The sequence below is a fragment of the Paraburkholderia phenazinium genome (assembly GCF_900100735.1).
Taxonomy (GTDB): Bacteria; Pseudomonadota; Gammaproteobacteria; order Burkholderiales; family Burkholderiaceae; genus Paraburkholderia; species Paraburkholderia phenazinia.
The window spans coordinates 2,019-59,689 of record NZ_FNCJ01000004.1 but is presented as its reverse complement, the minus strand read 5'-3'; the positions used below and the strand labels follow the sequence as shown (position 1 = coordinate 59,689).

Genomic DNA, 57,671 nt, shown 5'->3' with positions numbered 1-57,671 from the left:
TCGTTCAGCGCGCGGGGGTCCATGACCGCGCCGGAGAGGATGTGCGCCCCGATCTCCGAGCCTTTTTCCAGTACGCAGACGCCAATGTCGACGCCTTTCTCCTGCGCCAGCTGCTTCAGGCGGATCGCCGCGGACAGGCCGGCGGGGCCGCCGCCGACGATCACCACGTCGTACTCCATCGACTCGCGCGGGCCGTACTGCTCAATGAGACTTGCGGGGGTCATTGATGCTCCTCTTACCGTTAGAATGCTTTTTTCGGGATCGTATTGTGGGCGAACGATTCCAGCGCCGCAACCCAATGAACAAAGATTAGCACGATCGTTCTATTTCTGTGATACGGTGTTGCCCCGGGATTCTCCGGGTATGCACCAGGTATTCGGCAGGTTTTCATTGACCTCCGCGGCCTCGCCGCGCCTGTAACCCAACCGAACAAGGTAACCACAATGGGCCGTTCGATCAATCTGGAAGGCAAGGTCGCGCTGATTACGGGCGCCTCGAGCGGGCTGGGCAAACGCTTCGCTCAGGTGCTGTCGCAGGCCGGGGCGAAGGTGGTGCTGGCGAGCCGCCGCACCGAGCGTCTGAAAGAGTTGCGTGCCGAAATCGAAGCGTCCGGCGGCGCGGCGCACGTCGTCTCGCTCGACGTGACCGATTACCAGAGCATCAAGGCGGCCGTGGCGCACGCCGAGACGGAAGCGGGCACGATCGATATTCTGGTGAACAATTCGGGCGTGTCGACCACGCAGAAGCTCTCGGAAGTCACGCCGGCCGATTTCGAGTATGTCTTCGATACCAATACCCGCGGCGCCTTCTTCGTCGCCCAGGAAGTCGCCAAACGCATGATCATGCGCGGCAACGGCGGCCAGAAGCCGTCCTATCGCATCATCAACATCGCCTCCGTGGCGGGCTTGCGCGTGCTGCCACAGATCGGTTTGTACTCGATGAGCAAGGCCGCCGTGGTCCACATGACGAAAGCGATGGCGCAGGAGTGGGGGCGCCATGGCATCAACGTGAATGCGATCTGCCCGGGCTATATCGACACCGAGATCAATCATCACCATTGGTCGACCGACCAGGGCCAGAAGCTCGTCTCGATGCTGCCGCGCCACCGCGTCGGTCAACCGGAGGACCTGGACGGCCTGTTGCTGCTGTTGGCCGCCGACGAATCGCAGTTCATTAACGGCGCGATCATTTCCGCCGACGACGGTTTCGGGCTTTCCTGACGCGGGATGCCCACACCTGTTTCAACCAGTAGAAGAAGTACGATGAACGAATATCACCCAGTTTTTGAGATGTCCATGCCGATTCGTTGGGGCGACATGGACGCATTTGGCCATGTGAACAACACGGTCTATTTCCGTTACATGGAGCAGGTGAGGATCTCGTGGTTCGAGCAACTCGGGATTGCCGGCGGCAATGGCGAAGGGCAGGGGCCGGTGATCGTCAACGCCTCGATGGACTTTCTCAAGCAACTCCATTACCCCGGCGACATCATTGGCCGCATGTCGGTCGGCACGCCCGGCCGAAGCAGCTTCGATACCCGCTTCGAACTGACGCGCGCCGACGATCCGTCGACCGTCTATGCACGGGGCGCGGCGCGCTGCGTGTGGATCGATTACGCGGCCGGCAAGTCGGTGACGATTCCCGACTTGCTGCGCTCGACGATCGAAAACGCGTTGCTCGTCAAGGCGGGTTGAAGCGGGCGGCCTCTTCCCGAACCGCTTTCCTGCTCGCTGTTCAGTGCTCTCTCAATGCCCGAGCAGCTTTTGCAACAACTCGGTCGCATTGCCTGTTCCGTACTTGCGCATCAGCCGCGCCCGGTAAACATCCACCGTGCGCGAGCTGATCGCGAGCACCCGGCCGATCTGCTTGCTGGTCTTGCCCGTCACGAGTTGCGCGGCGATTTCGCGCTCGCGCGGCGTCAGTTCTACCGCGACCCGGCGCGTTGCGCTCAGGTCCTCGAAAGTCCACACCCCTGCGGCATGCGGATCGGTGCGCTCGAGCGAGCGGCCCGTCACATGACACCAGAACAGTTCCCCATTGGCGCGCTTCATGATCCGGTCGTCGGCGTAGCTGCCTTGCGCGGTCATGATGGGCGGAATGCGGGCGCCGATGCGCTCGAACTCGTCCGTGGACGGATACAGCACCTGAAACGACTGGCCGAGCAGCGACTCGCGCGGGCAGCCGAAGATCGCCGCTAGCTGCTCGTTGCAGTCTTCAATGACGCGCTCGCGCGACAGCACGAGGCCGATCGGCGCGAGGTGGAAGGCGGTTTGGTAATCCAGTGCGGGCATGAAAGGTGCGAAAGCGGAGAATCACTTATGTATTTTTGCGTATTGTGCCGTATGGCCTGCGCATCGTACCCTTTCCGGCAAATCACAAGGCTGCGAAGCGCCAGGTGACGGGGCTGCCGGCTCGACTGTGCAATGTCGACGCAAGGCTCGCCGGGGATGACTAGAATGACGTTCTGGGCTCGGGCCGCGTGGCCTGCCAGCGGCGGCGCCTCTCGCGTAACAGGCATCCGCCGCGGTGAGCGAGACCCAGCTAGAGCCAACCCCGCGCCTCACCACGCATCGCACTGATCCGGCGGCCGGCGTGCCGGATTCTCGGGTTTCCATAAAGGAAGGGACACACTGATGAACAAGGTCTATCCAGACGCGGCTACCGCGCTCAAGGACATCGTCAAGGACGGGCAGACATTCGCCGTCGGCGGCTTTGGCCTGTGCGGCATTCCCGAGGCGCTGATCGCGGCGCTGCGCGACTCCGCCGTCAAAGGCATCACCTGCATCAGCAACAACGCGGGTGTCGACGGTTTCGGCCTCGGCCTGTTGCTCGAAACGCGCCAGATCAAGAAGATGATCTCGTCGTACGTGGGCGAAAACAAGGAGTTCGAGCGCCAGTACCTGGCCGGAGAACTCGAGCTCGAATTCACGCCGCAAGGCACGCTCGCCGAGAAGTTGCGTGCGGGCGGCTCGGGCATTCCCGCGTTCTTCACCAACACCGGCTACGGCACGCTGATCGCCGAGGGCAAGGAAACCCGCCAGTTCGGCGAGAACCACTACGTGCTCGAACACTCGCTGACGGCGGATGTGGCGCTCGTCAAGGCGTGGAAGGCCGACAAATCGGGCAACCTGATCTATCGCCGCACGGCGCGCAACTTCAACCCGATGTGCGCGATGGCGGGCAAGATCACTGTGGCGGAAGTCGAGGAGATCGTGGAAGTGGGCGAACTCGATCCGGACGCCATCCATACGCCGGGCATCTTCGTGCAGCGCATTGTGCTCAATGCGCATCCGGAGAAACGCATCGAACAACGCATTGTCCGCGCGAAAGGAGCGTAATCATGGCATGGACTCGTGACGAAATGGCCGCGCGCGCGGCAAAGGAACTGCAGGACGGCTTCTATGTGAACCTCGGCATCGGCTTGCCGACGCTGGTGGCGAACCACGTGCCGGCGGGCGTCGAAGTGTGGCTGCAGTCGGAAAACGGCCTGCTCGGCATCGGCCCGTCGCCGACCGAAGAGGAAGTGGACGCGGACCTGATCAACGCCGGCAAGCAGACGGTGACGACGCTGCCGGGCTCGTCGATCTTCTCGTCGGCGGACTCGTTCGCGATGATCCGCGGCGGCCACATCAACCTCGCCATCCTGGGCGCGATGCAGATCAGCAAGAAGGGCGATCTGGCGAACTGGATGATCCCGGGCAAGATGATCAAGGGCATGGGCGGCGCGATGGATCTGGTGGCAGGCGTCAAGCGCGTCGTCGTGCTGATGGAGCACGTCGCGAAGGGCGACCAGCACAAGATCCTCGAAGAATGCACGCTGCCGCTGACGGGCGTGGGGGTGGTCGATCAGATCATCACTGACCTGGGTGTGATCGAAGTGACGGCGGATGGCCTGAAGCTGACCGAACTGGCGCCGGGTGTGACGGTGGATGAGATCAAGGCCAAGACCGGCGCGCCGCTCGATGTGAGCGCTGTGAGCTGATTGGGCTGGATTGGCCAGGTTTGGCCGAATGGGCCGATTTGGTGCCGGGCTGCTGCGGTGCCAGGCACGGCGGCTTGCCGCTGAGGCAGCATCGATGCGAAGCGGGCGAGACTTGTTGAGTCTTCGCCCGCTTTGTTTTTGGGCGGCGGTTGTGCGGGCCCGGTGAGCGCGCTTTGCTTTTGCCTATGCCTATGCCTATGCCGTTCGGCTGATCCTTGGTGCGCGGCAAAGCAGTTTACAATCGTCTTCACGATGCCTGTTGTTTGATGCGCCGCGCCTTCACAAGGAAAATTTGATGACCGCCACGTCCCCCGCTTCGCATACCGCCGCCGGCGCGGCTACGCCCCGTCAACGTTTCGTGCAGTGTGCGAGCCCGGGCGGCTTGCATCGTATGGCCTATACCGAATGGGGCGACCCGGCGAATCCGCGGGTGCTGGTCTGCGTGCATGGCCTGACGCGTTCAGGGCGCGACTTCGACAGGCTGGCGGCGGCCTTTGCGGACACGTATCGTGTGATCTGCCCGGATGTGGTCGGGCGGGGGCTTTCATCCTGGCTAAACGTCCCCAGCTATTACGCGGTGCCGCAGTACGTCGCGGACATGGTCACGCTGATCGCGCGGCTCGACGTGGAGAAGGTGGACTGGTTCGGCACCTCGATGGGCGGGCTGATCGGGCTGGGGCTCGCGGGCCAGCCAGGCTCGCCGATCCAGAAGCTGCTGCTCAACGACGTCGGTCCGCACATCGAGCCTGTCGCGGTCACCCGCATCGGCGATTACCTCGGCAAACCGGTGCAGTTCGAAACCCTGCAGCAAGGCATCGATTACGCGGCGCTGCTGGCGCAATCGTTCGGTCCGCTGACGCAGGAAGAATGGCGCGAGATCAACACGCCGCTACTGCAGGAGCGCGACGGCGCATGGTATTTCCGCTACGACCCTCGCATTGCCCAGCCGTTCGCGGCCACCACGGATGAGATGGCGGCGGCTGGCGAGTTGGCCCTGTGGGGTGCGCTGAAGGCCATCCAGGGGCCGGTGCTGGTGGTGCGTGGCGCGCAGTCCGACCTGCTGTCGCATGAAACGGTCGAAAAGATGATCGCCGAGGGCAACGCGGTGTCTAGTGTGGAAATCCCCGGTGTGGGTCACGCGCCGGCGTTTCTCAGTGCCGAGCAGATCGAGATTGCCCGCCGTTTCTTTGTCTGGCCGGCTGCCGAGGCGTCATAATATGGGGTTGCGCGGCACGCTCCGTGAAGGGGCGTAATGTCAGCGTACAAGGCACCCCGGTTCAACCTTAACCAACATCAGGAATCGTTATGGCAGTCATTCGTCACCACGTCGGCAAGCGGCTCTCCGAAATCGCCGTGCACAACGGCACCGTGTACCTTGCCGGCCAGATCGCCGAGGACGCAGATCAGGACATCACCGGCCAGACGCGCGAAGTGCTTGGCCACATCGACCGTCTGCTGGCCGAAGTGAACAGCGACAAGTCGCATCTGCTCTCGGTGCAGATTTATATTTCCGACATGGTTCATTTCGCCGGCATGAATGAGGTGTGGGACCAGTGGGTTGCGCAGGGCGCCACGCCGCCGCGCGCCACCGTCGAAGCGAAGCTCGCGAACCCGAAGTGCCTGGTTGAAGTGGTCGTAGTCGCTGCACAGCGCAGTTAAGTCCGCATCAGAAAGTGTTGTTGAATCCCTGTTGATCCGTCTGGCCCGGCGGGCCGTCGCACCATGAATACCGATACCGTTACGACCGTACCCATCCCCGTCCCTTCCTTCGAAGAGGCGATGGCGTTCGTGCGGGAGCACGCGGGCGAGGTGCGGCTATCGTCGGGCGAATTGCTGGCGGATCACGCGGCCGGGACCGCGGCGATCATGCGCACGCTCAACGTCGATCCGCCGGCGGTGCTGGCGGCGGCCTTGTTTGCGCTGACGCCGCATCTGCAAGACCCGGAGCAGGTGATTGCCGATAACTTCGGCGAAGAGGTGGCGCAGCTCGTGGGCGATGTGCGCAAGCTGCTGCGTCTTGGCACCGTCAGTTTGCGGGCGGCGCAGAACGCCATTCCCGAAGCCGGGCGCGATGCCCAGGCTGCGCGGCGCGCGCAGGTCGAGGCGCTGCGCAAGATGCTGCTCGCGTTCGCGCAAGATATTCGCGTCGTGCTGATCCGCCTCGCGTCGCGGCTGCAATCCATGCGTTACTACGCGGCGGCCAAGTTGACGCCCTCGCCTGATGTAGCGCGCGAGACGCTCGATATCTATGCGCCGCTCGCGAACCGTCTGGGCATCTGGCAACTGAAATGGGAGCTCGAGGACCTCGCGCTGCGCTTCGAAGAGCCTGCCACGTACAAGCGCATCGCCAAGCTGCTCGACGAGAAGCGTGTGGAGCGGGAGACCTATGTGGCCGAAGCGATCGCGCGGCTGCAGCAGGAACTCGCCGCCGCCCACATTCGTGCAGAAGTTAGCGGCCGGCCGAAACACATCTATAGCATCTGGCGCAAGATGCACGGCAAGGAGCTCGACTTCTCCGAGCTATACGACGTGCGCGCGTTTCGCGTGATCGTGCCGGACATCAAGGATTGCTACACAGTGCTCGGCATCGTGCACAACCTGTGGCAACCGGTGCCGAAGGAATTCGACGACTACATCTCGCGGCCCAAGCCGAACGGCTACAAGTCGCTGCATACGGTAGTGATCGGCGACGACGGCCGCGCCTTCGAAGTGCAGATCCGTACCCAGGAGATGCACCAGTTCGCCGAGTACGGCGTGGCGGCTCACTGGCGCTACAAGGAAGCCGGCGCGCGAGGCTATGGCGGCCAGGTCACCGCGAGCGAGAAATACGACGAAAAGATTGCGTGGCTGCGTCAGTTGCTGGCGTGGAAGGACGACGTGTCCGAAGGCGAGCACGGTGAGAAGCGCGCGGCCCAGCCGTGGGAGCAACTGCGCCAGGCCACCTTCGACGACGACCACATCTACGTACTCACACCGCAGGCGCGCGTGATTCCGCTGCCGCAAGGCGCGACACCCGTCGACTTCGCGTATCACCTGCACAGCGAGCTGGGGCACCGTTGCCGCGGCGCACGTGTGGATGGCGCGATGGTGCCGCTCAACACGCAGTTGCAGAACGGCCAGACGGTCGAGATCGTCGCGGTGAAAGAGGGCGGCCCGTCGCGCGACTGGCTCAACCCGCAGCTCGGCTATCTGCATAGCCCGCGTGCGCGGCAGAAGGTGCGTGCGTGGTTCAACGCGGTCGAGTATCAGGAGAACATCGCCAACGGCCGGGCGATGGTCGAAAAGACCTTGCAGCGCGAAGGCAAGACCTCGGTCAATCTCGATCAGCTCGCAGCAAAGCTCGGCTTCAAGACAACCGACGATCTGTTCTCGGTGGTCGGCAAGGAAGAGTTCAGCTTGCGGCAGGTCGAGCAGGCGCTGCAGGATGCGCCGCCGCCCGAGCCCGTGGTCGAAGCGCCCGAGCAGTTCGAGAAGCGCAGTAGCGGCTCGAGCGTCGCGCATGGCGCATCGACGGGTGTGCTGGTGGTGGGCGTCGATGCCTTGCTCACGCAACTCGCGCGTTGCTGCCGTCCGGCGCCGCCCGACGGTATCAGCGGCTTCGTCACACGCGGCAAGGGCATGTCGATCCACCGCAGCGATTGCCCGACGTTTTTGCGCATGGCCGAGCGTGCGCCCGAACGCGTGCTGGAAACCGCATGGTCCGCCGATGTGATGAGCGGAAATGGGCGCTCGGTGTACCCGGTCGATCTGACGATCGACGCTACCGATCGCCAAGGCTTGTTGCGCGATATCTCCGAAGTATTCGCACGCGAGAAAATGAATGTGATCGGCGTGAAGACGCAGACGCGTCGCAATGCCGCGTTCATGCAGTTCACGGTCGAGGTGTCGAGTGCCGCGCAGATTCAGCGTGCGTGTGCGCTGCTGGGCGAAGTCACGGGGGTATTGCGGGCAGGACGCAAAATCTGAGGCCGGAGGTGACGCGCGCTGCCAGTCGCGCGTCGATAGAAGGCCAGCGGCAATTTTCAGCGTTGGTGTACAAAAGTACTTGCCAAGCGATGTGGGGCTCCATATAATCTCGTTTCTTCAGGCTCGTAGCTCAGCTGGTTAGAGCACCACCTTGACATGGTGGGGGTCGTTGGTTCGAGTCCAATCGAGCCTACCAACGAAAGAGAAATTCCGGTTTTCCGGGGTTTCGCAAGCTGCAGTAAGCGCCTTGGCGCAAAAGGCGAATACGGTTATGACACCGCGAACGTTGACCGAAACCACTTCGGAGCGACGCTAGTCGAGGACCACTTTCGCCAATGTAGTTTGCAGGAAATGTGAATGCGGCCCCTCGAAAGTGGGGCCGCATTTTTTTTGGCTCTTTTAGTTTTTTCACCTCGTTGTATGTGCCGCCGCCGGTCGGCACCACGGAGAACGCAATGGTTTCGATACGCCTGCCTGACGGTTCGGTTCGTCAATACGAGCATCCGGTGACCGTCGCCGAAGTGGCGGCCTCCATCGGCCCCGGCCTCGCGAAAGCTGCGCTTGGCGGCAAGATCGACGGTGAGCTGGTTGATACGTCCGCGCTGATCGATCACGACGTGTCGCTCGCGATCGTCACGGAAAAAGACGCTGACGGCCTCGACATCATTCGCCACTCCACGGCGCACTTGCTCGCATACGCGGTGAAAGACCTTTACCCGGAAGCGCAAGTCACGATCGGGCCGGTGATCGACAACGGTTTCTACTACGACTTCGCCTACAGCCGTCCCTTCACGCCGGAAGATCTCGAGAAGATCGAAAAGCGCATGCAGGAACTCGCGAAGAAAGACGAACCGGTTTCGCGCCGCGTGGTGTCGCGCGGCGAAGCGGTGGACTACTTCAAGAGCATCGGCGAAAAGTACAAGGCCGAGATCATCGAGTCGATTCCCTCGACTGACGACATCAAGCTGTACTCGCATGGCGGCTTCACCGATCTGTGCCGCGGCCCGCACGTGCCGTCCACCGGCAAGCTGAAGGTCTTCAAGCTGATGAAAGTCGCAGGCGCCTACTGGCGCGGCGATTCGAAGAACGAGCAGTTGCAGCGTATTTACGGTACGGCCTGGACCAGGAAAGAAGACCAGGAAGCCTATCTGCACATGCTCGAAGAAGCGGAGAAGCGCGATCACCGCAAGCTCGGCAAGCAGCTCGACCTGTTCCACATGCAGGACGAGTCGCCGGGCATGGTGTTCTGGCATCCGCGCGGCTGGACGCTGTGGCAGCAGGTCGAGCAGTACATGCGCCGCCGCGTGAACGACGCCGGCTACCTCGAAATCAAGACGCCGATGATCATGGACCGCTCGCTCTGGGAAGCGTCGGGCCACTGGCAGAACTATCGTGAAAACATGTTCACGACGGAATCGGAAAAGCGCGACTACGCGATCAAGCCGATGAACTGCCCCGGTCACGTGCAGGTGTTCAACCACGGTCTGCGTTCGTACCGCGATCTGCCGCTGCGTTATGCGGAGTTCGGCTCGTGCCACCGCAACGAATCGTCGGGCGCATTGCACGGCCTGATGCGCGTGCGCGGCTTCGTGCAGGACGATGCGCACATTTTCTGTACCGAAGACCAGTTCATCAGCGAATCGATCGCCTTCAACACGCTGGCGATGAGCGTGTACAAGGACTTCGGTTTCGATAACGTCGAGATCAAGCTGTCGCTGCGTCCTGACGCGCGTGCCGGCACCGACGAGACCTGGGATCGCGCCGAACAGGGCCTGCGCGACGCGCTGACGGCCTGCGGCGTGACGTGGGAAGAGCTGCCGGGCGAGGGCGCCTTCTACGGCCCGAAGGTGGAATACCACATCAAGGACGCGCTCGGCCGCTCGTGGCAATGCGGCACGCTGCAGCTCGATATGGTGCTGCCGGAGCGTCTGGGCGCCGAATATGTGGCGGAAGACAACAGCCGCCGCCGCCCGATCATGCTGCACCGGGCAATCGTCGGATCAATGGAGCGCTTCCTGGGTATTCTGATCGAGCACCATGCTGGTGCAATGCCGTCCTGGCTGGCGCCGATGCAGGTGGTTGTGATGAATATTGCAGAAAGTCAGGCGGGATATGCCCAGTCGCTAGCCCAATCGTTGCAAAAACAAGGGGTTAGAGTAGAGGCCGATTTGCGCAACGAGAAGATTAGCTATAAAATACGCGAGCACACGCTAGAAAAGGTGCCGTACCTCCTTGTGGTCGGCGACAAAGAGCGTGATGCCCAAACGGTAGCCGTGCGTGCCCGTGGCGGTGTTGATCTGGGTGTAATGCCCGTCAGCGCCTTCATTGAGCGTCTGCGTCAGGACGTGCAGTCGTTCAGGTAAGCCACCTGGCAGCCCGGCTCGTTTTTTTAATTTTTAGAGGAAACGTAACATCGCTACTGATAAGTCTGCGCACCGCATCAACGGTGAAATCACTGCACCCGAGGTGCGCCTGGTCGGAGTCGAGAACGAACCGCTCGGCATCGTGAAACTCGCTGATGCGTTCCGCATGTCGGAACAGCAAGATGTGGATCTGGTCGAAATCGCTCCGCAGGCGGTGCCGCCGGTTTGCCGCTTGATGGACTACGGCAAGTTCAAGTACTCGGAAGCGAAGAAGCAACACGAGGCCAAGCTCAAGCAGAAGATCGTCCAGGTCAAGGAAGTCAAGTTCCGGCCGGGTACTGATGACGGCGATTACAACGTCAAGCTGCGCAACCTGATCCGCTTCCTCGACGACGGCGACAAGACGAAAATCACGTTGCGTTTCCGTGGCCGCGAAATGGCCCACCAGGAAATTGGCATGCGCATGCTGGAACGTCTGCGCACTGACCTGGACGAAGTCGGCCAGGTCGAGCAAATGCCGAAAATGGAAGGGCGCCAGATGATCATGGTGCTCGCTCCGAAGAAAAAGAAGTAAGCAACCCAAGTGGTTGTCAGGCAGCGCGCCGCGAGGCGCGCGCCATCGTTGTGAAAAGATTGAGTCGTACTTCGCCGCCTGCGTGTGCATGCGTGGCGAAGACAAGCAGGTTTCGGAGCAGCGTCTATGCAAATGGACGTCGTTTCTGAAAAGCGGCGGCCAGCAACACCGGCCGGCTGCATACCAAGTGGAGTGGGTTTCGAAGGGCGGGTAATGGCCATCTGGCCGACCGCACACCCATATCCATCAAATAATGGAGTTGTCATGCCGAAGATGAAGACCAAGAAGAGTGCTGCAAAGCGCTTCGTGGTGCGTCCGGGCGGTACCGTCAAGCGCGGTCAGGCCTTCAAGCGCCACATTCTTACCAAGAAGACCACCAAGAACAAACGCCATCTGCGCGGTTCCACGTCAGTTCATGAGTCAGATATGAACTCCGTGCGCGCAATGCTGCCGTTCGCTTAACCCTTAACTAAAACTCACAGGAGCTAACTATGCCTAGAGTCAAACGTGGGGTTACCGCACGGGCCCGTCACAAGAAGATCATCAAGCTGGCCAAGGGTTACCGCGGCCGTCGCAATAACGTCTATCGCATCGCCAAGCAGGCGGTCATGCGCGCAGGCCAATACGCCTACCGCGATCGCCGCAACAAGAAGCGTGTGTTCCGTGCATTGTGGATCACGCGTATCAACGCGGCGGTGCGTCAGCACGACATGACGTACAGCGTGTTCATCAACGGCCTGAAGAAGGCTTCGATCGAACTCGACCGCAAGGTGCTGGCCGACATGGCTGTGTTCGACAAGGCTGCTTTTGCTGCGATCGTTCAGCAGGTGAAAGCCGCCGTTGCAGCCTGATTGCGCTTTGGGCAATTAAACTGCGTGGTTCGTTGCAGCGAAGATCCGGTAGTCTCGGGGACGCTGCAACAAAAACGGGGCTCCTCACCGAGCCCCTTTTTTGTTGGTCGAGCCAGTTTTGCATCGATTGAACACTGACGTTGAAATGATGGGATCAATGGATCTGGACCAGATTGTCGCTGACGCGCAAAAAGCCTTCGCAGAAGCCTCCGACGTCACCACCCTCGAGAACGAGAAAGCCCGCTTTCTCGGCAAATCGGGTGCGCTGACCGAGCTATTGAAGGGCCTTGGCAAACTCGATCCCGAGACGCGCAAGACCGAAGGCGCGCGGATCAACGTCGCCAAGCAGCAGGTGGAAGCCGCCCTGACGGCCCGCCGCCAGGCGCTTGCCGACGCGCTCTTGAACCAGCGCCTCGCCGCTGAAGCCATTGACGTCACGTTGCCCGGCCGCGGCCTGGGTGCAGGCAGCCTGCATCCGGTCATGCGCACGTGGGAACGCGTCGAACAGATTTTCCGTACGATCGGATTCGACGTGGCCGACGGCCCCGAAATCGAAACCGACTGGTACAACTTCACTGCGTTGAACAGCCCGGAAAACCATCCGGCGCGTTCGATGCAAGACACCTTCTATGTAGACGGCAAGGACGCCGACGGCCGCCAGTTGCTGCTGCGCACGCATACGAGCCCGATGCAGGTGCGCTATGCGCGCACCAACACGCCGCCGATCAAGGTGATCGTGCCCGGCCGCACCTACCGTGTGGATAGCGACGCGACTCACTCGCCGATGTTCAATCAGGTCGAAGGCCTGTGGATCGACGAGAACATCAGCTTCGCCGACCTGAAGGGCGTTTATACCGACTTCCTCAAAAAATTCTTCGAGCGCGATGACATTCTCGTGCGCTTCCGTCCGTCGTACTTTCCGTTCACCGAACCGTCGGCCGAAATCGACATGCTGTTCGAAACGGGCAAGAACGCCGGCAAGTGGCTCGAAATCTCGGGGTCCGGCCAGGTTCACCCCACGGTGATCCGCAATATGGGCCTCGACCCGGAGCGCTACATCGGTTTCGCCTTCGGCAGCGGCCTCGAGCGGTTGGCGATGCTGCGCTACGGCGTGCAGGACCTGCGTCTTTTCTTTGAAAACGACCTGCGTTTCCTGCGGCAATTCGCCTGACGCGGCAAGCCGCAACTGAGCTAGCAACAACGCGCAACGAGGGCGGCCGCGCACGCTGCCAGATGTAGAGGCAGGCAGATACGCGCCGCAAGCAGTGCCACCGGCAGGGCGCCTGGTTACCCAAGGGGTAGCAGAAGAGGTCCCGGCCGGACGTGGACTAACCTGATCAGAACGTACACAGAACCATGCAATTCCCGGAATCCTGGCTAAGAAGCTTTGTCGACCCGCAGATGACGACGGACGAGCTGTCGCACGCGCTGACGATGGCCGGCCTCGAAGTCGAAGGCCTGCGGCCCGCCGCGCCGGCGACCAAGAAGATCGTGGTCGGCCGGGTTCTCGAGGTCGTCAAGCACCCGGACGCGGACAAGCTCAACGTCTGTCAGGTCGACGCCGGCACGGGCGCGACGCTAAACATCGTGTGCGGTGCGCCGAACGTGGCGCCGGGCATCAAGGTGCCGGTCGCGCTGGTCGGTGCGGAACTGCCGCCGGCCGAAGAGGGTGGTGCGCCGTTTGCGATCAAGCTCTCGAAGCTGCGCGGCGTGGAAAGCCAGGGCATGCTGTGCTCGGCCCGCGAACTGAAGCTCTCGGAAGATCATAGCGGCCTGATGATCCTGCCGGAAGATACGCCGATTGGCCAGGACATCCGCGAGACGCTCAACCTCGACGACACCGTCTTCGAAATCAAGCTGACGCCGAACAAGGCGGACTGCCTGTCGGTGTTCGGTGTGGCGCGCGAAACCTCGGCCATTACCGGTGCACCGCTGCGCGCGCTCGAGATCAAGCCGGCCACTGTCAAGTTGAACGAAACGTTGCCGGTCAAGATCTCCGCGCCGGACCTGTGCGGCCGTTTCTCGGGCCGTGTGATCCGCGGCGTGAATGCGCGCGCGAAGTCGCCGCAGTGGATGGTTGAGCGTCTTGAGCGCTCGGGCCAGCGCAGCATTTCCGCTCTGGTCGACATCTCCAACTACGTGATGCTCGAACTGGGCCGTCCGTCGCACGTGTTCGATCTGGACAAGATCCACGGCAGCATGGATGTGCGCTGGGGCCGCAAGGGCGAGACGCTCAAGCTGCTGAACGGCAACACGGTCGAACTCGACGAAACCGTTGGTGTGATCGCAGACGACCAGCACATCGAAAGTCTCGCGGGCATCATGGGCGGCGATAGCACGGCCGTGACGCTGGATACGACCAACATCTATCTGGAAGCCGCATTCTGGTGGCCGGATAGCATTCGTGGCCGCTCGCGCAAGTACAACTTCTCGACCGATGCGGGCCATCGTTTCGAGCGCGGCGTCGACTATGCGACGACCGTCGAGCATATCGAGCGCATCACGCAGCTGATCCTCGATATCTGCGGTGGCGAGGCTGGTCCGGTGGACGACCAGATCGTCAACGTGCCGCAGCGTGCGCCGGTCAAGATGCGGGTGGCGCGTGCCAACCGCATCATCGGCATTACGATCGGCGCGGAAGAGATCGCGCAGATTTTCACGCGCCTCGGTCTCACGTTCGAACGCGAAGGCGAAGGTGACAACGAAGCGGTGTTCTCCGTGACGCCGCCGTCGTACCGCTTCGACATCGAAATCGAAGAAGACCTGATCGAAGAAGTCGCGCGTATCTACGGCTTCGAAAAAATCCCGGCGCGCCCGCCGGTCGCGAAGAGCGAAATGCGTGCGACCAACGAAACGCAGCGCACCATCCACGACATCCGTCATGCGCTTGCCGCGCGCGACTATGCCGAGACGGTGAACTTCAGCTTCGTCGACGCACAATGGGAACAGGATTTCGCCGGCAACGACAAGCCGGTGCGCCTTTTGAACCCGATCGCGAGCCAGCTTTCGGTCATGCGCACGACGCTGTTCGGCAGCCTGATCGAAGTGCTGCGCACGAACCTGAGCCGTCGCGCGGCGGACCGCGTGCGCGTATTCGAGGTGGGCCGTGTGTTCTTGCAGGATGCCGCGATCAAGGCCGGTGAACTGCAGGTCGAAGGCTTCGCGCAGCCGAAGATGTTCGGCGCGCTCGCGTACGGTTCGGCACAGGAAGAACAATGGGGCGCCGCAACGCGTCTCGTCGACTACTTCGACGTCAAGGGCGATCTGGAAGCGTTGCTTGCGCCGGCAGTGGCGAGCTTCGTGAAAGCGGACCATCCGGCGCTGCATCCGGGACGCAGTGCGCGCATTGAATTGAATGGCCGAGCAGTGGGTTGGATTGGCGAATTGCATCCGCGCTGGATGCAAAAATATGATTTGCCGCATGCGCCGATTCTGTTTGAAATCGAAGCGGAAGCATTAATTCAGCGAGCATTGCCGGTTCCGTCGGAAGTATCGAAGTTTCCGCCGGCGCGTCGTGATATCGCGGTGGTCGTCGATCAAAAAGTCGAGGTCCAGGCACTGCTGGACGAGATGCAAAAGGCGCTTTCCGAGGACGCCTGCAAGACCGTCAGAAGGGTTGCGCTTTTCGACGAATTCCGTCCAAAATCAAATACTTCCGGTGGGTTGGCAGCTCACGAGAAAAGCCTTGCGTTCCGTGTGACCTTGCAAGATACTGGCGGAACCCTTCAGGACGAGACGGTCGATCTGGCCATTCAAACCCTGGTGGATCGTCTGGCTCGAGTATATGGCGCACGGTTGCGCGGATAACCCGCGGATACTCTTTAAGCGGCAGTTTTCGCATTCTCCGGTTTCTGGTTGGCGCGCCATTTGATAGATATGAATGAAATGAACTCGAGTGATTTCGAAGCCCTTCTTACGGCGCAACGTAGCGCCATGATTCGCGATATTCCGACATCACCCGCTAACACTTCGGCGGAAACGCCCACGCTGACCAAGGCTGAGCTTGCCGAGTTGCTGTTCGACAATGTCGGGCTCAACAAGCGGGAAGCGAAGGACATGGTCGAGGCGTTCTTCGAGGTGATTCGTGATGCGCTGGAGAGCGGAGACAGCGTAAAGCTGTCGGGCTTCGGCAACTTTCAGTTGCGCGACAAGCCCCAGCGTCCCGGCCGCAATCCGAAGACCGGCGAGGCGATTCCGATTGCGGCTCGCCGCGTCGTGACGTTCCATGCAAGTCAAAAGCTGAAAGCGCTGGTTGAAACAGGCGCTGAGGCAAGCTTCGCGCGCTGATCGACTGGCGCGTTCCTGCGCAACCCACCACGACGGCTAACTGACGATGACAGCGACGATCGAAAAAGTCGTCTTGCCTCCGATTCCGGCGAAGCGCTACTTCACCATTGGTGAAGTGAGCGAACTGTGCGGTGTGAAGCCGCATGTGTTGCGGTATTGGGAGCAGGAGTTCACGCAGTTGAGGCCGGTGAAGCGGCGCGGCAATCGGCGTTATTACCAGCATCATGAGGTGCTGTTGATCCGGCGGATTCGCGAGCTGCTCTATGAGCAGGGCTTCACGATCAACGGTGCGCGCAACCGGCTCGACTCGCATGGTGCGGTGCAGGGTGGTCCTGCGGATGATCTGCAGGAGGAGGGGGAGGTGGTCGAAGCGCCGTCTCCCACCACTGCGACGGTGGATGTCGATCAGTTGCGCAAGGAACTGCTGCACGTGATCGATCTGTTGAGCCGGTCGTAGCAGCAGTCTTCCGCGCTTGAACCGCATTCCCCTGTTTTGTTGGTGACTGGCGGTTCTAATCGATTGAAGTGTCTGTTATAATTTTTAGCTGTTCGGGGCGTAGCGCAGCCTGGTAGCGTACCTGCATGGGGTGCAGGTGGTCGGAGGTTCAAATCCTCTCGCCCCGACCAAAGATCAAAACCCGCACGCCGCAAGGCGGTGCGGGTTTTTCGTTTTTGTCTCCGCTGTTATTTCGCCGTGAGACGCTAGCTCAAAGGTCCAGCACCAGCAGTGGCGTAATGGCGCGCGAACAGCAAGGCAGGAACTGGTCGTTGGCGGCGCGCTCCTCGTCGCTCAGGTACAGGTCGCGATGGTCCGGCTCACCTGACAGCACGCGCGTCAGACAGGTGCCGCACACACCTTGCTCGCATGAGACCGGAACCTCAACCCCACACTTGCGCAGTGCTTCGATGACCGTGACGCCGGGTGGCACATCGACCACATTTCCCGAACCGGCTAGTTTGACCTGGAACGCACCGTCCGCGCCCGCCGCCTGAGGCGTGGCTCCGAAGTATTCGCGGTGGACGTTGGCGGCGGGCCAACCTGCTTTCGAAGCCGTCGCCAGTACGGCCTCAATGAAGCCTGCCGGACCGCATACGTAGACATGAGTGCTTGTTGCAGGCCGCCCGAGGACGCTTGGCAGGTTGATCCGGTCGCTGGGTGCAGCCGTGTCGAAATAGAGCCGTGTGCGCGTCTCGAGATCCGCCGCGGCGAAGCGTTCGCGGAAGGCTGCGCGCTCAAGTTCGCGCGTGCAGTAATGGAGTTCGAACGATTGGCCCTTGTGGATCAACTGTTCCGCCATGCACAGGATGGGGGTAATGCCGATACCGCCCGCCAGCAAGATGGAATGCGTCGCACCTTCCACGAGCGGAAAGTGATTCTTCGGTGTACTTATCTCTAGCGTCGAACCACAAGCAAGTTCATGCATGGCGATCGAGCCGCCGCGCGATTGCGGATCGCGCAACACGCCGATACGGTACAGGTTCGTTTCAGATGGGCTGTTGCACAGCGAATATTGCCTCACATGACCGTCGACGTGCACGTCGATATGCGCGCCCGCCGAAAAGGGCGGTAGCGCGCCGCCGTCAGGCAACGCCAGTTCGAACATGCAGATATCGGTGGCAACGGGGAGCTTGCGGGTAATGAGGGCTTTCATGGATGCGTTCATTGACAAGGCGGGCGGCATGCCTGCATCCGGGACACCGGATGCTCGGCATCGAGTCAGCGGCTTAATTCGCCACGGTCAGTTCGTGTTGCTGCTGGATGAGCCGGTCGAGCACACGGCGCGATTGCACGCCGCCGGCATCGATATTGAGTTTGAGGATCGGCCGCTCCGGCCAGGTGAGCAGGTTGCGCTGCTGCGCTTCGAGCATGCCAAGATCCTCTGAGAAGATTCGCCCTTGGCCCTCGCGGATCGTGTCGGTCAACGTCTGGTCGTCCGCTGCGAAATTGCGCGCCATGCCCCAGAAATACCAGATCGATGTTTCGGTTTCCGGCGTGATGAAGTCCACCACGATACTTGCTGCCTTATGCTCGGGTTCGGCGTGATAGCCACCCTTGCCGGCATGCGCGACACCCACCTCGATCATCACGTGGCTGGGCGGCGTGAAGTGGCAGATTTGCCAGCGGTCGCACAGGACGTTGTCCGCCAGACCATTGCCGCGCAGTGCTGCGGCCCAGAACGGCGGCGGCATGATGTTTTCCATGAAGCGGCTTGTGGTAACCGTGTCGCCGTCGACTTTCGTCACCGGGGGTGCCTCCTCGATCTCCGGCTGGCCGATGCTGCTGGCGTGCACGTAGGTTTCGTGCGTGAGGTCCATCAGGTTGTCGATCATCAGGCGGTAGTCGCACTGAATGTGATACAGGCCGCCACCGTAGGCCCAGGCGGGATTGTCCGCCCATTCGAGGTGGTGAATTGCGGCAGGATCTGCCTTTTCCTTTTCGCCCGCCCATACCCAGATAAAGCCATAACGCTCGACCACCGGAAAGCTGCGGATTGCCGGGATGCCCCCGACGCGCTGACATGGCATGCTGACACATTTGCCGTTCGCGCCCATCGTCAGACCGTGGTAGCCGCAGACCAGATGGCCGTCGCGCACAGTGCCGAGCGAGAGCGGTGCGCCGCGATGCGGGCAGAAGTCTTCCAGTGCCGCAACGGTGCCGTCGCCGGCGCGATAGAACACTATGCGTTCACCGCAGATCTGCCTGCCGAGCGGTTTGTCCGCGATCTCATCCGGGGTACAGGCAACGTACCAGGCATTCTTCAAAAACATCGATCTCCTCCATGGCGTGTCGGCACGCCTTTAGATAGGGGGTAGTGACGCACCGGCATACCGTCCGGCAGACGCCGCCACCCAGCAAGACTTAGCGGACGTTACGGCGGATCAGGTTGCCGCCGATCAGCTTCGTCATCGCCCGCTGGTTTTCCAGTACGCGTTTCAGGTTCTGATGCGCGATCTTCGAGTGCTCGCGCATCAGCGCTTCGGCACGCGTGCCTTCGCGATTTTCGATGGCTTCCAGCACCGCACGATGCTGTGCCTGCGCCACCACCAGCGTCTCTCTCGCGCGCGGGTCGAGCGACTGCACGACGGCAAATGCGTTGGCAGATGCAAAGGGCAACGTGGCGACTTTTTCGATCTGCCGCTCCACGACGCTGCTGTCGGCTGCGGCCGCGAGCAGCCGGTGGAAACGGGCATTGGCATCGACATAGCCGGAGAAACTTTCCTCCGTCAGCTCACCAACTAGCAAGTGATCGATTTCGTCGATGCAGTCGTGCAGGTTGCGAAACATCGAATGCGTGATGCCACGCTCAGCCGCGAGCCGTGCCGCCAGTCCTTCGAGCGTGCCACGCATTTCGATCGAGTCGCGAATCTCGGTTTCGCTGAACGATCGGACCGCGAAGCCGCCCGACGGAATCGGCTCGAGCAGACCCTCTTCCTGCAAGCGGATCAAGCCGGCGCGCACTGGCGTGCGCGACACGCCAAGCCTCTCGACGACCCACAACTCGGAAATCCGCTCACCCGCGCTCAACTCGCCGCCGAGGATCAGTTCGCGCAATCCGAGCAGGGCCCGCACCGTTTGGGAGGCCGGGGAGGCGGATTTGCCGTCGACTGCCAGATCTTCATTTTCGGACATGGTGCAGTTCTTTGAGGTTGCGCTAGTGGATCCATCACCGGAGGCCGGATGGCCGTTTCATGAATACAGATTGTATACAGACAAACTTATAGCTCAACATTTTCCGGCGAAATTGCGGGTTAACTCTAGTGAATTGAGTATTTCTACGTGGATGTTGTGTACAACATGGGGTTTTGTGGATTGACACGCACCAAGGATGTTTCTACGATCGCCATCTAGAAAGTTCGATAAACGAAGAAATGTTCTATATACGAACATACGGAGACCGGTACGTGAAGCCACACCTTACTCAGCACGACAGCAGGTACGAACGCAAGACACTTGTCCTGCTCGCCATCGGATTTGGACTGGTCGGACTCGACCGCTGGATCATCGCTCCGCTGTTTCCGCTCATGATGAAAGACCTCGGGCTGTCCTATCAGCAGTTGGGGTCTCTGATCGGCATTCTCAGCATTGCGTGGGGTGTTTGTTCCATTGCGATGGGGCGCCTTTCCGACAAGATCGGGCGTCGCAAGATCATGATTGCAGCGATGATCATGTTTTCGTTGCTGTCGAGCTTTTCCGGCTTTGCGAGCGGCTTCCTGAACCTCCTGCTGATTCGCGCGGCGATGGGTGTGGCCGAAGGCGCTTTTACGCCGACCAGCGTCGCGGCGGTCGGTGAGGCTTCGCATCCTTCGCGCCGCGGTTTCAATCAGGGCTTGCAATTGAGTATGTTTGCGCTGATGGGACTGGGTCTTGCGCCCATCATCGCCACGCAACTGCTGCGCGTGGTGCCGTCATGGCACTGGGTCTTTGCGGTGTCCGCCATTCCTGGGCTGATCGTGGCGGCTTTGATCACGCTGTTACTGCGCGACGATCCGCGCAATGAATTGGTGAGTCTGGTGGCCGTCGGAACACCGCGCCATCCGCGCTGGAGCGAGCTGTTCAAGAGCCGCAACGTCGTGCTCGCGATGCTTGCCACGCTGTGCGCGATGGCCGGCATCTTCGTGATCGGCGCAATGGTGCCCAACTATCTCGTCGACTATCTGCACCTCGACACCGAGCATATGGGCTTCGTCGTCTCGGCGATCGGCTTCGGCGGTTTCCTCGGAGAGTTTGGCCTTGCGGGCATTTCGGACTTCGCGGGTCGTCGCTTGACCACCGTGAGCGCCTTCGTCGGCGCAGCGATCTCCCTGTATGTATTCGCTCGAACCGGTGCCAGTCCGGTGGCATTGTTCATCGTACTGTTCATCCTTTCGTTTTTCGCCGTTGGCTTGCTAGGCCTGCTCACCGGCCCGATCGCCACCGAGGCGGCGCCGATAGGTCTGGTGGCATCGGCCATTGGCATCACCTCCGGTACAGGCGAAATCTTCGGCGGTGGCATTGCGCCGGCTGTAGCGGGTTTTATTGCTCAACACTACGGCATCCAGTTCACGTTGCAGTTCGCAATGATCGGACTGGTGTGCGGCGCATTCGTGTCTTTGGCGCTGATTGAGACCGCTCCCCGCCGGCGCCTAAAGGACGCGGTGGCCACGGTTGCCGAATAATTCCCACCCAGACGAACTGAGCTGAGATCGGGCTGCAGAGCTTGCGGTCAGAAAGACAATTACAAGATGTATGTAGGCATACTAAACAATTATATTTAACAATCAGGTTAAGGAGAAACGTCAATGAAGTACCTTGCATTGTGGTGCGCCGCTCTTTCTGCGTTCGCGGTCGCTCAGGCTCATGCGGAAGGCGCGCCAGCGGGCAATAGTGTGACCATCTACGGGTTGCTTGACGCCGGCGTGTCGTACGTGAGCAACGAGGGTGGCAGCAAGAATGTGAAATTCGACGATGGCATCTTCGTGCCGAACCTGCTTGGTTTTAAAGGCACTGAAGATCTGGGTGGTGGATTGCACGCGGTGTTCAACCTTGTCGATCAGTTCTCGCTTGGCACGGGTTCGATCATCTCGGGGCAGGGCCTGTTCGGTCGGAATGCCTATGTGGGTCTCGTGAGCGACCGCTATGGCAGCGTGACGCTCGGTAACCAGTACGACTTCATGACCGACTCGCTGTTCTTCGGACATGACGACGCGGCGATGGAAGTAGGCGGCCTGTACAACTTCCGCGCCGGCCCGTTCAGCAAGATTGCGATTCCCGGCAATCCCCCTTTCGCCCAGCAGTTCGACTGGGACCGCATGGCTGGCGCGACGGTCAATAGTTCGATCAAGTACCAGTCACCTTCGGTGGGCGGCTTCAAGTTCGGCGCACTGTATGGCTTCGGCGGCGTGCCGGGGTCGTTCGGCAGCGGCAACTCCGTGAGCTTTGGCGCGAACTATGACAACGGTCCGTTCGGAATGGCCGCAGCGTATACCGAGGTCAAATATCTGACTGCAGGCGCGCCCGAAGTGGGCATCCGCAACTGGGGTGTCGGCGCGCATTACCGTTTCGACAATATCACCACGACCGCGCTGGTGACGACGGTACGCAACACCTCGAATGGTGGCGCCATCGCCGAAGGCGAAGTGGGCGGCAACTGGCTGTTCGACCCACAATGGCAGATTGGCGCCGACTATATGTACATGAAGGGCGATGCGTTCCTCAACAACAACCACGCGCATCAAATTACAACCGTCCTGGATTACTTCCTGTCCAAGCGCACGACCGTCTATGTAGAGGGCGTTTACCAGCGGACCAACGACGGCGCGCAGGCGTTGATTAACGGGGTGCTCGATGCGGATGGTACGTCGAGTGGCCCGAGCCAGTTCATTGGGCGTGTGGGCGTAGAGACGCGGTTTTAATCCGGAAGACAAGATTCGAAGACACATGCGCCTTCATGCGATATTCCGCGAGGCTTCTCAGCGTTGCCGGGGGGGGCGGTGGGGGGTATAGGCCGAACAAAAAAAGCGCGCCCAAGAGGGCGCGCTAACCTTGCCAGCTTACTTCGGATTGAGCGATGCGGGAGACCAATCCAGCATCTTGATAGCGTCGGGGTTGAGCACCATCGACGCGATACTAACAACGATCGAGGAAGATAACTGTCAACGATGGTCAAGCAGGTTCGCGGGCAGCACCTCTCTTGGACGCCACGTGCGATGTCGGCCGCTGGCCAAAAAAAAACGCGCCGAGGGCGCGTTAATCGAGGAATAGCCGGGGAACTAAACCTTCAATGGCGTGGCGCCGAGATTCGCACCACGGAACCAATGCTACCAGTCGCGCCGACGCGAAATTTGAACAAATGTGAACAGTGCGGCTCGCACCGAAGTGGTGTTTAGCCTTCAAGAAAATATCGGTAGGTCTCACGCCAGAAGGCGTTGCCATCGCACGCGATGTATTGTCGCATCAATAATTCGCGATCCTGAATTTGACATGTCGGAACGAGTATCGAATCCATGGATACGTTCTGCATGGAGTTTGTCGTAGCTGTCGTGCTGTCTAACGTTTTCATGCCTGAACCTGCTTTGCTCATGATCTTCTGTTGCTGATCGACACATGGAACGGGCTCGAGCGCACCGTACCTAAAAAAAAGGCCTTTCCATTGGAAAGGCCCTGAATACATCCTGAGAGACAAAACATGTGGGCTTAATCCGTGACCAGCGGAGCGAGAAACTCGCTTAGAGGTATAGCGAGCACTCTTAAGACCCACGCCTTGATGGTACGGTCAAACGAGCAAGTGTGAAGTCAACTTTTGTCAACTTTCGCGCGCATCTGCCGGATTGCGCATCGCGCGCCTACTCGCGAAAAAAAGAAACGAAGTGAACTTATGTCAACATTTGCAAGATCGCGTCAGTTCGACAGAAACAGGGGAAGGGCTCCTTCACAGGCGCGAGAAAAGCGTTTATCTTGCGTTCCGCTGCCGGCGTAGCGAATGTCAAGAGGCTAAAGATGAAGAGTGTCGATCTTTCCCAGGAAATTAATGCAGCGTTTTCGGAGGCAAGCTTGCAGTGCCTCGCGGAGAAAATCGGCTTATCGGCGGAAATTCTCAAGAGGGTTGTTGCACACGCTGGCCCTGTATTGATTGCGTCCCTGATGGCTAGCGCAGCGACATCCGACCGCGTGATGGCGCTGTTCTCCACCATCATGTCGTCGGAATCGAACGCCCGGATCAAAGATCTGCTTGCGGGTGTTTGTGCCACCACGGCAAGTATCAAAGACTTCGAGTCAGTTGGGGAGTCGCTCCTCATGCGTTCCACCGGCCGGCGCATTGCAATTTCTAGCGACCAGGTATCGAACCAAACCGGCATACCCTCACAGGCGGCACATGTAATGACTGCGCTTGTAGGGGGCGTTTTGTTCGGAATGCTGAAGCATCATATTCTGCTTGAACAAGGGACGTCGGCCGGACTGCCCACGCTACTCGGTGGTCAGTTAGCAGTTGTCTCGCGATTTGTGACCGATCAAGTGGCCGAATCGATCGGATATGAAAGCGCTGCCGACTTTACCGGATCGATTGCCGGGAAACTTGCGTTGGGATCGGTGAATATTAAACAGCCGGTGCTTGCAGAAGAAGGTGTCTCTCAACCTTCGGTGCCTGCCCCCTCCCAGGATGCAGTTGCCGCGTCAACAACGAGAACACATTCTTGGCGCATAGGCGTTTGGCTGCTCTTCGCGGTACTGTCGGCCGTTCTGATCGGTGTTTTCGCATATAGCTATCTTCACCAGCAGGCAACAGATACTGGACCGAAGGCACCGTTGAATGGATCGCAAGGCCCGATCGTAACACCTGGGATCGCATCCGCGGTTCCAGGCGGCAGTGCGCAACCGGCCACAGCTTCGTCGGTTCCGTCGGTAGCTTCGGCGCCCACAATGACGGCACCAGCAAGTGCAACGTCTGCTTCCGCACCGATGTCGGCTTCATCCTCCCAGCCGCCCGCGCATCCGGTCGCGAGCACTCCCATCAAGAACGGCCAACTTGTTTTTAGTGTCAATCAGGCAGGCATGCCGGCCTTGACCGGTACCCTGAGCAGCGATGCGGAGCGGGGCGTGCTTACCGACGAGCTGACGCGAAAGTTCGGCGCGGGACACTTCGCCGCTGACCTGGTGGTCGATCCGGATGTGCGGCCAGCCGCTTGGTTATCCCATCTCGATGCACTTTTACCCTTGATGGCACTACCCCATGCGGAAGTCGAGATCGATGGCGCGCACATCGAGTTAGGCGGGGCGGCGGCGAATGCAGCCCTCGTCTGGCAGCAGCGCCTGCAGAATGTGTTTGGCCCGTCATGGGATATTGGTCAGTTCAACGCCGAAAGAGCTGTCGATCACGCCACACAGTCGTTCCTGAGCGCGATGGCTCGTATGCTTGATTCGGGTGCATCGTGCATTGGCGCGGATGTCACCAAGGTCCTGAACCTGCAGGTTGTAGACTTCGCGCAGTCCAGCGGTCATATTCCCTCATCCGCCAAGGAGAACCTTGCCGAGTCGGCGCAATTGCTCAAGGCGTGTTCCGACGGTGGGCATCCGGTGACGCTGGATATCGAGGTGTTCTCCGACAACGCGGGTGATCAGCAGGCCAACCTGGCGCTCTCGCAAAAGCGCGCCGATTCGGTTCGCGAGTTTCTGATCGAGGCGGGTGTGAAGCCGAATCTACTGACGGCGAAAGGTTTCGGTGCGGCCAGGCCGGTTGCCAGCAACGCGACGGAGAGTGGGCGCTTTGCAAATCGCCGGGTCGAATTCGTTCTGGCGCAACCATAGGGAGGTGGTTGCTAGATTTTCCTGTCTGGATGTGACAATTGTTGGCAAATCCAGCGCGGGGGCGGGATACATTCGGCTTCAAGTGCTCCAGCCTGAACGGCATGGCGCGCTGAATGAGACAGGAGCCAGCAATGACAGTATCGAATCACGTTCAAGTGACCCTTTCCTTTCACCCGTCAGACTATACGGAATTTCAGGTGGCCGCGCGTGCCGCCGGCCTTGACGAACAGTCGTTCGGCGTTCTGGCAATCCATCGGGAGGCTCAGCGCGCTTTGGACGGAAAGTCGGCCGGGTGGGGCGCCGCCACGCAGCCTTTCGAAGTTCTCTAATCGATTCGGATTGCTTGGAATTGGTCGGGTTCGCTCGGTGCGTCTATCAACCGGGTGGTCCGCCGCCTAATTGTGGCTGGAGACTGTGATGAGCGGATGGTATGCAGAGGACCTGCTCTATTTGCGACTTGGCACCGAGACACCAAACTGGTCGCTTGCCGCTGACAGCGACACGCTATTTCTGGCAGCAGGTCGCAATGAGCAGGCTGTGGCGGTCAGGCTGAAGGCGGAGCAACTTGCACAGATACATGCGGCTACAAGCGATTCCGTAAGAACCACGGCGAGATTGACGATCTTGGGAGCCTCTCTGCAGTTGTATCTAGTGGGCCGGAAGATCAACGACTACGTGTGGAAAGGGGCAGCGTCCAGCGATCCAGATTTTCTCCGTGCGGAGTCAGGATCGCTGGATCAGGCCAGTTCGTCGATCATCGTCGATCTCGCCGAAAGGCGTGGCAAACAACGACAGGTGTCGCTCTGATGAATGCGTAGAGCTTGTTCCGCCTGGCTCTAGACCTGCACGGGGACCTGAAGCGGTTCGAAATCACGTGTCAAGCACGCTTTCGTAAACGAATCGATATAGTCCATCATCGAGTCGGCCGCGAGTCCGGCTGCTCGCTCATCACCGGCGGCGACCGCATTGGTGACTTCGCTGTGTAACCGGCTCGCCGTTTTCAAGTCATTGAGTTGCTGGTAGTACATGAAGTAAAAGCGGCGAGAGAGGGCGTGCAACGGTGCGATGGCCTCGGCGGCGAACGTGTTGCGCGCGAGTTTTCCCATCAGTTGATTGGCAACATACAAACTGCGCAGATACGCCAGAACGTCCCCGGATTCACCTGCGACTTCCAGCATGGCCGCGGCAGCACGCATCTGTTCCCGTTCGTTTGGCAGGGCGCGCCGTGCCGCACGCTGGGCGATCAGCCGCTCCAGTTCACGACGCGTTTCAAGCACAAGTAACTGCTCGTGAATATTGGGCTTGGTGATCATGATGCCGTGGCGCGGCACGATCTCGACGAGATGCGCCGCCTCGAGCCTTTGCGCGGCCTCACGGACCGGAGTTTTGCCAATTGAGAGCCGCTCGGCCAGCGATGCCTCGGACCACACGCTACCCGGCGGCAGGGCCAACGTAACGATCAATTCTTCCAGTATTTGATGGGCCTGCTCTGCGAGCGTGCCCGTTTCTACGACATGACCTTCGTTCGGCATGGTGATAGGTCCAAGGATACATTACTAACATGTTAGCCCCGGGGGGGCAGTCTGTCCACCCGTCACCCCCCCGACGCCGCCTTCCCTTTACGCCGCGGTTTTGCGGCGCTCGCGTTGTTCTTACTTCGACGTTCCCTTCTGGGTCCTTCCGACTCAAACCCTTGTGGCGCCGGGGCCCGTCCGCTGCATGCTGCCGCGGAACGCGCTTTCTCAAGCCGTCTGACGTGGCTCGCGACGCAGCGTAAACACTAGTTGACGGGCTCCCATGGTTTAAATATTGTTTAAACATGTTACTGACATATTAGAAAAACATCATACATGAACCGGGACGCTTGAGAACTCAAGGAGACGGCTGTGCGCATGAAAATCAGTTACCGATGGATCGTCGCGATCGCGTTGTTTGTCGCTTACAGCATCCAGTTCCTGGACCGGGTGAAAACCAACCTGCTGAATCCGTTTATCGCCGCGGACCTTGGGTTGAGCATGGGCGATATCGGAACCGGCACGTTCCTCATGCTGATCTTTTACGGTCCGTCCCAATACATCTCTGGGGTGCTGACCGACAAATACGGCGCGAAGAAAGTGCTGATTTTTTCGGTGATCTCGTGGTCGATCATGACCTGGTGGATGGGCTTTCTGCATAGCCGATACGAATACTTCTTCCGGATGGCCCTGTTTGGCATGCTGATCGGCACCGAATACGTTCCGTCGGCCCGGATCCTGATGCGCTGGTTCAACAAGGAAGGGCGGGCGCAGGCACAAGCGCTGCTGTCATGGGCGTGGATTTTGACGCCGGCCTGGGCCAGCATTCTCGCGACGCAACTGGCGGCGCATACCGGCAGCTGGCGTGAGGTGTTTTTCATCACCGGCGCGCTCGGCATCTTTCCGTTGCTGCTGATCGTGCTGTTGGTGTTCGACCGGCCCGAGCAATATCGCGGTATTACCCGCGAAGAGCTTCACTACAGCTACAAGGAGGAGATCGAGGCTGGCATTCTGAAAGGCGACAAGTTCGAGAACGTGCAGAGCCAGATTCTGCAGGTCAAGAACTTCTCGTTCCTCGATCTGTTCAAGAGCCGGGCCTATATCGCGGTGGTGCTGGTCGACGTGGTTATGCAAGTCACGTACTGGGGCGCGTCGATCTGGATTCCGCTGTATCTGGCCGACAAATTCGGTTTCAAGCTGCAGGCCATGGGCTACTGGAGCGCGCTCTATTTTGTCGCCGGCGCGATCGGCAGCTTCGTATCGTCCTACCTCTCCGACAAGGTGTTCCGCGGCAACCGCCGGATCATGATCGCAACGTGTTTCGCGGGTCTGATTCCCTTCGTGCTAGCCATTGCCACGATGCAAACCGGGAACAACGCATTGCTCGCCGTCGTGCTGTGCGGCATGGGCTTTTTCGCCAACATGGCCTGGGGACCCTTCCTGACGGTGCCTGCCGAAATCTTCACGCCTGAGGTCTATGGCAAGGCCATGGGCTTCGTGAATGGCGTGGGCTATGTCGTAGCCGCGTTCAGCGCCAAGATCTTTGCGAGCCTCATCGTGACGACCAGTAGCGGCAAGGACTACACGCAAGGCTGGATTTTTCTGGCTGGTTGCATCGTGCTCGGCATCGTCGCGTCCTGGTTCATTCATACCGAGCCGCGGAGCGACACGGACAACGAAGCGGGTTCGGCGACCGAGCCGGCCGCGATTCAGTAATTCATGTGGGAGATAGCAATGCTAGTCATCAAGCGAGAAGAAAAAGTCGTTGTCCTGACCATAGACCGGCCGCAGCGCAGAAATGCGCTGGGCACCGAGCTGGTGCAGTCGTTGCGCACCGCTCTGAATGAATTCGACGCCGATCCGGATGTACACGCCATTGTGCTGACCGGAAGTGCACCGGGATTCTGCGCGGGAAGCGATCTGAAAGAGCTGGGCAAGATGAACCTGACGCAAATGCGCGAGCACGAGGCGGTCACTGCAGCGGTGGCCAGGGCTATTGCCATGCTGAGCAAGCCTGTCGTGTGCGCCGTGTCGGGGTTCTGCCTCGGTGGTGGGTTTGCTCTCGCCGCTGCGTGCGATGTGGTTGTCACTGACAAGGCCTGCCGCTGGCATATGCCGGAAGTCCAGATTGGCTGGATTCCGCCCTGGGGTCTGCAGTTCCTGCTTGGCCGTTGCGCCCCGGCGATGGCGCGGCGCCTCGCCTGGGGAATCGAGGAGATCGACGGCGCTGAGGCGCACCGCGTAGGTCTTGCGGACTACTTGACGAACGACGACGACGCGCTTCCTTTGGCTATGGCCGTTGCTTATACGCTCGCGGAAATGCCGGCTCCTGCGGTTGCGGCGACCAAGCGCTACTTCCGCGACAGCTTCGCCGTGCAAGGCGAAATCCGTGATGCGGAAGCCAATCTTCTGTTTGCCGAAAACTGTGGCCATCCTGTCGCCAAGGCAACACTTGCAAAATTTGGGGTGAAAGCATGAGCAAGGTCTGTTCTGCCCGTGAGGCAGTCTCTCTGATTCGCGACGGCAGCAACGTCGCTAGCGTCGGTGTGATTGGCTGGATCACGCCGGACAACATCCTCAAGGCGCTGCGCGAACGCTACGATGCTGACGGTTCGCCGGGCAACCTGTCGTTCTACTTCCCCTGCGGTACTGGGGACTCGATGGGAATCCGGGGCATGGATTGGGTCGCGGTTCCTGGGCTCATGAAGCGCATTATTTCCGGCTCCTACGTTAACCCGCTCGATCCCAAGACGGGCCGCCGTCCGGAATTGATGCGCCTGATCCGCGAGAATCAGATCGAAGCGTATAGCTGGCCCATCGGCGCGAGCATGCACTGGTTGCGTGAGGTGGCGCGCAACGGCCCCGGCTACATGACGAAGATCGGCCTGGGCACGTATGTCGATCCGCGCCAGCAGGGCGGCAAGCTCACGGAGCGCAGCGTCGAGGACCTGATTCGACTGGTTGAGTTCGATGGCGAGGAGTATCTGTACTACCCGACCCGCAAGCTCGACGTGGGGATTATCCGGGCCACCAGCGCCGACGAGTTCGGCAACCTGTCGTTCGAGGGCGAGGCGTTGATGTCGTCGTCGCTCGCCATTGCTCTTGCGGTCAAGGCGTGCGGCGGCAAGGTCATCGCGCAGGTCGGCAGTGTGACCGGGCGGCGCACCCGGGCAGTCCAGGCAGTCAAGATCCCTGGCGTGCTGGTCGACCACGTGGTTGTCGATCCGCAGCAGATGATGGTGACCGATACCGAGTTCGATACCGCGTACCTCGGTGGCCAATCGCTGGATTTTAGCCGCCTGGTACCGCTGCCGATGGGGCCCGACAAGGTGGTCGCGCGCCGGGCAGCACGCGAGGTGCGGCGCGAAACCGTGAGCATTTTTGGCTTTGGTGCGTCCTCCGATGCGCCCCTGACCATGTGGGAAGACGGCCTGTTCGAAGGCGACGCTATCAACGACTACTGGATGACGACCGAACACGGCACGTTCGGAGGTCTGGTGATGAGCGGCTGGCAATTCTCGGCCAATCTGCATCCGGAGGCCTTGCTCGACGGACTGGCGCAGTTCGATTTCATCAACGGTGGCAATTGCAAATTCGCTGCGCTCGCCTTCGCGCAATTCGATTCACAGGGCAATGTGAATGTTAGCCGGTTCGGGACCTTCAATCCGGGGGCAGGGGGCTTCATCGACATCGCCTACAACGCGCGCGACCTGATTTTCACGGGCACCTTTACAACGGGCGGACTGGTCACCGATATCTCGTCAAACGGGCTGCGCATCGCAAACGAAGGACGCGTGCAGAAGTTCGTGAATCAGGCCGAGCAGATCACCTACCCGGTCATGAAGAATGTCAGGGAGCGCGGGCAGACCGCGAAGATCATCACCGAGCGGGCGGTGTTCCAGGTTGAACCGGATGGCCTTGTCCTGACAGAAATTGCCAATGGCGTCGATGTCCGCAAAGACGTGCTCGAACAGATGGAGTTTCGTCCGAAGCGCATCGCGGAGCAGCTCAAGCCGATGGAGGCGGCGCTGTTCAAGGTTTGACGAACCGGCCACATAGTGGCTGCGGACGCCGCCGGGCTTTTGCCCAGGCGTTGCCTGGTGGCGTAATCGAGGCACCCCCTTGCGAGAGAGATTCATGACCATGACCCATGCAGCACCTGGCGTCGACAGACGGCCGGTGCAGGAGTTGCACACCGACGTACTGGTGGCAGGCGGCGGTGCCTCCGGATTGGCCGCCGCCGTGACAGCGGCGCGGCAAGGCTGCAGCGTCGTGCTGGTGGAGCGTTACGGCTTTTGTGGCGGCGGCGCGGTTGCCGGGCTGTCCGGCACGATCTGCGGGCTGTATGAGGCGAGCGAAGGCAATGCGCCACCGCGCCAGCTCGTCCATGGCTTTGTCGACGAGTTCATCACGCAGATGGAGGGTCGCGATGGCCTGGGCGCGCCGCTCAAGTACGGCAAGACCTATACACGTGTGCATGAACCGCTTGCCTGGCGCGAAACTGCGGATGCGATGCTCAAGCAGGCCGGCGTGACCACGCTCTATCACGCGATGGTCACTGAAGTGCTGCTGGACGGCGACCGGGTGGCGGGGGCGCAGCTCTACACGAAAGAAGGCAAGCTGCGGGTGCATGCCGGCATCACGATCGACGCCACTGGCGACGCCGACCTGGTCTCGATGGCCGGTTTGCCGACCTCCATGGGGCAAGACGGTCACGTCCAGAATCCCACCATGATCTTTCGCTTGATGGGCGTCGACGTCGAGCGCTTTATTGCGAAGTATGGAAGCGACACGATCATGCCCGCCGAGGTCTCGGCCCAGATCGTTACCGCGAAAGCGAGCGGCTATAACCTGCCACGCGCCAAGATATGGCTGTTTCCGACGACGCGGCCGGGTGAATTGCTCTGCAATTGCACTCGCGTGACGGGCGCCGATGGCCGCGAACTCAATGCCGTGCTGTACCGCGATTTCTCGGAGGCGGAATTCGAAGGGCGCATTCAGGCGCGCGAATATGCGCGCTTCTTCCGCGAACATCTGACCGGTTGCGAGGGCAGCTGGATCAACGACACGGCGGTGCAGGTAGGCGTGCGGCAGACTCGCCAGGCGAACGGCGTCAAGACCTTGCGCAACGCCGATATCCTGTCCGGCACGAAGTTCGCCGACGGCATCGCCCGATCGCCTTGGCCGATCGAGCTGCATAGCGGCGACCGGCCGCGCGTCGAATGGCTCCTCAACGACTATTACGAAGTGCCGCTCGGCTGCTTCGTGCCACGCCGGGGCGAATCGCTATTCGTGGCCGGCCGGTGTCTGTCTGCCGAGCACGAGGCGGTGGCGTCCGCGCGTGTAACGGCGCAGTGCTTTTCCTATGGTCATGCGATTGGCCACGCAGCGGCGCTTGCCGTCCAGGAGCGCATTGAGACGCGGCGCGTTACCGGAGAGGACGTCCGTATTCTGCTCAACCGCGATGGCGCGCGGTTGAACGGCTAGAGCCATGCTGCTACGCGAATGTTTGGCACGAAGCCGTGATAAGTGCAACCAGAGTGCGCTGACGGAACGTTCACGGCCTATAGTGGAAAGGAATTTCGGTTTATTGAAAGAGCGTTCCGTTATCTATGTTGTCGACAACAACAATCTGATGCACTGGTTGTATCAGGAAATGCTACGCGAGCTGGAGGTAACGCTTAAGATTTTCATCTCGGCGAGCCAGTTCCTCGACAGCTATTCGCCCGGTTCGTCCGAGTGCTTGATCTGCGATGTGCATGTGCCCGAGGCAGGAGGGCGCCAGATGCAGCGTGAGCTGCTGCAGGCTGGACCATGTTTGCCTGTCATTTGCGTATCGGCGCAACCGGAAGTGTCCCTGGTCGTCAATGCGATCAAGGCAGGGGCGTTTGATTTTCTGGAAAAGCCCGTGAACGGCGTGCGCCTGCAGCAAACCGTGCGCAATGCGCTCGAACATAGCGCGAATCTGCACGACGCACGTCTTCAGAGCGAGGCGCAGCAAGCGCGGCTAGCGTTGTTGACGCCAAGGGAGCGGGAGATCGTTGAGGGGGTTGTCGCGGGTCTTTCTAGCCGCGAGATATCGAGTGAGCTGGGTATCAGCGTTCGCACCGTGGAGAATCACCGCGCCCGTATTGTAGAGAAACTGCACGTCAACTCAACCGTCGAATTGGTGCATCTGATCTGCAACCGCAAGCGCTAAGGAAATAGTGTAGAAATACCTACGCAGTTAGAAAATACGGAATACGAAACAATTATTGAATGGGAGACGGATCCCGAGACTCAAGTTCTCGCACCGGGTGTCGTTATCATGGGTGACGGGACAGCTTGATGCTCCGTCTGATTTCTTCGTTGTCACGTATTCAAGCCAACACCGATCCTCCGTCCGGTGTTGGCTTCTTTTTTGGGGCGACTGTCTGCGGGTTTTACTCTGGCCTTGCGGCTCAAGCCGGCTTGACGAGTGGGTCAACCTGCGCGCAAGGGCTGGATTGAAGTTTGGCCGCAACAACGATAGGTACTGCAAGATAGCGCGAAAGAGGAATATGAAAGATGAACATCCTGTTGGTGGACGATGACGCTGCGCAAGCCGCGGCGGCAGAAAGCGTATTGCAGTTATCGGGGCATAACATAAGTACAGTAAATTGCGGCGAGAATGCGGTACGGTTTTTGAAGACCAATACCGTCGATCTTATGATCCTTGACTGGCAATTGCCTGGAAGGGCGGGGCTGGAGATTTTGCATTGGACACGCCGCAATCTCGGAGACGAGCCGGCGGTCCTGCTTATCACTAACGAGGCTCTAGAGGTGGAGCTGGACCGGGTTCTTGAGGAGGGGGCAGACGACTACGTGATCAAACCCTTTCGCACGGCCGAGCTGGTTGCAAGGATCAGCGCACTGGTGCGCCGTACCAAACGCAATGGGAAGATCGTACCCAGAATCAGCATCGGACCGTATGTTCTCGATGGGGCGTGCCGCGGAATTTCCCTTCACGGCCAGACGATTGAATTGACAACCAAAGAGTTCGACTTGGTTACGTATTTCTTCAACCATATAGGGCAGGTGGTCTCGAGAGACGTTTTGGCGAAGCTTGCCTGGGGTCGCGAACTGGACAGCGCCTCCCGCACAATCGACACACATATTTATCGGCTTCGGAGAAAGCTATGCCTGCTTCCAGAGAACGGGGTATGCCTGAATACCGTCCATATGCGTGGATACAAGCTGGATGAGGTGGGTCCTGTTACGGATGAAGCTTGACCATCGGCGCGTCAGGTACAGAAAGCCATGCTAGAGAGTTCACTAAATTTGACAGCCTGGCTTGCCGCAGGCGGATAGAGTGAGGATGCGCGAATCGTCCGCGTCAGGTCCAGCGGCGTGAGACGGAGATCATAAGATGGGAGCAGATACTCATGATAAATCCACCTAGCAAGGCAATATCAGAACTGCACGAGAAGCTGGCATCGATGGAGGCCCGATCGTCTGCAAGGTCAGCAATCGTGACGGGCGTGCAGGGCGTGCGGATCATGCGACTGGTTGCCTTGATGTCGGGCAATGTCTTCCGATATGTGTTGGTGAATACGAAGCGAACAAAGCGTTGGTGTTAAGGAACAGGGGGGGCGCCTGTTCCCCGAATGCTCGAATCAGCGTCATACGCTTCTGTGCCTCACCGGCGACAAAGAAAACGACCGGGCAACTTCCTCGACACACGACAGGAACAGTTGAGCCGCGGAACTAAGCGGACGGCCGCGACGCACGGCCATCGATACGTCGATTCCCGGGAATTCCTCCCGCACGCGCAGCACTGAGGTCTTGCGCCGCTTCATTTCCAGCTGAAACGTCGATACCGATGCAGGCGTTACTTGTTGTCCAACAAGATCTCCACACGCCTGTTCTTCGCACGCCCACTTGGGTTTTCATTCGATGCAACAGGATCCGCCTCGCCATACCCCGCGACGACGAACTGCCGCGCCTTCAGGCCGTGATCCTTCAGATACTTCGCGACGCTCTGCGCACGCCGCGTCGACAGTTTCTGATTGTAGGAAGTGGATGCTGTCGAGTCGGTGTAGCCTTTCACTGCGACGGTATTGAACGTCGTGCCGGCGGCGGCGCCTATAAGCGTATCGAAGCCGTGACGAGCATTAGCAGTCAACGTCGCCTTATCGACATCGAAGCTGGCATCGCTGCTCAATGAGAGCTTTTGCTGTGTCGGCGCCGGAGGGGAGACCCGTATGGGTGCCGGATGGGGGGCTGGCGCAGCAGGCGCCATGATCGGCGCTGTTTGCGCAACAGGTGGTGCTACGCACTGGAACATCAGTGTACGCACGTCGCGGTGACCGCCAGCACTCGCGAGCGGCGAGATCTCCTGAATGGCATGCACGACCTGATTTCCACAGATTTCGCGTGCCTTCGAATAACAGGTGTTCTGACTCTCGAAGATTCCGGGGCAATTTACCTGAAACGCTCTCTCGTTGTTTGGGAGGCCGATGGAGTACGCACTATATGTGGGTCCTGATGCGCTGGAACATCCCGCGAGCGCGCCGATAACCAGCAGCATCGATCCGACTTTCCGTGCCACTTCAAAATCGCTTGCCATATAAAATTTCCTCGTCATTTTTAGTTTGTCTACGGCAGCGGATGCCAGGATTGATGCTAGCCGTGAAACGGGCGCCGAATGTCACAGATTGTCGACAGGCGTGCTTCCATTGACGATTGCAAATTGGCGGACGAGTGACGTGCAATGGTCAACGTCAGATCGCGACCTTTGTTATCCACATTCCGCTTCAAAAAAGTTTGCACTGCTACATCCCTAAACCTACCAAGATTGCTCAATCAAGGGAAATCTGATCCGGCCCAGAGACGGACCGCATCGCGACGGGTTCACCACTACCATCGCAGGCATCGGGTCGCGAGCGAGGAACTTCGCTTGTCTGGCCCGTGAGAGGGCCGATGGTCGAAACATTTCAACCTGGTCGCGACAGAGCGATTGGCGCTCGGTGTGAACTTTGTTCACAGTCTGGCCGGCGATGCGCTGCTAGGATCGTTCGCGACGCCGTTGGCCGACGCCTGTGATGATTTTCCGGAGCATCGCGCCACAAGAAGAAGGCTCGATTGCCGCGCTTCGGCAAGCATGGCAACGGACTAATGTTCGCCATAGGAGGTAGAAGTGAAGAAACCGAAGCAACGGGTGATAACGCACCAGATTGTGCTCGCGCAGATGGCGCCCGGCACCCGCTACAGCGTCCATGAAATCGCCAAACTCGTCGGTACTAGCGCGCCAACCGTTCGACGGGCGCTAGCAGACGGCGTGATGAGAGGGAACCTAAGGAGGAGGATCGAGGGCAAGCGCGATCTCTACTGGTTACCGACGGCCGATGGCCTGGCGAGCGACGAGGGTAGGCAACGGACGATCCCGCTTGGAACGCTGCAAGGGTACGACGCGGCGCATCGCCGCTTTCGCGAACTATGCATGGTCAGTCGTGAGACGCGTGAGGGCGACCGGAATGGGAAAAGCGATGGCAGCCAGCATGACTGAACTGGCGAATCACAGCACTTGTCCAGCCTGCGGAAAAGCGCAGCGATCGGCGTCGCAGACATTCGAATGTCTGAAAAAAATGTAGGAAGGCTAACAGTAAAATAAACTGCAGAGACCAAAATGTCACAATTGATCACAGTTGGATCAGGAGCGCTGTTCTAGACTACCTCTACGCATTCGCCAAGCCGGGTGCCATCCAAATCTGCAGGACTCTCTTGAAAAAATATTTGGACCTGCGTGCCTCGTCTTCCGCGAATTCATTTTCCGCCAATGCCATAGGCTCTGATCCCGCCACGGAGGATGTGGAGGGTGTTATCGTTGGCGCGCCTCATGTCGTGACCCCGCTGTACCACAGCGGTGTGCCGCTTTCACGGGCAAGCGGACAGGATGTCCGGAAGATCACCACCGCAGAGGTGGAACATCTGGAGGCAGACGGAGCCCTTACCGTGTGCCGGATATTCCAGAGTTTCAGCTATGCGGCCCGCTTGTTTTTTCATCGGGCAGATCTGGTGTATTACGTGACGCTCCATCAAGACAGCGCCGTGTGGCGTGTCCTGGCAATGGGCGAACTGGAGAGCGCCGAGGCCGCGTTCCGCCACTTCGCGCAGCAGGCCACGCATCTGTCCGAAGAGGAAATGCGTCGCACCCAGCTCGAGGCACAAAACGATCAACTGGTCCGTCTGATTGAACAGGCGCAGGCGCAAGCCGAGCGGCTACGCACCGATCTGGATAGCCACGCCACCCAGGCGCAGCTGGTTGCCCAGCGGCAGCAGCACACGCGTCGCGAGATCGCCCAGCTCGAAGCGCAGCGTGTCGCGGCCCAGGCTCAGTTGAACCGGCTGCGGCGCCAGATCCAGCAGCTCGATCTGGCCGGCAACGAACGCTTTCCGCGTCAACCAACCCGTCAAGTCCGGACAGCCGTCTCCGACTAAAAGGGGTGTTCCCATCTCTCGCCTGCGCATCTGGATTGCCTGTGAAGGTTCGCGCGCGCCCGAACCCGGGGCGCGTTTTTTGCGTGGAGTCGCAAGTTCACAATTGTTTTCATCGAGGTTGGCGAGGTTGAATAAGATGGGGCGACGACGTCGATTGGGGGGCGGTGCGCAGCGAGAGTGAGCATGGGAGTATCTTCAGAGCGTGGCGATCGCCAATGGAGCGTGTCGCTGATACGGACCAAAATGATGGCGCCACGTCTTCCGCCGGGCTGCGTGCAACGCCCCGCGTTGCTCGAGCGGCTGTGTGCACGGCCGGCGCATGGCTTAACCGTCGTGACCGCTCCGGCGGGTTTCGGCAAGACAACCTTGCTCGCTGAATGGAGTGAAGCGCTGTCGGAGCAAAAGCATCCGGTGGCATGGCTCAGCCTCGATGGGGAGGACGATGATCCGCAGCAGTTCGGTGCGTATCTGGTGGCGGCGTTCTCCCGCACATCGGGGGACATTGCGCGACAAGCGCAACAACTCTTGGGTCACGATGAGCTGACTCCCATCAAGACCATTATTTCAGTACTCTTGAATGGCATCGCTGCATCCGGCCTGTGCGTCTTCCTCGTACTCGACGACGTCGATCGTCTGACTGCGAAACCCGTTCTTGCGGTCGTGTCCCGTCTGCTGCGCTACGCCCCAGAAAACCTGCACGTACTGCTCGGCGCACGCGGTGAACCGGCCTTGACGCTTGGTCAGCTAAGGACGCCAGAGAAGATAATGCGTCTTGGTGTCGACGACCTGCGTTTTTCGATTGACGAGGCGCAGGCGTATTTTGATCAGACCGGTGCAGTGCCGCTGGACCGAACCAGCGTCGCGCTGTTGAACGAGGCGACTGAAGGGTGGGTGGCCGGTTTGCAGCTGGCTTGCCTTGCACTGAGTCAGGCGGGCGATACGGCCAAGGTTGCCACTAACCTTGCCGGAAACAGTTCGGTGATCGATCGTTACCTGAACGACACGGTGCTGGCGCATTTGCCGCCGCCCATGCTGAAGTTCTTGATGCATACATCGATTCTTGAACGGCTCACCCCTGCCGTGTGCGATGCCATCATGGGAAGCGGAGGGGGAAGCGGGGCAAAGCTCGACTGGCTCGAACGGCATAACGTATTCATTCGGCCACTTGACGACCGACACGAATGGTATCGCTATCACGCGCTGTTCTCCGATGCGCTTCGGCGTCGCCTTGTCCGCCAGATGCCGCGCGAGCTCCCTGTGCTGCATCACCGTGCGAGCCAATGGTTTGCAGGAGCACATCTGTGGCGCGAGGCGGTCAGGCATGCACTGGCCGCGGGCGAACTTGAACAGGCTGCACAGTGGATTGAGAATTGTGCAATAGAGATGCTCGAGCGTGGTGAGCCGCACACGTTGCCAGGTGAAGGGCCACCGGCGCGTGCATTACTGCAACGGTTTCGCCAGATCGCAGAAGACGTCTCTACCGTCGAAACGGCCTATGTCGACAGATTGCTGGCAGCTTTCGACGATGCTTGTGGCTCACCGGCTGCGTCGCCCACGACTGTTGAATCCGCGCCGGTGTCGGCGGATATTCTAAGCGCGAGGGAGTTCGAGGTACTTAACCACGTTGCCTGTGGCCTTTCGAACAAGGAAATCGGCCGGTCGTTGAAACTGGCTCCTGAGACCGTCAAGTGGCATTTGAAAAACATCTTCGAAAAGCTCAACGTCAGTTCGCGAATCGAAGCAGTACAGAAAGTGCTTGGGCTCGGAGTCGGCGAGGATCGTGCGGCCATGTAGTGATGGGTGTGCGCCGAGCTGCTTCGCCGGCGCTTTCTGGTTATTCCACTGACATCCCCGCAGTTGGGCCCGACGCCAATCTCCGTCCTTCTTCCAGAAAGCGGATCGCCTCGGCGGCATGATCAACCTGGAATTTTTGAACCAACGCATGGCAACCCTGGCGAATATCGTCGCCAAAGAACGTCTGGGAGGTCGCGTTAAGCTGCGGCGGTAAGTCAATCTCGGTGGGCGCGGCGCCCAGTGCCCGCAGTAAGCGCATCGCGCCATCGCCGGTCGCGATCTCGGACAGTTCAACGTCGTGGATATATATATCGTGGTCGTCTGCCAATAACCGCCGGTAATATTCAACACGCGTCCACATCTCGTGGATGTACCACAACGCAGCGCCGTACATTCCATGCGATATGAACGGCGTGGCATTCACGATCACGTTGCGGTAACGCGGATCAAGGTAGAACAGCCATGTGAACGCGTTATTCACAAAATCAAAGCGGTTGGCGAGGCTCCAGAGAATGTCTTCGGTATTCCGCCGCAAAATGATCAGATCCACCCGACCCGAACGGGTTAGCGGTGCGATATTCTCGATCAGCCCTGCCTTCACGAGGGGATGCGAAATCTCGGCGTAGACGCGCGCCGGACCATTGACGATGCGATGCAGCTTCTGAGTCCAGAATTGCTGCACGTGGGCGTCGTTGCCAAACGTATTGAAGTGCGTGAAATCTGACGCATCCGGATGGTGCACGCCTAGGTCCGTGTGTCCGGCACGCTCATGATGCACCTCTGCATTGTGCAGATTCCGTCTAAGCAGCTCCGTCAGGTAGAGAGTCCCGCTACGTCCGGTGGTAATGGGGAAGATAAAGTGTTTGCCCGGCATGTTGTGCGACCAAGTTCAGTAGCGTCGTCCGCAACCGCCAGATCTGCGCAGTGAAAGCGCGCAATTCTGGGTATTCCACGTGCGGATGATGCAATCGTTCAGGTCGTTGAGCATAGCATCAACCCGGCGGTCGCGAAGCGTCGCACTGAACAGACAAATCTGAAGCCGCCGCCGCGACCGCCGTCATGGTGCCGGTGGTTGCGGCGGCGACGTGTGCCAGGTATCAGAACTTCTGAACGAGCGCGACGCGACCGACAAACTGGTTCTTGCTCGTTGACGGGCCGTCCGAACCGACGATGTCCGGCTGATCGAGACCGGTGCCGGTGTTCGAGTTCGCGTGTTGCCACGCGCCTTGAACGTAGACGGAGGTGCGCTTGCTGAGGCTATAGTCCGCCATCAGAGCAACCTGAATCCAGTTGGCAGTGGAGTCGCCGCTGTCGCCGTTGAAATGAGCGTTCGTATACGCGGCCGAACCCGCCAGGTAAAACGCCGGACTTACGTAATACTGGCCGTTCAGCTCGAAGTTGTTGAACTTCCACGCATCCCAGCCGGTGCCGATGTCAGCCACGTACGCGTTTGCGATCGGGTTGTACACGTCGGTGTGCGAATACGCGAATGCCACGTTCGAGTTGTCCGCGAACGTCCACTTGACGCCTGCGTCGATGTTTTGCTGGGAGGTTGCGGTGAACACGGCGTCGCTGGTCAGCGCGCCACTCTGGTTCGGGGCCTGGGCTCCGCCGTTGTTCGTTTTCATGTATGCGGCGGCAGCCGAGAAACCACCCATCGTATAGCTCAGCGCAGTGCTGTAGTTGCGATTGTTCGCGAAGCCGGTCGAGTTGCTGAATCCGTACGTCGCTTCGGCCTGCAGGCCGGCGAACACCGGCGACACGTACTTGACCGTGTTGTTCGGACGGAAGTCGGAGTCGGCGTTGTCGTTGTCGAACGGATGCGCAGAGAAGTCGCCGATCACGCCGCCGGCTCCGGTGAACGGGCTCCACAGGTCGACAGTCGCGTCGTTCTGGCGACCCAGCGTCAGCGTGCCCGCCTTCGTCGACGCGAGGCCGACGTACGCGCCACGACCGAACAGACGGCCGCCTTCGTTCAACTGGCCGTTATCGCCGTTGAAGCCGTTTTCCAATGTGAACAGCGCGCTCAGGCCACCGCCGAGATCCTCGGTGCCCTTCATCCCGAACGACGATTCCTGCGTGTCGCCGCTGACCATTGCGAATGCGTGATTCCCGTGGGCGTTCGACGTGAAGTTCACGCCCATGTCCATCGCGCCGTATAACGTCACGCTGCTCTGTGCATACGCCGTGCCGGCCGTGAGCGATGCCACCAGGGCGACTGCCGTCGCGAGATATGTCTTCTTCATGCGGTACTCCTCCTGTTTAACTGTCTCCGTCAACGTCCACGGCGGCAACACCGGGAGATCGACTGCTTTGATTGAAACGTCACTGCTAACTCTCTGCGCTGACTGGCAACTTAGTTGAACGAAATTATTCGTATCCAGGTTGGAGGTCAGTTCAAGAAAACCGTGGGAGGGCAGCTTGCCTTCCCCGCCAACCAGGCGGGGAAGGCTTTTCGACCTGACCCCTAGACAAGATCAATAGGCGTCACAGTATCAGCCAAAAAAATCTAATGCAATCATAAAAGTGATGTTTTATGAAGTGAAAGGTGATCGTTGGTAAGTGGCGCCGCTAGATCTTGCCGGCAGGAGCTATCACATGGGCCGGCGGCCACTTGTGCTGCGTCGCCCCGAGTCTTACGCAGCGCAGACAATTTCGTCACAGATACCTTGCGTCAAATTAAATCAAAATAGTGATTGAAGTTGATTTTTTTCCCGTGTATCTTTCCCTTCCATCAACCCACCAACCCGTACAGGAGACAGCAAGATGAAAAGAAAAATGCTTATGGCGGCCGTCGCGGCTATCGTGCTTTCCGGCGGTCTGCCGGCAGGCGCTCAAGCCGCAGTACCACTGACAGGAGAGACGGTTACCGTTTTGCTCCCGCCGTGGGCGACGTTGCCGAAAGACATGACAGATCGTTTTACTGCGCAGACCGGCATCAAGCTGAGTCTGCAAACGTTGGGCTGGGACGAGATTCGAACGAAAATTATTACCGCGTCGATTGCGGGCAGCCCGCCTGCTGACGTCACAGAAATCGACTGGTCGTGGGTGGGCCAATTTGGTTCGTCGGGTTGGTATGCCCCTTTGAATGCTTCTGTTGACGCGGCGACGACCAAGGACTTGCCTGCAACCTCAATTTTCACGTACGACAAGAAGCTGATCGGCATTCCTTATAACAATGACTATCGCCTTCTCATCTTCAATCGCCAGCAGTTGAGTGCGGCGGGCATCGCCCAGCCGCCGAAAACGTTGGCCGAATTGCTTGCCGATGCCAAGACCATCAAGGAAAAAGGTGTCGCCAAGTTCCCGATTGCTCTCCCGTTCTCGGCTACAGAAGGCACCTCGACCGCCTGGTACCTGCTCACCAAGGCCTTTGGCGGGGACCTCTTTGATAACAATCTGAAGCCATTGTTCACGTCCCCCGACTCTGCTGGCTACAAAGCCCTGGCATGGGAAATTGACGCACTCAAGGCAGGACTTATCGATCCCGCGTCGACTGGGCTGAAGGACGTCGAGGTTCAGGAACTCTTCAAAAACGGGCAGGCGAGCTTTGATGTTGCGGGCTGGGCCGGGAACCTCTCCGTCTACACGGATCCGTCGAAGTCGAAGGTGGCGAGCGCTGCCGAAGGCGCGCTCATGCCTACGGTGTCCGGAACGACCCGAACGTTTGGGCTGCCGGAGGCTGTCGGCATTCCTGCTGCATCTACGCACAAGAAAGCGGCTGAAGTCTTCATTCACTGGTTCGTGGCGCCCGAGAACCAGATGGAAAGCTACACGGCTCTTGGAAACTTGCCGACCCGTACCAGTGTGCTGAAATCGCTCGATGACAGCGGCAAGCTCGCTAGCGGAAAGGCACTCCTTGCCCAGGCCGCCGTCGTCGAACCGCTCTTCAAACAGGGAACGCCCGGGTGGTATCCGCAGTTTAGCAGCGCGGTTTCCACCGCGATCAATCAAGCCGCGAAAGGGCAGCTCACTGTCGATGCGGCCATCAAGCAAATTGCTGCTCAAACGGCTGAAGCCGAAAAGCAGTGAGTTGATCGCTTAGGAAAAGAGCCATGACCTCCGAAGTCGTAACCTCCGAGAGCGCACCATTTCATGTGGACAAGCGTTCGACCTTCAACGGCGAACGCTGGTTAGGTTTAGCCTTTGCGGCGCCTATCGTCATCATCATGGGACTGTTAGTCTTCGGCCCCGTTTTAGTCACGCTATGGGACAGCTTGCACAGGGTCGACCCCATGCGCCCTGGAACGCCATTCATCGGTCTCGCGAATTACTGGGCATTGGTGAGTGACCCGAGTGTGCAGCATGCGTGGGTAAATACGATGGAATATGTCGTATTTGCAGTCGTTCTGGAAACGCTCGGAGGTCTGGCTGCAGCTTTATTGCTCAACAGGATTACCTGGGGGCGACGTTGGCTGCTGGCCGCCCTGGTTCTACCGTGGGCGTTGCCGCCGGTAGTCAACGCGATCGTGTGGTCGTGGATTTACAACCCGAGCTATGGTCTTCTCAACGGTGTCCTGCAATCCGCCGGCCTTATCGGTTCGTATCATGTCTGGTTCAACGACCGCACCACGGCATTGCTACTGGTGGCACTGGTTCACGTTTGGCGAATGCTGCCGTTGACGGCTGTCATCTTGCTGGCAGCTTTGCAGAGTATCCCCGCGGAACTTTATCAGGCGGCCCGTCTCGATGGCGCCGGTCCAATTCGTATGTTTTCTAAAGTGACCTTGCCGCTGATTTCCGGTGGACTGGCTATCGCGCTGAGTCAATCGACAGTATTCGCCTTCAATCTGTTCGACGAAGCGTGGATCCTGAATGGATCAAGTCTCGACACTCGCCCGGTCCTTGTTCAGGTCTACATGTCGGCGTTCCAGGACCTGCGCTTTTCGTATGGCATGGCGCTATCGGTTCTCGTCATGTTCGCTTCCCTGTTGATCTCGCTTGTCTATGTTTTGCGCGTCTATCGCGAAACGAGGTACGACTGATGCGCCGCTCGCTCCTCTCCCGCTTCGGCTTGCTGATTTGCGCGACCGTTTTGTTGGTATGGTCGCTAGGACCGGTGTATTGGGCGCTTGTCACAAGCTTTACTGCACCGACAGACCTGGTATCGGCGTCGCCGCATTTCTTTCCTCCGCATGTGACGTTTGAACACTATCGCGAGCTTCTTGGAGCCACCAGCTCGTTTCAAGGAAGCGCGGTGCAATCCGTGTGGCCGCAGTTCAGCCGGGCGCTTGTCAATAGTCTGGTTACGTCCCTGCTGGCGACGTTCGTCACTGTAGCGCTTGCTGCGGTTGGGGCTTACGCGTTTGTTCGTCTCAAGTTCCCGGGGCGAAATGTGATCTTTGTACTCGTGGTCGGGTCTCTGGCTATTCCCGCCTACACGGTCATGATTCCGCTTTACAGGCTCATGGTGTCGTTAAAGCTTATCGATACCTACTTTGGCGTCACGATGATTTATGTGTCCGCGTTTTTACCGCTTGCACTATGGCTGATGCGAAGCGTGTACCAATCGCTGCCATTGTCGTTGGAGGAGGCGGCGTGGATGGACGGCGCAGGTCGAACGTACACGCTCTTCAGAATTGTCCTTCCTCTAGCAGCACCCGGATTGATAGCCAGTGCGATTCTCACGTTCCTGAGCGCCTGGGGGCAGTTCATGATTCCGTTGGTCTTTTCGCCGACTCTCGCGACCAAGCCCCTGACCGTCCTCATTCCGGAATTTGTCAGTCGCAACTATGTCGACTACGGGCTGATGAATGCGGCGGGCATTCTCGCCATCATTCCTCCGATCATCGTTGTGCTTTTTTTGAATCGCTACCTTGTTCAGGGCCTCATGGCCGGATCAGGCAAGTAGCGTCTCTTTATAAAAAGGAATCATCCAATGAATGTGACCGAACGCGTTATTCAGGAACAGTTCCAGTTCTGGCCGGCGGCACTTGCTACGCCCTCTCTCGAACCGACCGATAGTAAGTTCGTTATCGTCGGTTGCGGCACTTCGTATCATCTCGCTCAAAGTATTGCCGCGTCGTTTAGTCTTCGCGGCTTGACCGCGATCGCGGTTCCAGGAGGGGAGTGGGCACGGCGCAGGCGCGCCTATGTCGCGAGCGATGCGAATGTTCACGTCATTGCGCTGTCGCGAAGTGGCGAGTCGACCGAGACGGTGCAGGCGCTGGAAGTTAGCCGGGCCGCTGGTCTTAAGACGACTGCGATCACGTGCGAAGCCAACAGCAGCGTTACCCGTCATGCCGACGCGGTGGTGTTTGCGAAGACGCATCCGGGCGAAGGCATCGTGATGACGTCCTCGGCTAGCTTGATGTTGTTAATGGGCTTGCGTCTGGCGGGCTTGACGCTCGATGCCAGCGTCGTGAACGACGCCAGGGTGACGATGGAAACAGTGGACAAGGCTCTTCGCGGCGCCCTTGCGGGACGATCCCACTTCGTTTATCTGGGCGCGGGTCCGATGTATGGCATTGCAGGTGAAGGCAGCATCAAGGTGCAAGAGATGAGTCTGAGCTACGCCCATACCTATCACACCATGGAGTACCGGCACGGGCCTGTCAGCCTTGTGGATGACAAGACGCTAGCCGTTCTGCTGTACAGCTCGGACACCCGCGAAGAAGAGGCCAGGCTGGCCGCGGAGTTGACTGAGAAGGGAGCGATGGTGCTGGGTTTCGGCGGACCAGGCAATGTAGAAATCGAACTCCCCGGATCGGCTGAAAGCCGCTCAATCATGGTCCTTCCTGCCCTTCAGATTCTGGGTGAGCGAGTCGCCGAACTGCGCGGCCTCGACACAACCGCTCCGCGTCATCTGAACAAGGTCGTCACGCTATAACGGCTGCCCGTGGTGCTGTGTTGGCACGCATCCAGGCCGTCATCGAAAAATTTTGAAAGGAGGTGTCTCGTGGCAAATGTCGAGATCACCAATGTTAAAAAGAGTTATGGAAGCCAGTCGGTCATCGAAGGCGCAAACATCTCGATTCGAGACGGCGAATTCGTGGCACTTGTTGGAGCCTCCGGCAGCGGTAAGTCGACACTGTTGCGCATGATTGCCGGCCTGGAAAGCATAACGGACGGAAAGATCTTCATTGGTGGACGGTTGATCAACAACCTTCCGGCCAAAGATCGTGACATCGCCATGGTTTTTCAAAACTATGCTCTCTATCCTCATCTGAGCGTAGCGGAAAACATGGGGTTCAGCCTTCAAATTCGCGGAACGCCGAAGGACGAAATAAAAAAGGCAATCGGAGAAACTGCGGAAATACTTGGGCTGACTCCTTATTTGCAGCGACTTCCCAAGCAATTGTCGGGCGGCCAACGTCAGCGTGTGGCGATGGGGCGCGCGATCGTCCGCAAGCCCCAGGTGTTCCTGTTCGACGAACCGTTGTCGAACCTGGACGCGCAGCTTCGGGTGCAGATGCGCCAGGAAGTCAAGTCTCTCCAGCAGCGGCTTGGGACAACCTCGATCTATGTCACGCACGATCAGATTGAGGCGATGACGATGGCTGACCGGATTGTTCTGTTGAACCACGGTCATATCGAGCAGGTGGGCGCTCCGCTCGATCTTTACGATCGCCCGGAAAATCTTTATGTTGCCCGCTTTATCGGGTCTCCCGCAATGAACCTGATGGAAGGATCGATTGTGCGGCAGCAGGGGAAGACCTGTGTCGATATCGGGGATGGAATCACCGTTGCGCTTGAACAGAACCTGCCGGTCGAGTCCGATACCAAAGTCGTTTGCGGCATTAGACCCGAGCACTTCAATGTCGCCGAGGGAAACAGTGCCCTGAACATCAACGTTTCCGCAATTGAAGCAACCGGTGCGGAGTCGCACGTGCACGGAGCAATCGGCCGGCATCGGGCCACGCTGGTTCTTGGGGGGCGACAACGTATCGCGCACAGCGGCTCGATTCCATTGAGCGTCGCCGCCAGTGACATTCACCTGTTCGATCAGAAAACCGGTCGGCGCCTCGACCTCGTGCGAGGAGTCTAGGTTATGAAGCGTACTCTGGTGCAATCCATGACGGGACAAGCGGATAACGCGGAACGCTTGGGGTACTTCTCCATTTGTACGGCTCACCCCGTCGTTATCGAAGCGGCGCTTCGGCATGCACTCGCTCACGACGTCGATGTGCTGATCGAGGCGACCTGCAATCAGGTAAACCAGGAGGGTGGCTATACGGGGATGACTCCCGCCGACTTCCGGCAGTTTGTCGAACGGATCGCGGCGAAGGTCGGCTTCAATACGGAGCGCCTGATTTTGGGCGGCGACCATTTGGGACCGACGCCGTGGAAGAAACTCTCGCCCGATGAAGCGATGGCGCGCGCCGAGGTGATGATCGCCGCCTATGCGCGTGCTGGGTTCCGCAAGCTACACATCGACGCTAGCATGGGCTGTCGAGGAGAGCCCGAGATGCTATCGGACGAGGTGGTGGCTCAGCGTGCCGTGCGACTTGTTCGGGCCGCGGAAGCCGCCGCTCCTCGGGAGAATCCGCCGCTATACGTGATCGGCACCGAGGTTCCGGTTCCGGGCGGGGCGCTCGAGGTCATCGATCATCTTGAGGTGACACAACCGTCAGCGGCACAACGTACGATCGATGTTCATCGCGAAGCGTTTGAAAGCGCCGGACTCTCTGCGGTCTTCAACAGGGCAATTGGCGTGGTTGTTCAACCGGGCGTCGAGTTCGGCCACCAGAACGTGATCGTCTATCGCCCGGAGCGAGCACGTGATCTCAGTGCGTTGCTTTCAAGGGGGCACGGGTACGTCTTCGAGGCTCATTCAACCGACTATCAGCCGGGCAGCGCATTGGCTGCACTGGTTCGAGATGGATTTGCAATCCTCAAGGTCGGTCCGGGACTTACCTTTGCCTACCGCGAAGCACTATATGGACTGGACGCCATTGCGCAAGTACTTGCTCCAGTACCGGAATCGGAAACTCTGGCGGCCTCGATGGAGCGCCTCATGGTGGCCAGGCCAGAGCATTGGGAGAAGTACTATCACGGCACCGCGGATGAGATTCGCGTACAACGACATTTTAGTTACAGCGACCGTATCCGTTATTATTGGGCATTGCCGGAAGCGCAGGCGGCCGTGAACGCATTGTTGGAACGTCTCGATGGCGCGACGATACCTGAGACGCTGATTAGCCAATACTTGAGTACGCTATATCCGGCCGTCCGCTCGGGTACTATCCAGGCGACACCTGCGGTGTTGCTGGAATACGCCGTCACTCGGGTGTTCGATATCTACCACAAAGCGGTAATTGGCCCATGAAGCGCACTGGCATCGAATAGCGTAGTGAGGTCAGAGTTTAGAAGCTTGCTATTGATGCTGTCCGTGTATCCCGAGGCGATATGAAAACGAACCGATTAGAAGCCATTAGGCACCATTTGTATTCAAACGGCGAAACCTCGATCCAGGCTCTTGCGGAAGGGATTGGTGCGTCCCTGGCGACCGTACGTCGAGATCTTCAGATTCTGGAGGAACAGGGCGTCATCGAACGTAGCCATGGAGGCGCCCGTATCTCCAGCGGAGTCGATATCGAGGTCGCATTCGGCGTCCGCGAAAATCAACACCTGCGCGAAAAAAGGGCAATCGCGGCGGCGGCCTATGACCTCCTGACACCGAACAGTGCGGTGTTCCTCGACGCTGGAACGACGGTCCTTCAACTGGCTAACTTGCTGCGTGTCAATCCAATCCCGATGACCGTTGTGACAAACGGTCTGATCGTGGCTCAAAGATTGATGAATGTGCCGAAATTGCGTGTCTCGCTCATAGGCGGACAACTGCGTAGCGAGAACGCCTCGCTTGTTGGTCCGGCTGCCGAATTGGCGCTTGATCGACTATGGCTGGATCAGTTGTTCCTGGGAGCGGGGGCGATTGGTGACGATCACAAGATTTACAGCCTGGACTCCGCCGAGGCCAGCATCAACGAACATATGATTGAAAGAGCGGCGAGTACGATCGTCCTTGCCGACGCGAGCAAGTTCGGCCGTCGCTCGACTTTCCTGGTCGCAGAGATAGACAGCCGGATGCGCGTGATCTCGGATTCGTCATTGCCGGAGGAGGAACAGTCGAAGCTGAGGAAGGCGAGCATCAATTTAATGACCGTCGAGAGTATGGCAACAGATTCCAACCTTCGGGCGATCGGTTCATGACGCATGCCCCAGAGTTCGTATTAGGGATTGATGCGGGAGGCACAAAGACGTTGCTGGCCATCGCCGAGCGTTCTGGCGCGGTCCAGTTTGTTACCCATGGGCCTACGCTCGATCCGACCAGCAGCCCTGTTTGGGCCAGGGAGATGGTGCGTCTCGTAGAGTCTGCTGCCGTCTATATGCCCCACGTACGCAGTGCGGCGGTGGGGCTGCCGTTCTTCGGGGAGGTGGAAACCATTTCTCAGGCACAACGCGAGATATGTGCCGGTTTGTTTTCCATGAATCACGAGGTCGTCAATGACGTTCAGGTCGCCTTTGACGGGGCCTTTGCAGGGCGGGGCGGAGTGTTGCTTCTGGCTGGTACTGGATCGATGGCGTGGGCGGGTGACGGCCGTGGCTCGGACATCCGCGTGGGCGGCTGGGGGGACGCGTTTGGCGACGAGGGAAGCGCGTACTGGATTGGCCGCGAGGCGTTATCGGAGGCTGCGCGCGCATTGGATGGGCGTGGGTCTGACGTCGACTTTGCCCACCTTTTGCTGCAAGGACTGCGGATCGGCGAAGCGGATCTGATCGCTTGGTCGTACGCTGAAGCTACGCGGAGATCGAAGATTGCAAGCGTGGCGAAACTCGTCAGTGACATTGCTGCGGTCAACGAGACCGCACGCTCTATCCTGGAGCGCGCGGGTGACCTGCTGTATGAGCACGCGAAAGCCGGCTTCGAGCGAAGCGGCTTGCCGGAGTCTGCCGACTGGAGTTACGCGGGCGGCGTGTTTTCCAGCGGGGTGGTTCTAGATCGCCTGGTCTCGCGGATTGGTCGCGTGGCAACGTCACCGCAGTTGCCGCCCGTCGGGGGCGCACTGCTTAGGGCTGCGCGTCTTTCCAAATGGGTTACGGATGCTTCGTGGGTTGCCAGTCTGGCGGGCTCGCTGGCATGAAACGGGCCGGCCTGTTGTGACGTTCCGAGTCAATCGTGACCGGTTTTCAGTCTTTCCTATTTAGGGCGTCGATGCGGACCGGCCATCAACGACACGGTCCGTTTCGCATTTCAAGGCAGTAACGCCGGGCAGCCGTCCCGCTCCCTTGCTCCAGCACAGCCTCTGCATGGCAGGCCTTCACGGTCAGTATATGACCGGAACCCCCTCCTTTAAGCCGCCGTATGGCGGATTCACAAAGCTTGACATCCTGGCTGGCTCAGCACCGATACAGTATGTGCATTCGCGCGCGGGGAGACCAACCAGTGCGCATTGAACTTTAGCGAACAGTTGATATATGCAACCACAAGCGATTGCAAATACGGGGCTGAGTGATGCAAAGGCATTCACGCACCGGCCTGGCGAAGGGGCCGGCGAGCCACGTCGCCGGCAGGGCTGGATCGTACCGCTTGCCATCGCGGCGATCCCTCTGTCTTTGCTGTTCGTGTGGGGATTCCTCCATCTGATTCTTATGCTGGTGTTTGCGAACCAGGCCATTGCCCATTAAGTATTTGCAACGTGAAATTGATCGTGACCAATCGGGACGTGTGGTTGCGTGGTGTCGGGCGATTCCCAGCGAGGATTTATCGGGTTAAGTGAAATGGACACGTATTCTTCAACAGACAAACTCATTGGCGGGGCACTGATTGGTGCAATCTTCACGGCCGCTGTGGTGGTGATCTTCAAGTATCTGGGCATTCCGTCCGGGCGCTACGGAAATGAGGTAATCCAGGTCGTAGCGCCAATCGTGGCGGCCGCCTGCATCCTTCTCCCACGGCCACTTCTGCTCAGAACGATCCTTCGAGAGCGGCGAGATCCGTTATTGCTCGATGAAGATCTGAATGCCACGATGACGGGCCGAGCGTTGGGTCTGATCGGCGGTTTCTTCATCGGGATAACCCTGTGTTCGGAAATGCTTTGAACGGGAGGCGATCGCGGTGCGAGAGTGTTCGAGCGCGATCCAGAGCATTTCGCTGGCAGATGCGAACGAGCGTCGCGCGGCGTTTCTTAGGTACAACCCAGAGCTCGATTTCCAGTTCCGTGACGCGGTCAACGAGCGGGCACTGGTTGCGTCGAACGCAATAGACCGTCCCCTCTTCCATAAAAGCTTGCGTGACACCCCAAGGGGCCTACGGAGCGGCGGCATCGCTGCAGCGATGCCTCGCAAGTTTGTCCTGTCACATTTAAGCTATACGAAAGGTTGGTGAGTGTGACGATCGGATTGGAAGAACGACTTCAGGCCGCATCCGCGCGTCATACGAACTATCCGGACGATCTAGCGATCGTGCATGAGGTCTGCGAAATATTGATCGCGCTCAAACGCGAGGACGAACTCCTTCCGTGGACGGAGCGGGCGCTGGCGGTCAGGCCGCACCAGGCCAATTTTTTGGCAATGCGCGCGACCGCGCTGAATTTGTTGGGACAGCATGCGAAGGCCGCCCACACATGGGAACATGACCTGTCAATACCGGGCGAGCCGGCGCTTTATCGGGTCCGGCTGGGCTACAGCCTGATGATGGCAAACAATCTCACAAGGGCGATCGCGCTGCTGGACGAGGCGCGGCGGATGGCGGAATTGAGCAACATACAGATTCGCGCGACGGCGGAACACCTGCTGGGCGAAGCGATGCTCAAGGCAGGAGACCCGCGTGGCTTTGCACACTGGCTGATGCGCAACGAATCCGGTGACGCCGGTAATTATTGTCCGATCGGCGTCCCGCAGTGGAGCGGCGACTCCGACCTGCGTGGCCAACGCGTGCTGATCACCCACCAGCTTGGCTTCGGCGACAACTTTCTGCTGGCAGCATGCGTGGCCGACTGGCAGGCTGCTGGCGCAAAGGTGATGATCACCTGCGACCCGCAAATCCATGCGCTTATGCAGGCGTCGCTGCCCGGTTGCGAAGTCGTAAGTACAGAGCGTCCGTTGCGATTGCGTGCTGCATTACCCGACGCAGTGCAGGCGCGAGTGGAAGCGTTCGCACCGCACCTGCACGCTACGCTGCTTCATTTGCCGTTGCTGAAGGCTGGACAGGTGGTGTCGGGATACCGCTTTCAGGCGTACATGCGGGCTCCGCGTGCGAAGCAGCGGATTGCGAAGAAGTGGGTGCGGCAACAGCGCCTGCAACACCCGGGAAAGAGACTTGTCGGCCTGTTCTGGGATTGCTACCAGCGCCATTTACCCGAACTGGGCAGCATTGTACGTTGCTTGGCTAAGCGCCGGAGCTTGCCGGTCAAGGCAGTCGACCGGATCGTGACGGATCCAGCAGTGGCCGAACACGTACATTTCGTGAATCTACATCATCCGGCGGTCGAGGCGGCGGCCGGTATACCCGCTGGCAACGTCAGCCGCTACCTGCCCGGCATCTACCATTTCGACGATACAGCTGCTTGCATCGGGGAACTGGACGCAGTGCTCGCGGTTGATTCGGGGGTCGCTAATCTTGCAGCAATGATGGGCAAGCCGACGTGTGTGCCGGTGAATACGGCGAGCGAATGGCGTTGGGGAGTGCTGGGAGGTACTACCCAGTGGATCGAAGGCGTGAAGGTGCTGCGGCAGACGCGCGAAGGCAACTGGGATTCTGTCGTGCAAGACGCGGCAACGTGGCTAATATGTACCAGCCTGGACCGGACCTGAAGATTGTCTTCCAGCTTGAGGCCACCGGCAGTCAAGCTCACGACAACCGCTCGCCGGGCGCGCTTGCCTAGCTCCAAAGATCGAGCAACAGGTTTTCAAAATCTCTGGCGTACGAACGAACATCGAATAATGGCAGGTTCATCCGTCTGGAGACCAAATGAGACCGATACGCGGCTAGCGCTCGCCGGTCTTCAATCAGACGGCCAGCTGTCTCCACATACTCTGTCTCGCTTCGAGTCGCGAGGGTTGATAATCCAACGGCGTTTAGCAAGGACGCGGCGACTCTCGATGCGAACGTCTCGCCGACGAGCGTCAGGACCGGCACACCCGCCCATAGAGCATCGCTGCTGCCGGTATGTCCGCCATACGGGTGTGTGTCCAGCATCAGATCGGCACACGAGAGTCTTGTAATGTGGCGCGGAATCGCCTCAAGCGAAGCAAAGTGCAGGCGGTCCGGATCGACGCCGCGAACGGACGCCTCAAGCCGGAGATTTTCCGCAACGGTGACGTTGGTCTGCAGTAGCCACAATACGCATTCAGGATGCTCGCGCAGTATCCTGCACCAGAGGTCGAACATCGCGGGAGTGATCTTGAACGGCGAACCGAGGTTGGCGAGCACGATGCTGTCGCCCGGCAGGCCAAATTCTTGCCGTGTGCATTCTTGCGGCAGGGGGCGTTGCCGATCGTTGGGCTGATACGAGAAGGGTAGTCTTGCGATCCGCTCGGAATAGTGACGCTCGAGTTCAGGCGGCACGATGACAGCATCGGCAATCAGGAAATCCACAGCCGGAGCACCGAACCCGGACGGGTTGTAAAGATAGGCTACCTGAATCGGCGCGGGACGCTGCGCCAGGACGCCGACTCTGGGATCGGTCAGGTTGCGGATGAAGATCAGGATGTCGATGCCGTCGCGCTCGATCATCCTGGCAATTTCGTCATTTCCGGACTCGGAAACGCAGTGGAATTGATCGAACGCCTGGGTGGCTCGCTGCCGTATCGGGTCGTCGTTCGACGGTCCGCTGTCGTAGGCGATGTATTCGAAGCGGCTTCGGTCGTGCTCCTCGATCAAGCCGATCATCAGATGCATGGTTGCCTGATTATAAAAATCGGCCCCCAGGAATCCGACGCGCAGTTTTTCGCTCGTGTCGGTCGCGTCCAGCCTGCGTCGAGGAGAAACATTTTCTCGAATCGAAAGCCCACGGATATGGCGTCGGCCGACCTCAAGTAGATCGGCTGCCGTAAAGTATGGCGAGGCCAGAAGAGGCTCTCCGATCAGGAACCCTCCCTTGTACCTGAAATTGTCCCGCAAGACTCGCTGCAGATAGTCGTAGCGCTGCCAGTTGCAGAGGTGAAGAGAGCAGACCAGTTCCTTGCTAACCAGATTGAAGTCGCCCGGTTCCCATTCGTTGACCTTTTGATAAATCCGGCGCGCCTTTTCCAGCTCCCCATTTTGCCAATGTTCATCGGCCGAACGTGTCATCGTGGTCTTGCTGGATTTCTTCATGGCTGCAGGCTGACCTGGTCATGGGTGGCCATCATCATGGCGCTGAGGTCGGTGCCCATGCCGTAGTAATGGACCATCAGAGATAGTCGCCGTTTTAGTGGATGGGACGATGCCTGGCTACGAACTCGCCTATCTGTTCGCGTCCGATCGGGGCAGAGATGTAATAACCCTGGCAATCTATATGCTCAATTGTGCTGACCCACTCGAACTGCGCTTGCGTCTCTACACCTTCGACGACGACCTGCATTCCAAGACGCTGCCCGAGCTGGATGAGCGCTTCCACTACGACCTTTGAATTCGCGTTGTCCTGAATGTCGCACATGAACTTGCGGTCTAACTTCAGAGTGTCGACCCCGAGCCGATGCAGGACAGTCAGGGACCAGCATCCGGCGCCAAAGTCATCGATCGCAACGCTTACGCCAGATTCCTTAAGGGATTCGATGGCGGAGGCGAGCGCTTCAATTGACCCCGGATCGGTGCTCTCGGTGACCTCGATCTGCAACCGGGAAACGTTGATCGATCGGTTGTGAAGTAGCGCAGATAGTTTGCTTGTCAACCCGGACCGGCCAATTTCGCTGGCGGGAAGATTGACGGCCAACGAAAGCGTGTTGTACCCACGAACGGACCAATCGGCCAACGTCTGAGCCGCTTCGGCGACAACGAAATTGGTGAAACTCTCAGTTAGCGGAGAGTCTTCCACAAGGTTGATAAACGAGTTCGGAGTGAGTAGACCGAGTAACGGATGTCTCCACCGCAGGAGCGACTCAAAGCCGGACAATCGACCTTCCTGCAGCCTTAACTTGGGCTGATAGACGAAAAAAAACTCTCGCCTGGCCAGGCCGCGTTCCGCGTCGTCGATTGTGCACAACTCGCGATGGTCTGCCGCTATATGTTCCATGGAGATCTCTCGTGTGCGTTTCGTCGCTATCCGCAACCTCATCTTTCAGCTGGCTGTTGGTGCCGCTCTCTGAACGGTCGTCCTATACAAGCATCATATCGAGTCGAACCGCGAGATTTGTGAACGATTGAAACGCTTGGATTCCGCGAGGAGCGCGTTGTCTGTATTTGCCCAGAGTCCCGCCAGTTCACATTTTGTGACATGTCGTTTCTCTGTGCTGCCTACCATCGACTAACTGGTGGACCTGGAGGGGCTCGACGGTTGTTCGAACGAGTCGGGAAATTGAGGGACGCGGTCTGCTTTTTGAGTGATTCAGTTATTGAAGTGCAGTCCCAAGGTTCTGCATTCTGCAGTTGCGCTGCCAATCGGCGATTTTAATAATTCGGCGGCGCGAAGTTGTGAACATTGGTGAACTAAGGCGATATTTCTCCAGAGTTGTCTCGAAAATATCATTCTGGATGGAATGGTGTGCCGCGGCGTTTGCGAGTTGCTATATATTCCGATCGCAATTGGGGTTTCCAGGCCTTGGGGCGAGGTGTCCGAGGGATCTTCGCTTCGAAGGGCGCATTGGTCAGATGCATTGATGGTTCTGTCGGGGCGGCCAGTTCTGTCTGGTGACAAGGCCGGAGTGCTGTGTCCGCAGGCATGCCGTCTGAGACCAAGGCATGTCACAAAGGTTCGCAATGTAGGGTTGGGCGCTCGATACACTTTGTGAAAGTTCTGATTTTTTTGGAATTGAAATCGATCGTCGAGAAATTTGGGAACGAATTTCGTATGGCAGGTTTGAGTCGAGATTTCATATTTCTAATTTAAATCAAATTAATCAAATTAAGCCAGATCGCGGTGTTGCCAAATGATCGGGTGAGTGAATCAGGCGGAGAGTAAGCGATGAATAAGGCATACCGATCGATTTGGAATGAATCACTGGGAACGTGGGTTGCCGTATCGGAACTCGCCTGCGCCCGAGGCAAGCCTAAGAAGTCGAGGGTAGCTCATGCCGCAGCTGCGGCGGTAGTGGCTTTAGGTGCGCAGGTGCATGATGCGCATGCGCAGTACGCGCCTTCGGGTTATGGCAATGCGACTGGTTCCAACTCAGTCGCAGTTGGCAATAGTGGTACTGTTGCAACTCTTCAGGCAACGGCTGTAGGCGCTTTCAGTACGGCTAATAATGTCGACGCTGTTGCGATTGGATGGGCGAACAGTGCTACAGGGAATAGTGCGGTTGCAGTTGGTGTGTATGCTCTCTCGTCGGCTACGAACTCTCAGGCTATCGGAACGTACGCGTCCGCGACGGCTAGCAGCGCCATAGCCATAGGAACGACGGCTTCCGCGGGGGGTATCACCGCTATAGCCATAGGAGCGACGGCTTCCTCTACGACTACCAACGCGCTAGCCATAGGAACGATTGCTTCTTCGACGGCTACCAACGCTGTAGCCATAGGAGCGGGGGCGAAAGCAAGTGTCGTGGGGTCGGTCGCACTTGGCAGCGGGGCCTCTACGACTGCTGCCGCGTCTACTGCCACGGGTGGGACGGGTACGGTCAGCCCCGTGACGATTGGCGGTATAACTTACGGGTCGTTTGCCGCCACCAGCGCCACCGCTGGTGTTGTGAGTGTCGGTACGCCTGGGAATGAGAGACGCCTGCAGAACGTCGCTGCGGGCTTGATCGGCGCAAGCAGTACTGATGCGGTGAACGGCAGCGAGCTGTATTCGGTCGCAAGTACATTAGGCTCTAACGTCACATCGCTGTCGACCTCGACGTCGACGGGCCTGAGTTCACTGTCGACGGGTCTGAGTACGACCAATAGCAACGTGGTTTCGCTCTCGACTTCGACCTCAACGGGTTTGAGCTCACTGTCAACCGGGTTGAGCACGACTAACAGCAACGTGATGTCGCTGTCGGTCTCCACCTCGACCGGGATCAGTACGGTGCAGAGTGGTGTGACGTCGCTGTCCACGGGGCTGAGTACGGCCAATAGCAACGTGGTGTCGCTGTCGATCTCGACGTCTACCGGGATCAGCACGGCCCAGAGCGGTGTGACATCGTTGTCGACGGGGCTGAGTACGACGAACAGTAATGTGGCGTCGCTGTCGACCGGGGTCAGCACGGTGCAAAGCGGTGTGACGTCGCTGTCGACGGGTCTGAGCACAACCAGTAGCAACGTGACGTCGCTGTCGACTTCGACCTCGACCGGGATCAGCGCCGCGCAGAGCGGTGTGACCTCGTTGTCGACAGGTCTGAGCACCACCAACAGCAACGTGGCATCGTTGTCGACCGGGGTCAGCACTGTGCAGAGCGGTGTGACGTCGCTGTCGACGGGTCTGAGTACAACCAACAGCAACGTGACGTCGCTGTCGACCGGGGTCAGCAGCGCGCAGAGCGGTGTGGCATCACTGTCGACGGGGCTGAGTACAACCAACAGCAACGTGACGTCGCTGTCG

51 protein-coding genes, 2 tRNA genes and 1 pseudogene (1 of these 54 only partly in view) are annotated in these 57,671 nt (G+C 59.1%); 42 read left to right on the top strand and 12 right to left on the bottom strand.

From position 1 onward, the window contains the following. Positions 1–224, bottom strand: partial view of an electron transfer flavoprotein-ubiquinone oxidoreductase gene (locus tag BLQ92_RS10590; protein WP_090684145.1) — the beginning only. 1,450 nt of this gene lie to the left of the window's left edge; only the first 224 of its 1,674 coding nucleotides appear in the window; its start codon is at positions 222–224; its stop codon lies beyond the left edge, outside the window. Between the two features lie 219 nt (positions 225–443). On the opposite strand from BLQ92_RS10590, the gene BLQ92_RS10585 reads away from it, so the two are divergent. Both BLQ92_RS10585 and BLQ92_RS10580 read left to right on the top strand, forming a co-directional pair. Continuing rightward, the gene (locus BLQ92_RS10585) at positions 444–1,220 is read left to right on the top strand and encodes an SDR family oxidoreductase (RefSeq protein ID WP_090684143.1); all 777 of its coding nucleotides are present in this window, start codon (positions 444–446) and stop codon (positions 1,218–1,220) included. Positions 1,221–1,262: 42 nt separating this feature from the next. After that, a complete protein-coding gene (locus tag BLQ92_RS10580; protein ID WP_090684141.1) occupies positions 1,263–1,694 on the top strand; it encodes an acyl-CoA thioesterase in 432 nt (143 codons plus the stop codon). Between the two features lie 51 nt (positions 1,695–1,745). Here the strand turns inward: BLQ92_RS10580 and BLQ92_RS10575 are convergent, their stop codons facing one another. Continuing rightward, the gene (locus BLQ92_RS10575; RefSeq protein WP_090684139.1) at positions 1,746–2,291 is read right to left on the bottom strand and encodes a PAS and helix-turn-helix domain-containing protein; all 546 of its coding nucleotides are present in this window, start codon (positions 2,289–2,291) and stop codon (positions 1,746–1,748) included. A gap of 342 nt (positions 2,292–2,633) precedes the next feature. On the opposite strand from BLQ92_RS10575, the gene BLQ92_RS10570 reads away from it, so the two are divergent. The 15 genes from BLQ92_RS10570 to BLQ92_RS10495 all read left to right on the top strand — a co-directional run bounded on the left by BLQ92_RS10570 (position 2,634) and on the right by BLQ92_RS10495 (position 16,650). Continuing rightward, positions 2,634–3,338 carry a CoA transferase subunit A gene (locus tag BLQ92_RS10570; protein WP_090684137.1) on the top strand — a complete coding sequence of 235 codons (705 nt, stop codon included), beginning with the start codon at positions 2,634–2,636 and terminating at the stop codon, positions 3,336–3,338. Between the two features lie 2 nt (positions 3,339–3,340). Beyond that, on the top strand, positions 3,341–3,982 hold the full coding sequence (locus tag BLQ92_RS10565; protein WP_090684135.1) for a CoA transferase subunit B: 642 nt from the start codon (positions 3,341–3,343) through the stop codon (positions 3,980–3,982). A gap of 295 nt (positions 3,983–4,277) precedes the next feature. Next, the gene (locus BLQ92_RS10560) at positions 4,278–5,198 is read left to right on the top strand and encodes an alpha/beta fold hydrolase (RefSeq protein ID WP_090684133.1); all 921 of its coding nucleotides are present in this window, start codon (positions 4,278–4,280) and stop codon (positions 5,196–5,198) included. Between the two features lie 89 nt (positions 5,199–5,287). Further along, positions 5,288–5,641: a RidA family protein gene (locus BLQ92_RS10555; RefSeq protein WP_090684131.1), complete on the top strand. Its 354-nt coding sequence runs from the start codon at positions 5,288–5,290 to the stop codon at positions 5,639–5,641. A 63-nt stretch (positions 5,642–5,704) separates the two neighbouring features. Further along, on the top strand, positions 5,705–7,948 hold the full coding sequence (locus BLQ92_RS10550) for a RelA/SpoT family protein (protein WP_090684129.1): 2,244 nt from the start codon (positions 5,705–5,707) through the stop codon (positions 7,946–7,948). A gap of 119 nt (positions 7,949–8,067) precedes the next feature. Beyond that, positions 8,068–8,144 (top strand) — tRNA-Val (locus BLQ92_RS10545). A 259-nt stretch (positions 8,145–8,403) separates the two neighbouring features. Continuing rightward, the gene (gene thrS / locus BLQ92_RS10535; protein ID WP_090684127.1) at positions 8,404–10,311 is read left to right on the top strand and encodes a threonine--tRNA ligase; all 1,908 of its coding nucleotides are present in this window, start codon (positions 8,404–8,406) and stop codon (positions 10,309–10,311) included. Between the two features lie 49 nt (positions 10,312–10,360). Beyond that, positions 10,361–10,885, top strand: a complete 525-nt coding sequence (gene infC / locus BLQ92_RS10530) for a translation initiation factor IF-3 (protein ID WP_074263967.1) — start codon at positions 10,361–10,363, stop codon at positions 10,883–10,885. Positions 10,886–11,149: 264 nt separating this feature from the next. Beyond that, positions 11,150–11,347 (top strand): 50S ribosomal protein L35, encoded by a 198-nt coding sequence (rpmI, locus tag BLQ92_RS10525; protein WP_074282768.1) that lies wholly within the window; start codon positions 11,150–11,152, stop codon positions 11,345–11,347. Positions 11,348–11,376: 29 nt separating this feature from the next. After that, the gene (rplT, locus tag BLQ92_RS10520; protein WP_006052502.1) at positions 11,377–11,736 is read left to right on the top strand and encodes a 50S ribosomal protein L20; all 360 of its coding nucleotides are present in this window, start codon (positions 11,377–11,379) and stop codon (positions 11,734–11,736) included. Between the two features lie 157 nt (positions 11,737–11,893). Continuing rightward, complete coding sequence (pheS, locus tag BLQ92_RS10515; RefSeq protein WP_175773095.1) at positions 11,894–12,907, top strand: phenylalanine--tRNA ligase subunit alpha; 1,014 nt, start codon at positions 11,894–11,896, stop codon at positions 12,905–12,907. 185 nt (positions 12,908–13,092) lie between these two features. Then, positions 13,093–15,543, top strand: a complete 2,451-nt coding sequence (pheT, locus tag BLQ92_RS10510; protein WP_090684125.1) for a phenylalanine--tRNA ligase subunit beta — start codon at positions 13,093–13,095, stop codon at positions 15,541–15,543. Positions 15,544–15,612: 69 nt separating this feature from the next. After that, positions 15,613–16,023: an integration host factor subunit alpha gene (locus BLQ92_RS10505; RefSeq protein WP_074263971.1), complete on the top strand. Its 411-nt coding sequence runs from the start codon at positions 15,613–15,615 to the stop codon at positions 16,021–16,023. A 46-nt stretch (positions 16,024–16,069) separates the two neighbouring features. Beyond that, complete coding sequence (locus tag BLQ92_RS10500) at positions 16,070–16,480, top strand: MerR family transcriptional regulator (protein WP_090684123.1); 411 nt, start codon at positions 16,070–16,072, stop codon at positions 16,478–16,480. A gap of 93 nt (positions 16,481–16,573) precedes the next feature. Further along, positions 16,574–16,650, top strand: a tRNA-Pro gene (locus BLQ92_RS10495). 80 nt (positions 16,651–16,730) lie between these two features. Here the strand turns inward: BLQ92_RS10495 and BLQ92_RS10490 are convergent. The 3 genes from BLQ92_RS10490 to BLQ92_RS10480 all read right to left on the bottom strand — a co-directional run bounded on the left by BLQ92_RS10490 (position 16,731) and on the right by BLQ92_RS10480 (position 19,654). Then, on the bottom strand, positions 16,731–17,675 hold the full coding sequence (locus BLQ92_RS10490; protein ID WP_090684121.1) for a PDR/VanB family oxidoreductase: 945 nt from the start codon (positions 17,673–17,675) through the stop codon (positions 16,731–16,733). Positions 17,676–17,748: 73 nt separating this feature from the next. After that, positions 17,749–18,792 carry an aromatic ring-hydroxylating dioxygenase subunit alpha gene (locus BLQ92_RS10485; RefSeq protein WP_090684119.1) on the bottom strand — a complete coding sequence of 348 codons (1,044 nt, stop codon included), beginning with the start codon at positions 18,790–18,792 and terminating at the stop codon, positions 17,749–17,751. A 91-nt stretch (positions 18,793–18,883) separates the two neighbouring features. Continuing rightward, the gene (locus BLQ92_RS10480; RefSeq protein ID WP_090684117.1) at positions 18,884–19,654 is read right to left on the bottom strand and encodes a GntR family transcriptional regulator; all 771 of its coding nucleotides are present in this window, start codon (positions 19,652–19,654) and stop codon (positions 18,884–18,886) included. Positions 19,655–19,893: 239 nt separating this feature from the next. On the opposite strand from BLQ92_RS10480, the gene BLQ92_RS10475 reads away from it, so the two are divergent. The 5 genes from BLQ92_RS10475 to BLQ92_RS10450 all read left to right on the top strand — a co-directional run bounded on the left by BLQ92_RS10475 (position 19,894) and on the right by BLQ92_RS10450 (position 26,113). Continuing rightward, positions 19,894–21,180: an MFS transporter gene (locus tag BLQ92_RS10475; protein WP_090684115.1), complete on the top strand. Its 1,287-nt coding sequence runs from the start codon at positions 19,894–19,896 to the stop codon at positions 21,178–21,180. Between the two features lie 123 nt (positions 21,181–21,303). After that, complete coding sequence (locus BLQ92_RS10470; RefSeq protein ID WP_090684114.1) at positions 21,304–22,416, top strand: porin; 1,113 nt, start codon at positions 21,304–21,306, stop codon at positions 22,414–22,416. A 1,084-nt stretch (positions 22,417–23,500) separates the two neighbouring features. Continuing rightward, positions 23,501–25,306, top strand: a complete 1,806-nt coding sequence (locus tag BLQ92_RS10460) for an OmpA family protein (RefSeq protein WP_090684111.1) — start codon at positions 23,501–23,503, stop codon at positions 25,304–25,306. Positions 25,307–25,437: 131 nt separating this feature from the next. Further along, positions 25,438–25,635, top strand: coding sequence for a hypothetical protein (locus BLQ92_RS10455; RefSeq protein ID WP_090684110.1), 198 nt, complete (start codon positions 25,438–25,440; stop codon positions 25,633–25,635). An 88-nt stretch (positions 25,636–25,723) separates the two neighbouring features. Continuing rightward, a complete protein-coding gene (locus BLQ92_RS10450) occupies positions 25,724–26,113 on the top strand; it encodes a hypothetical protein (RefSeq protein ID WP_090684108.1) in 390 nt (129 codons plus the stop codon). Positions 26,114–26,142: 29 nt separating this feature from the next. Here BLQ92_RS10450 and BLQ92_RS10445 read toward each other — a convergent pair whose 3' ends face one another. Further along, positions 26,143–26,838: a GntR family transcriptional regulator gene (locus BLQ92_RS10445; RefSeq protein ID WP_090684106.1), complete on the bottom strand. Its 696-nt coding sequence runs from the start codon at positions 26,836–26,838 to the stop codon at positions 26,143–26,145. A gap of 360 nt (positions 26,839–27,198) precedes the next feature. Here BLQ92_RS10445 and BLQ92_RS10440 point away from each other — a divergent pair, with 360 nt between their 5' ends. The 6 genes from BLQ92_RS10440 to BLQ92_RS10415 all read left to right on the top strand — a co-directional run bounded on the left by BLQ92_RS10440 (position 27,199) and on the right by BLQ92_RS10415 (position 34,071). Next, the gene (locus BLQ92_RS10440) at positions 27,199–28,536 is read left to right on the top strand and encodes an MFS transporter (RefSeq protein ID WP_090684104.1); all 1,338 of its coding nucleotides are present in this window, start codon (positions 27,199–27,201) and stop codon (positions 28,534–28,536) included. A gap of 18 nt (positions 28,537–28,554) precedes the next feature. After that, a complete protein-coding gene (locus BLQ92_RS10435; protein ID WP_175773090.1) occupies positions 28,555–29,298 on the top strand; it encodes an enoyl-CoA hydratase/isomerase family protein in 744 nt (247 codons plus the stop codon). Next, positions 29,295–30,863: a CoA-transferase gene (locus BLQ92_RS10430; RefSeq protein WP_090684102.1), complete on the top strand. Its 1,569-nt coding sequence runs from the start codon at positions 29,295–29,297 to the stop codon at positions 30,861–30,863. Before BLQ92_RS10435 ends, BLQ92_RS10430 begins: the two co-directional genes overlap by 4 nt. 94 nt (positions 30,864–30,957) lie before the next feature. Beyond that, positions 30,958–32,307 (top strand): FAD-dependent oxidoreductase, encoded by a 1,350-nt coding sequence (locus BLQ92_RS10425; RefSeq protein ID WP_244106539.1) that lies wholly within the window; start codon positions 30,958–30,960, stop codon positions 32,305–32,307. Between the two features lie 4 nt (positions 32,308–32,311). Next, positions 32,312–33,019: a response regulator transcription factor gene (locus BLQ92_RS10420; protein ID WP_090684101.1), complete on the top strand. Its 708-nt coding sequence runs from the start codon at positions 32,312–32,314 to the stop codon at positions 33,017–33,019. Positions 33,020–33,366: 347 nt separating this feature from the next. Next, complete coding sequence (locus BLQ92_RS10415) at positions 33,367–34,071, top strand: response regulator transcription factor (RefSeq protein ID WP_090684099.1); 705 nt, start codon at positions 33,367–33,369, stop codon at positions 34,069–34,071. Positions 34,072–34,669: 598 nt separating this feature from the next. Here BLQ92_RS10415 and BLQ92_RS10410 read toward each other — a convergent pair. After that, positions 34,670–35,407, bottom strand: coding sequence for an OmpA family protein (locus BLQ92_RS10410; RefSeq protein ID WP_244106537.1), 738 nt, complete (start codon positions 35,405–35,407; stop codon positions 34,670–34,672). A gap of 570 nt (positions 35,408–35,977) precedes the next feature. On the opposite strand from BLQ92_RS10410, the gene BLQ92_RS10405 reads away from it, so the two are divergent. The 3 genes from BLQ92_RS10405 to BLQ92_RS10395 all read left to right on the top strand — a co-directional run bounded on the left by BLQ92_RS10405 (position 35,978) and on the right by BLQ92_RS10395 (position 39,072). Continuing rightward, positions 35,978–36,346 (top strand): GntR family transcriptional regulator, encoded by a 369-nt coding sequence (locus BLQ92_RS10405; RefSeq protein ID WP_090684097.1) that lies wholly within the window; start codon positions 35,978–35,980, stop codon positions 36,344–36,346. 227 nt (positions 36,347–36,573) lie between these two features. Then, positions 36,574–37,278 (top strand): DUF2968 domain-containing protein, encoded by a 705-nt coding sequence (locus tag BLQ92_RS10400; protein ID WP_175773089.1) that lies wholly within the window; start codon positions 36,574–36,576, stop codon positions 37,276–37,278. Between the two features lie 183 nt (positions 37,279–37,461). Further along, positions 37,462–39,072 (top strand): helix-turn-helix transcriptional regulator, encoded by a 1,611-nt coding sequence (locus BLQ92_RS10395; RefSeq protein WP_090684093.1) that lies wholly within the window; start codon positions 37,462–37,464, stop codon positions 39,070–39,072. A gap of 40 nt (positions 39,073–39,112) precedes the next feature. Here BLQ92_RS10395 and BLQ92_RS10390 read toward each other — a convergent pair whose 3' ends face one another. Both BLQ92_RS10390 and BLQ92_RS10385 read right to left on the bottom strand, forming a co-directional pair. Next, positions 39,113–39,946, bottom strand: a complete 834-nt coding sequence (locus BLQ92_RS10390; protein ID WP_143016560.1) for a hypothetical protein — start codon at positions 39,944–39,946, stop codon at positions 39,113–39,115. A 223-nt stretch (positions 39,947–40,169) separates the two neighbouring features. After that, positions 40,170–41,318 (bottom strand): porin, encoded by a 1,149-nt coding sequence (locus tag BLQ92_RS10385; RefSeq protein ID WP_090684090.1) that lies wholly within the window; start codon positions 41,316–41,318, stop codon positions 40,170–40,172. A gap of 520 nt (positions 41,319–41,838) precedes the next feature. Here BLQ92_RS10385 and BLQ92_RS10380 point away from each other — a divergent pair. From BLQ92_RS10380 to BLQ92_RS10325, 10 genes are all read left to right on the top strand, one after another. Next, entirely contained in the window at positions 41,839–43,104 is a 1,266-nt protein-coding gene (locus BLQ92_RS10380) for an ABC transporter substrate-binding protein (RefSeq protein ID WP_090684088.1), read from the top strand. 23 nt (positions 43,105–43,127) lie between these two features. Beyond that, positions 43,128–44,057: a carbohydrate ABC transporter permease gene (locus BLQ92_RS10375; RefSeq protein ID WP_090684086.1), complete on the top strand. Its 930-nt coding sequence runs from the start codon at positions 43,128–43,130 to the stop codon at positions 44,055–44,057. Further along, positions 44,057–44,923, top strand: a complete 867-nt coding sequence (locus BLQ92_RS10370) for a carbohydrate ABC transporter permease (RefSeq protein ID WP_090684085.1) — start codon at positions 44,057–44,059, stop codon at positions 44,921–44,923. The genes BLQ92_RS10375 and BLQ92_RS10370 overlap by 1 nt, the downstream gene beginning before the upstream one ends. A gap of 27 nt (positions 44,924–44,950) precedes the next feature. After that, positions 44,951–45,901: an SIS domain-containing protein gene (locus BLQ92_RS10365; protein WP_090684083.1), complete on the top strand. Its 951-nt coding sequence runs from the start codon at positions 44,951–44,953 to the stop codon at positions 45,899–45,901. A 69-nt stretch (positions 45,902–45,970) separates the two neighbouring features. Next, positions 45,971–47,059 carry an ABC transporter ATP-binding protein gene (locus BLQ92_RS10360; protein ID WP_090684081.1) on the top strand — a complete coding sequence of 363 codons (1,089 nt, stop codon included), beginning with the start codon at positions 45,971–45,973 and terminating at the stop codon, positions 47,057–47,059. Between the two features lie 3 nt (positions 47,060–47,062). Further along, positions 47,063–48,340 carry a D-tagatose-bisphosphate aldolase, class II, non-catalytic subunit gene (locus tag BLQ92_RS10355; protein WP_090684079.1) on the top strand — a complete coding sequence of 426 codons (1,278 nt, stop codon included), beginning with the start codon at positions 47,063–47,065 and terminating at the stop codon, positions 48,338–48,340. A gap of 80 nt (positions 48,341–48,420) precedes the next feature. After that, complete coding sequence (locus BLQ92_RS10350) at positions 48,421–49,224, top strand: DeoR/GlpR family DNA-binding transcription regulator (protein WP_090684077.1); 804 nt, start codon at positions 48,421–48,423, stop codon at positions 49,222–49,224. Then, entirely contained in the window at positions 49,221–50,156 is a 936-nt protein-coding gene (locus tag BLQ92_RS10345; protein ID WP_090684075.1) for a BadF/BadG/BcrA/BcrD ATPase family protein, read from the top strand. The genes BLQ92_RS10350 and BLQ92_RS10345 overlap by 4 nt, the downstream gene beginning before the upstream one ends. Before the next feature lie 637 nt (positions 50,157–50,793). Then, entirely contained in the window at positions 50,794–51,114 is a 321-nt protein-coding gene (locus tag BLQ92_RS10335; protein WP_090684071.1) for a hypothetical protein, read from the top strand. A gap of 282 nt (positions 51,115–51,396) precedes the next feature. Further along, entirely contained in the window at positions 51,397–52,827 is a 1,431-nt protein-coding gene (locus BLQ92_RS10325) for a glycosyltransferase family protein (RefSeq protein ID WP_090684068.1), read from the top strand. A 67-nt stretch (positions 52,828–52,894) separates the two neighbouring features. Here the strand turns inward: BLQ92_RS10325 and BLQ92_RS10320 are convergent, their stop codons facing one another. Both BLQ92_RS10320 and BLQ92_RS10315 read right to left on the bottom strand, forming a co-directional pair. Further along, entirely contained in the window at positions 52,895–54,331 is a 1,437-nt protein-coding gene (locus BLQ92_RS10320; protein ID WP_090684066.1) for an O-linked N-acetylglucosamine transferase, SPINDLY family protein, read from the bottom strand. Positions 54,332–54,425: 94 nt separating this feature from the next. Next, on the bottom strand, positions 54,426–55,229 hold the full coding sequence (locus BLQ92_RS10315; RefSeq protein WP_176860735.1) for an EAL domain-containing protein: 804 nt from the start codon (positions 55,227–55,229) through the stop codon (positions 54,426–54,428). Between the two features lie 888 nt (positions 55,230–56,117). On the opposite strand from BLQ92_RS10315, the pseudogene BLQ92_RS41565 reads away from it, so the two are divergent. After that, a pseudogene (locus BLQ92_RS41565) lies at positions 56,118–56,246 on the top strand (ESPR domain-containing protein); the annotation flags it as partial. A 551-nt stretch (positions 56,247–56,797) separates the two neighbouring features. Here BLQ92_RS41565 and BLQ92_RS41560 read toward each other — a convergent pair. Beyond that, the coding region (locus BLQ92_RS41560) for a hypothetical protein (protein ID WP_342342397.1) at positions 56,798–57,671 on the bottom strand (874 nt) is incomplete at its 5' end.

Bases quoted from the DNA above. Each gene is read 5' to 3' on its own strand.
- BLQ92_RS10585 (WP_090684143.1), top strand. From the start codon at position 444: ATGGGCCGTTCGATCAATCTGGAAGGCAAGGTCGCGCTGATTACGGGC.
- BLQ92_RS10580 (WP_090684141.1), top strand. From the start codon at position 1,263: ATGAACGAATATCACCCAGTTTTTGAGATGTCCATGCCGATTCGTTGG.
- BLQ92_RS10575 (WP_090684139.1), bottom strand. From the start codon at position 2,291: ATGCCCGCACTGGATTACCAAACCGCCTTCCACCTCGCGCCGATCGGC.
- BLQ92_RS10570 (WP_090684137.1), top strand. From the start codon at position 2,634: ATGAACAAGGTCTATCCAGACGCGGCTACCGCGCTCAAGGACATCGTC.
- BLQ92_RS10565 (WP_090684135.1), top strand. From the start codon at position 3,341: ATGGCATGGACTCGTGACGAAATGGCCGCGCGCGCGGCAAAGGAACTG.
- BLQ92_RS10560 (WP_090684133.1), top strand. From the start codon at position 4,278: ATGACCGCCACGTCCCCCGCTTCGCATACCGCCGCCGGCGCGGCTACG.
- BLQ92_RS10555 (WP_090684131.1), top strand. From the start codon at position 5,288: ATGGCAGTCATTCGTCACCACGTCGGCAAGCGGCTCTCCGAAATCGCC.
- BLQ92_RS10550 (WP_090684129.1), top strand. From the start codon at position 5,705: ATGAATACCGATACCGTTACGACCGTACCCATCCCCGTCCCTTCCTTC.
- thrS (WP_090684127.1), top strand. From the start codon at position 8,404: ATGGTTTCGATACGCCTGCCTGACGGTTCGGTTCGTCAATACGAGCAT.
- rpmI (WP_074282768.1), top strand. From the start codon at position 11,150: ATGCCGAAGATGAAGACCAAGAAGAGTGCTGCAAAGCGCTTCGTGGTG.
- rplT (WP_006052502.1), top strand. From the start codon at position 11,377: ATGCCTAGAGTCAAACGTGGGGTTACCGCACGGGCCCGTCACAAGAAG.
- pheS (WP_175773095.1), top strand. From the start codon at position 11,894: ATGGATCTGGACCAGATTGTCGCTGACGCGCAAAAAGCCTTCGCAGAA.
- pheT (WP_090684125.1), top strand. From the start codon at position 13,093: ATGCAATTCCCGGAATCCTGGCTAAGAAGCTTTGTCGACCCGCAGATG.
- BLQ92_RS10505 (WP_074263971.1), top strand. From the start codon at position 15,613: ATGAATGAAATGAACTCGAGTGATTTCGAAGCCCTTCTTACGGCGCAA.
- BLQ92_RS10500 (WP_090684123.1), top strand. From the start codon at position 16,070: ATGACAGCGACGATCGAAAAAGTCGTCTTGCCTCCGATTCCGGCGAAG.
- BLQ92_RS10490 (WP_090684121.1), bottom strand. From the start codon at position 17,675: ATGAAAGCCCTCATTACCCGCAAGCTCCCCGTTGCCACCGATATCTGC.
- BLQ92_RS10485 (WP_090684119.1), bottom strand. From the start codon at position 18,792: ATGTTTTTGAAGAATGCCTGGTACGTTGCCTGTACCCCGGATGAGATC.
- BLQ92_RS10480 (WP_090684117.1), bottom strand. From the start codon at position 19,654: ATGTCCGAAAATGAAGATCTGGCAGTCGACGGCAAATCCGCCTCCCCG.
- BLQ92_RS10475 (WP_090684115.1), top strand. From the start codon at position 19,894: ATGTTCTATATACGAACATACGGAGACCGGTACGTGAAGCCACACCTT.
- BLQ92_RS10470 (WP_090684114.1), top strand. From the start codon at position 21,304: ATGAAGTACCTTGCATTGTGGTGCGCCGCTCTTTCTGCGTTCGCGGTC.
- BLQ92_RS10460 (WP_090684111.1), top strand. From the start codon at position 23,501: ATGAAGAGTGTCGATCTTTCCCAGGAAATTAATGCAGCGTTTTCGGAG.
- BLQ92_RS10455 (WP_090684110.1), top strand. From the start codon at position 25,438: ATGACAGTATCGAATCACGTTCAAGTGACCCTTTCCTTTCACCCGTCA.
- BLQ92_RS10450 (WP_090684108.1), top strand. From the start codon at position 25,724: ATGAGCGGATGGTATGCAGAGGACCTGCTCTATTTGCGACTTGGCACC.
- BLQ92_RS10445 (WP_090684106.1), bottom strand. From the start codon at position 26,838: ATGCCGAACGAAGGTCATGTCGTAGAAACGGGCACGCTCGCAGAGCAG.
- BLQ92_RS10440 (WP_090684104.1), top strand. From the start codon at position 27,199: ATGAAAATCAGTTACCGATGGATCGTCGCGATCGCGTTGTTTGTCGCT.
- BLQ92_RS10435 (WP_175773090.1), top strand. From the start codon at position 28,555: ATGCTAGTCATCAAGCGAGAAGAAAAAGTCGTTGTCCTGACCATAGAC.
- BLQ92_RS10430 (WP_090684102.1), top strand. From the start codon at position 29,295: ATGAGCAAGGTCTGTTCTGCCCGTGAGGCAGTCTCTCTGATTCGCGAC.
- BLQ92_RS10425 (WP_244106539.1), top strand. From the start codon at position 30,958: ATGACCATGACCCATGCAGCACCTGGCGTCGACAGACGGCCGGTGCAG.
- BLQ92_RS10420 (WP_090684101.1), top strand. From the start codon at position 32,312: ATGCTGCTACGCGAATGTTTGGCACGAAGCCGTGATAAGTGCAACCAG.
- BLQ92_RS10415 (WP_090684099.1), top strand. From the start codon at position 33,367: ATGAACATCCTGTTGGTGGACGATGACGCTGCGCAAGCCGCGGCGGCA.
- BLQ92_RS10410 (WP_244106537.1), bottom strand. From the start codon at position 35,407: ATGGCAAGCGATTTTGAAGTGGCACGGAAAGTCGGATCGATGCTGCTG.
- BLQ92_RS10395 (WP_090684093.1), top strand. From the start codon at position 37,462: ATGGGAGTATCTTCAGAGCGTGGCGATCGCCAATGGAGCGTGTCGCTG.
- BLQ92_RS10390 (WP_143016560.1), bottom strand. From the start codon at position 39,946: ATGCCGGGCAAACACTTTATCTTCCCCATTACCACCGGACGTAGCGGG.
- BLQ92_RS10385 (WP_090684090.1), bottom strand. From the start codon at position 41,318: ATGAAGAAGACATATCTCGCGACGGCAGTCGCCCTGGTGGCATCGCTC.
- BLQ92_RS10380 (WP_090684088.1), top strand. From the start codon at position 41,839: ATGAAAAGAAAAATGCTTATGGCGGCCGTCGCGGCTATCGTGCTTTCC.
- BLQ92_RS10375 (WP_090684086.1), top strand. From the start codon at position 43,128: ATGACCTCCGAAGTCGTAACCTCCGAGAGCGCACCATTTCATGTGGAC.
- BLQ92_RS10370 (WP_090684085.1), top strand. From the start codon at position 44,057: ATGCGCCGCTCGCTCCTCTCCCGCTTCGGCTTGCTGATTTGCGCGACC.
- BLQ92_RS10365 (WP_090684083.1), top strand. From the start codon at position 44,951: ATGAATGTGACCGAACGCGTTATTCAGGAACAGTTCCAGTTCTGGCCG.
- BLQ92_RS10355 (WP_090684079.1), top strand. From the start codon at position 47,063: ATGAAGCGTACTCTGGTGCAATCCATGACGGGACAAGCGGATAACGCG.
- BLQ92_RS10350 (WP_090684077.1), top strand. From the start codon at position 48,421: ATGAAAACGAACCGATTAGAAGCCATTAGGCACCATTTGTATTCAAAC.
- BLQ92_RS10345 (WP_090684075.1), top strand. From the start codon at position 49,221: ATGACGCATGCCCCAGAGTTCGTATTAGGGATTGATGCGGGAGGCACA.
- BLQ92_RS10335 (WP_090684071.1), top strand. From the start codon at position 50,794: ATGGACACGTATTCTTCAACAGACAAACTCATTGGCGGGGCACTGATT.
- BLQ92_RS10320 (WP_090684066.1), bottom strand. From the start codon at position 54,331: ATGAAGAAATCCAGCAAGACCACGATGACACGTTCGGCCGATGAACAT.
- BLQ92_RS10315 (WP_176860735.1), bottom strand. From the start codon at position 55,229: ATGGAACATATAGCGGCAGACCATCGCGAGTTGTGCACAATCGACGAC.